A 57,671-nucleotide genomic window follows, 5' to 3' on the forward strand; every position below is an offset into this window, starting at 1 on the left:
TGCTCTCCCCACTTTCTGCCGCTGTAGCTCAGCTGGCTAGAGCAGCTGATTTGTAATCAGCAGGTCGGGGGTTCGAGTCCCTCCAGCGGCTCTATTTTTTTTAGAGCAGTAGAAAGTAAATTGCACAATGCGGAAGTAGCTCAGTTGATAGAGCATCAGCCTTCCAAGCTGAGGGTCGCGGGTTTGAGCCCCGTCTTCCGCTCTTTATTCACTTGCAAATGGCAAGTCGAATGCTTCAAAAAATATTGAATACAATGGGGAGATACCAAAGTGGCCAACTGGGGCGGACTGTAACTCCGCTGACTTATGTCTTCGTAGGTTCGAATCCTGCTCTCCCCACTCTTTTCTTTTAGCATCCACTTTTCTAAAAAACAAAAACATTTTTTTTTACTTCTATCAGTAGATAGGGACATTTCTATTCTTTTAATTATATCTATCCAAAAAATAAATAAGGGCTATCTCCTTATATACAGAAACAGCCCTTAGATATATTATTTATAACCTCTTATTCTTTAATTATTGTTTTATTAACAACAGATATTCCGTTAGAAATTATAACAAAATAGACTCCATCAGCTAATTCATCTAAATTAATTTGAATTAACTGGCTATTATTGTCGGATTTGCGATAAACCACTTGCCCAAGAACATTCTTTATAATAATCTCAGGATTATTAAATAAATCATCTGAAATTTTAATATTTAATTCGCTTTTTACAGGGTTAGGATAAACTATTATACCGCTTATTATTTCCTCATCTATAGAATTGTCATTTATTGAACTCTTTAGAACACCTGAACAAGTAACATTGTTGAGAACCGAATTATAAACGAGATTGCTATGAGTAACATCATCAACGCAAAACCCAAAATCAATATTACTACCTTTTTTGGAATAACTAGTTTCCATTATAACAGATCCATCTGAACCAGTGACACCTGATAAAGTTTCATTTAAAGAGCCATTAAAAGTACCAGATACTGTTGCATTAGTAACAGCATTGCCATTATTATCAACAATTCCAACTGTTGCTGTTCCTGTATATTTGCCTTTCCCTTGACTTATCAGACCAAGTGTGATACTCTCAACGTACATTGTATTAGCTATACCTCCTGAAATAGAAACCAAATTCTGAACTTCACCTGTTGCACCATCATCATCTGTTACGGTTAGTGTTACAGTGTAATCTCCACTATTAGAATAGGTATAACTTGTTATTTGACCGACACCAGTATTACCATCACCAAAAACCCATTGGTAATTTATAATACTTCCATCACTATCAAAACTTGCTGAGGCATCAAAATCAACAGTCAAATCATTTATAGAGAAGGAGAAATCAGCAGTAGGTGAGACATTCGACGAATTAACAGTTATATTATAAGTTACACTACTCTGCGCACCACATGATGAAGTATTTGTGGCAGTAGCTGAACAAGAACTTGTTGGGTAGATAACTTGTTCCCGCGAAGTTCCTGAAGTACCACATCCGGTCCAACTCCATGTTCCCTCAAACGGCTGTGGTCCGAATCTGATTTCATCCCCTGCATTCACAACAACATCTGTGGTTGCATTCCACGATCCTCCATTGATCTGAACCCATGGATCAATAATTGCAGGTTCACAATCGTTATAATAATCTTCAGTATATGCCATTGAAGACTCTTGATCCCGATAAACAATACCGGCAGGTTTCAAGGTACCATCATAATTTGTCATTCTCAGAGATTCATTACATCCATCCCATACAAAATATCGTTCCACAAACGGAGCATTTTCAAGCATCGTAATAAATTCCTGAATAACAACTGCATTTTCTTCCTCTGAAGGTTCATTACCGTCGTAGGTCCAATTGCAACCGTTATTAAATTCTGTAATCCAGATTGGGCGCCCGGTACGTTCATGAATTGCTAACAATTGATCATATAGCTGCTGAGCAGTATAATTGGCTCTGTAAAAATGCCACGCCACAAAATCAACCCTATAACCTAAGGCATCACACTGATCCATAAAATCATATAACCACCACAATCCACCATCAGTTGTGGCCGGTGAACCTACTCGTAATCCTGAAGCCAGCATATTTGGATAATTAGCAATCGCATCGGCAACAGTACTATATCCGTCATCCACTGAATTATCAGGCTCATTATAATAAAGAGCATGTGTACTTCCAAATTTATCAAGGAAATTGCTATATGCATTCCAGTTTGGATTATGACGCATAGGTACAAATTCCAAATCCGGTGTCCCGTAACTTGTATTATTGTAATCATAGTAAGAACCACAGTTAAATCGATCGGCATCATACGAACTACCTCTCCATCCTTTTTTCATCGTCCACCGCCATTGCCTGACTACAACCATTGAAACAGTATTAGATAGCCCTGTAGGCATTAGATCAATAACTACATCACTATCGTCAGCAATAAACACACGACTGCTTCCTGTTCCATCCTCATTACTGGCAAATGTGGCCATATATCCTCTTTTCAGTACAAACGACTCAATATTATCAACCATAGCCCCTAATTCCACAGACTTATAATACTGATTAATATAAAGATCCATAGAAGAACCACTTTGATTAGAACCATCAAACACAGTTAATGCCGCATAAGTACTTGAATGAGCTATTACCATTGCTCCTTTTAAATAATTTATTATTCTAATATTGGTACCAACTACCGCATCTTCACCATTTGCCTTAATTCTGTTTAAGTAATTAGAAATAACCTGAGCCGGACGCATATTTTCAAAATATACCCATGCATCTGGCGAAGCCAAATCAATGGCACTATTAATCATTGGACTTGTAGCTGATGTTAGTGTAAGCTGGCCCGAACCTGTTAGTTTTATGTTTTCATCTACTAGAGAAGAATAAGTCGCAGTATAATTATTGTAAGTCGTTAAGGTTGCTTCAAAGATATCTGAATGCACATTTGCAATAGCATACATTAAAATATCTTCATTTGTTAAAATTGCTTCTACTGAAGAGGCCCCATTATCTAACACCAGATGAGCATCATCCATTGCTGTTTGCAAATCTTCGTAAACAATTGATCCTTCCGGCACAGGTTCAGGATTTAGAAGCATAACATTTGCTGAATCCACCAAAAATTGCAGCTCTGTTTTATCAACCGGTAAACTGATCAATTTTATAAAATCAACTAATACTCTGGCATTAGATGTTGATCCTGATTGATAAGGTCTCATTCCTACCTGAATAATGCCAGTAGTTTGAGATACAATGCGGATAGGAACAGTATCTATTTGCCAGGCACCTAATACAGCTATTGTATGTAATCCTGAAAAAGAATTATTTCCATCATTGCCAATCCAGCCATTCAGGTTAGCAGCAATACCATTAGCTCCCATAAAAGCAGTAGCAAATTGTATTTCATACAGACCAGGAGGCAATATTACTTCCTGATTGTAAACAAGATCACCACCCCAACCAGCAGTTAATCCTATAGCTCCCTGACCTGTTCCATTGGCACCATCATAACCAGAAGATGGTATCGTTACTCCATTGAAATCACCACTCCAGCCAAATTCAAATGTAGCTGCAGCACTCCAGGCTGAAGCCGAAGTTAATGACCATCCATCAATTGAATGTGTATTTGCAGGATCTGCTGTTGCTACAGTTTCAGTGCCTCCCACAAGGTAGTTACAATTAATATTAAATCCTGCATTGGTTAAATACAGGTCTGTTACATCATTCTGTGCAATGGTTTCAGGTTGCGCAAAACAAACAATAAGAAATAGAAAGCTAGCTAATAGCTTCAAATTTAATTCCCACATAGGAATTTTCCATCTTAAATTGGATTTTAATTTCATAAGACTTTTGATTTGTTAATTAATTTATAGAAGAGGCAGGGTAACCTCTTTATCAATACTTAAGTTAAGAAATACTTTTTATAATAAACTCATTAACAAACGCATCAATCGATTTTAAAACATTCTATTTTAATTAATTTACAATTGAAAAAACAACACATAATAACTATTTAAAAATTTATATTAATTGTAGAATTCGTTTCGATAAGATATTTTTTAAATAATACTTTTGTATTTTTTTAATTTCTTTAGAAAATAAAATAAAAAAACCGCTGTACTATATTAGCACAACGGTCTTAGAAAGCTAAATCTAAAAAAACTATCTTAAAATTAATTGATCTTTATTTACAGTATCGTCAACCTTTGTAACCGATTTTACTTCCATACCCACTTTTTTATTAATGCTTATCTCGCTGGTTAATGTTCCCATAATACTAATGGCTTCCACATCGCTTTTAGTAAACTCAAAACCATTAATATCAATAGATTTTCCATTATAGATGGACAAGGAGGCCCCCTGTTCAGCTACTACTTTAACATTTTCAAATAACATACCCTCAGCATCAACAATGGCAATTCCCTTATTTCCTCGTAAAACAGCATTCTTCAGATGCACATTCTTCAAATTCATTTCGGGTAATCCCATAAAAAATGCCGCATTACCAAAGCCATTGGCCGTAATGTTTTCCATAAATACATTTTTAAATGAAGGCGTTTCTTCTGATACTGGAACAATCTCTGGTTGATCTTCTTTCTTAACTTTTTTGTTTTCATCATCGGGTATGGGCGACATACCGCCATAAAACAAGTTGAAACGAATGGGTTCTGCCGGTATATCAATCATATCGATATTGGATATATACACATTTTCAACTACTCCTCCTCTCCCACGTGTACTTTTAAAACGCAAGCCTATATCGGTGCCCATAAATACACAGTCGGAGACATGAATATTTTTAACACCTCCCGACATCTCACTACCCACAACAAAACCTCCATGCCCATGGTACACCACATTGTTTTTGATAATTACATTTTGAGTTGGTATTCCCCTGTCTCGTCCGTCTTTGTCCTTACCCGATTTGATACAAATTGCATCATCTCCTACATCAAAGCTATTATTATAAATCAAGACATTTTTGCATGACTCCAAATCCAATCCGTCACCATTTTGCGAGTACCAAGGATTACGTACATTTAAATTTCGGATTATTACATCTTCACTCATTAAAGGATGAAGATTCCAGGCTGGTGAATTCTGAAAGGTAGGACCATCAAACAGTACTTTCTTGCAATTTACCACACTTACCAGTACTGGTCTTAAAAAATCGCGAACTGCCTCGTATTCCTCCTTCGTATCAAATTTAGTAACATTAAAATTATCACGCGAATCACCTGCTTTTGATTTAGCTGAAGGATACCAAATACTGCCATCATCACTCAATACTCCACCCGATTTCAACAATCCATTCCACTGATTAGCCGTCATCTTGCTCCTTTTAACCGGCCTCCAGGCATCACCGTTACCATCAAAAGTTCCACCTCCTGTAAACGCAATATTTTCAACATCTTTAGCGTAAACAGGCGACATGCACCGATACGTATTCAAACCTTCAAAACTGGTTTCTACCAAAGGATAATCATCAAAATTACGACTAAAGCGTATGACTGCTCCCTCCTCTACATGCAAATTAATATTGCTCTTCAATACAATAGGACCAGTGACAAAAATACCTCGAGGCACTATTACTTTACCTCCGCCCTTACCCGCAACTGCATAAATTGCATCAAAAAAGGCCTTTGAATTATCCGTATAACCATCCGACACTGCCCCAAAATCAAGGATACTAACTGAGTAATCAGGAAATGTTGCTTCTTTAACTCTGGGCATTTCAAATTCCAGATTGCCATAAATGTCCAATTCCTTACAGACTTCATTATTTTCTTCGGCATTGCAACACCCCGTAATACTCACTGCTAATAAACCTGTTGCAAGTAACAGATATTGAATTCTCAACAGTAACTTATAAGATTTCATATTATTAGTTTTATTTTACATCCTCTAGTTGTGAGAGATAGTTCCAATTATCAGCCCCTTTTAAAATATTATCTAAAGAATACTTTTCCATATCCATCTCTGATAATTGATGCGACCACTCAACTCTGTTATTAGTATTTGAACCCGGACCTATGGAGCTATACTCAGCATAAAATGCAGTCTTCTCTTTCTCTTCGCTTCCCCAATTATGCCATCCTTCTGGTTTTATGTGTTTATCTAAATAGCAGTTGATAAAAACGGTTTTAGCATAAGGACGCCAAGGTCTTCCTAAATAAAAGCTCTCTTCAGAACCGTCTCCCAATATCTTACAATCCAGAAATACAAAGCCATATTCCTGTTCTTCAATAGTAGATGCAGCCGTAACATATCCCTTTTCTTTACAAAAGATCTCACAATTGTCGAAAACAGCAATCGACCAACCAAAGATAAAATCCACGGTTCCTTCTATATAACAGTTTTTATAATACTGACGACTTCCTTTTCCATGCGGATACAGAGTATCTTGATTACCCAGAAAACGACAATTATCAAATATCACCCTGTCACCATCAATGCGAACCGCAACAGCTTGCCCTACCGGTCCGGCAGAATTCTTAAAAGTTATATTTCGGGCAGTAAAATCGTTACCAAACACAAAAAATCCTGATGAACCAGTTGTTCCCATCTCTTCACCAAACGAATTCTTTTTTGAAGCATAATCGTCGTAAGTAATGATGGTTTTTTTGTTGTCTTCACCAATAAAGGACACATTATTTTTTGAAGCAGGTAGAACTAGCTTCTCTTTATAAACACCATTTTTTATAAAAATAGTAGTGCACTTTTTCCTAAAGTCAGGAACAGCATTAATGGCATCCTGCACCTTAATAAAATCTCCACTGCCATCAGTAGCCACAACAAAATCGAATTGATTAGCACATCCAAAAACGGATTTAGCAGAAATGAAAAGTAAGAATACCAAAACTGCTCGAATCTGAATTGTTTTAAAAGTGAATTCTCCTTGTTGAAGGTATGTAAAGTTGTTATCCATATTTTTCAAAGTCGGGAAATCTAATTTAAATATGGGCAAAAATCATCTATACTTCCAAATATGCCTTTTTACGCTTTTACTCTGTATATCTTCACTTTAAGTATTTTTAGATAAAATTTTCCACCTCTTTTAGTTAATTTACCCCCTATAATTCTTTGCTAAATTGAACATTTACTATTCATCCTTAAGAGTTATCAAACTAAAAGAAACTGATAATAAGATCTGAAGTGTAATTTTTTCATTATTCAATATCACAAATCTGATGCAAAAGAAAAATTCATTCTCTTGACAAGTCAACCACATTATCATATAATGGTTATCTTTGCGATATGCGTCAACTTGTACTTTTTTCACTTCTTTTATTAGGGACTTTAATTTCTAAAGCACAACCTGATTCCTCGAACGAACATAGTATCAAACAGAAACTTATTAACAAAGCTGATTCTGCATTGAATGTTTCTGACACAGCTTTGGCAAAAGCTAGCTATTCATCTGTTTTAAACAGCTATAAAAATGGGTTAACAATAGATGAAGGCAACCTTTGTGGCTATGCTGCATTAAAATTAAGTAAGATCTATTTTGGTGAAGGCAACTACAACTTATCATTAGATGCATCTATCAAGGGCATAAAAATTATTGAGTCCACCGATTATAATGCTGATTTGCTTTCAAACCTATATTTAAATGCCGGCAATATATACTCTGTATTTGAAGATCATGAAAAAGGATTTATCTACTATAATGAAGGCTTAGAATATGTAAGACAGACTAAGAATGTAGAGTTGGAATCGTTCTTTTTAAATAATCTCACAGCCATGTGTTGTTATACAAAAGATATACCTCAGGCAAAGGTTTATAACAATATGGCAAAGGAGCTTCCTTTGAAAGACACCATAAAACAACTCTATTATTACTCGTTAAACAATGGTTTTATTACTCTGGCTGAAGATAAGTTACAACAAGCTATTCTTCATTATAAAACATCTATCGAGTATGCCCTAAAACCTGGAATGAGCCCTAAATTTTTAGCTGCATCATATTCTGAGATTTACAAAATTTACGAAGAAACTAACGAACTGGATTCGGCCATTTATTACCTTGAGAAATACAGAGTATTATCGGAAAAAGAGCAATATACTTACATGCAGGTTGACAGTTACAAAACCCTGTCGCGCCTGTATAACAAAACCAACCAGCGAGATAAAGCCCTTTCATATCAGGAAAAATATGTACTTCTGGCTGATTCAATGATGAATAATCGCGAATTCAATCGAATCAGAAGCAAACAATCAGCATATGAAAAAGACAAAAGCAATAGTTATATTAACGAACTTACAACAACTATATCTGAGCAAAAACTCATATTAACTATCATCATTTCATTTTTAATTATACTAATTACTTTATCTGTTCTGTTATTAATACAAAAAAGAAAACTACAAGGCGCTTATCACGATATATTTGAACGCAACAAAGAATTAATCAATATTGAAGAAAAGTACCTTAAAGCCAATAAGATAATTCTGGGACTTAAAGAACATGGCAGAGATATTGAAGATCAGAACAAAACAACCGGATTAAAAGAAGAACAAAGAAACGCATTGCTCCATAAGATTAATCACATAATGGAAACCTCTTCTTATTACTGCAATCCCGATTTTAGTTTGGCTGAATTGGCTAATCTGGTTCAATCCAACACCAAATATGTGTCGCAAATAATTAATGAGACCTACAATGTTAATTTCCGGACATTTATCAACGAATACCGCATTAAGCTTTCGCGAAAACGATTAATCGACACCCAAAATTACGGAAATTATACTATCAAAGCCATTGCCGAAAGTGTAGGATTTAAATCGCAATCAAACTTTATACTATCATTCAAAAAAACAACCGGAATTACTCCTTCCCTTTATCAGAATATGGCACAAAAGGAAAAAAAGTAATAAACCATAACCCACACCCCCCTATTTTAATTGTTTTGTTTCACCGATTCAAGAATCAGAAACGATTATTTTTTTATAAAAGTCAGGCACCCTCTATTTTCGCATAAATCTATTTCTGAGTTAAATACCGAATTAATCCACCTAATTACACAATTAAACATCAAAAAATTATGCGAAAGAATCTACGTATGTTGATGATAATTTGCCTTGCCATTTTATCATTTAAATCTTTCGGACAAAAGTTAGATAAGAGTTCACCCGCTCTAATCAAATCTGTTCGAGAAGGAAAGCAGATGGTACCAGTATCACCTGAAAAGATGAAAGGGAAACCTCTTGATTCGGAAATATACCTGAGAACCTATAAACCTCTTCCTCCATCACCATTTGAACAGGCTCAAATAGGTTTTAGAAAAATGCAAAATGATGTTTCGTTACAACTTGCCGAAGAATTGGGTGACGAAATATTGTATTCAAACATGATTTATTCCGATACATGGTCTGATTTGGCGATCTATGATATACCTTACGGGATTTATTCGTTTTCTGCAAATGAAAATACTGATTTCACAATACATTACGAAAACATAGGATTAAACTGTAATGCAGGGGTATATGCCAACAATAAGTTTTATGGCATCCATCCTATAACGTTATTTGGTGCATTGAATGGCATTGGTTATTTCGTGGTAAATACCGAAACATGGGAAACAGAGCGAAATTACATTGTTGACGATGCCGGATATGAAGACATGGCCAGCACTATGACTTTTGACCCGACAACCAATAATATTTTTGCTCTTCGATACAACGAAGAGCTGACTGGGTTTAACTGGGCAACTTTGGACACTGCATCATTTACATTTAACAACTTAGCCGATTGGTCAGGTTCTTTTACTCCGCTTACGTTATCAACCACCCCAGATGGAACAATTTATTGTATTGGCATTAACGGTAATCTTTACACCCTTGATAAAGCAGATGGTACACCAACTTTAGTGGGTGCCACAGGTGTTTATCCGGCCAATTACTCTCAATCGGCGGTATACAATGGGCACACAGGTCAGCTATTATGGTGTGCCATGACCTATACAGGATCACATATGTACACGGTTGATTTAAGTACTGGTGAAGCCTCGCGCTTATTTACATTTGAGAATAATGAGCAAATGGTGGGCTTATTCACTAAATCAACATCAGCAATGGATGAAGCACCAGCTGCCATAAGTGATTTGACAATTACGCCCGAATATGATGGTGCTTTAACCGGTACAATCAATTTTACAGTTCCATCGCTTACCTACTCTGGAATTGATTTAAATGAAAACCTGAATGTTATTACCAAAATAGATGGCATTGTGGTTGATGAACAGGAGCTAGCTCCTGCTTCGGTAGTTAACCTTCCTTACACATTAACAAACGAAAATCACACATTCTCTGTAATTACATCAAACAGTGTTGGAGTAAGCCCAATATCATCTATTACTAAATACATTGGATACGACACACCTGATCTTGTTAAAAATTTAAGTTATAGCATTAATGAGGGAACTAGCTCATTGAGTTGGGACACTCCAACAGAAGGAAGTCATGGAGGTTACATCGATCCATCATTACTATATTATACTGTGGTTCGTTTACCGGATAATGTAACTGTTGCCAACCATCTCACTACTTCTTCTTTTTCTGAAACCATGCCATCGCTTATGGCTCGTTATTCATATCAGATTACAGCGTACAATGGATCTGACAAGATGGGTTTAACTGCTACCACCAATGAAATCATTTACGGTGATGGCTTTAAACCTCCTTATACGCAAACTTTTGAAGATGCTAACTCATTAGAGTATTTCAACATTATTGATAATAATGGAGATGATAACACATGGCAACTTCTTTCTGATGTAATTGCTTACTGGCCTAATTATAATGAGGATATTGATGGAGATGATTGGTTAATTACTCCTGCTTTTGAACTAAAAGCCAATGTAAAATATAAACTTACATTCTCAACCAAGGCATTGTGGTCGCCTTCAATCGAAAGCATGAAAGTTGCTATTGGAACATCTCCATCTGATATTGAAACATTTACCAATGAAATTTGGAATAATGCTGAAATCAACTTTTATGAATACACTGATCAAATAGTAGAATTTTCAGTTGCTACCGATGGCAAATACCACATCGGTTTTTATGCTTTTTCGGCTAAAGTAACCGGTACAGGATTGTATATCGATGATATAAGCTTGGATAAAATTGGAGCCTTTGAAGCCCCGGCTAAAGTGAGCGATTTAACGGTTACACCTGATGCCAATCTCGACTTAAAAGCAACCATTTCTTTTACAGCGCCATCGGTTAACCTGAATAATGAAACTCTTTCTGAAATTTCTCAGATAGATATCTACCGAAATAATGACTTTTCGAATAGTATACATACATTCACTAATTCTACTGCCGGCGAAACCTTAAGTTGGTTAGACGAAAATGTGCCTTTTGTTGGCTACAATACTTATACAGTTGTTCCTTCAAATGCTTCCGGCGAAGGTGAATACGAAAGTACTACTGAGTTTCTTGGTATTTTTACACCTCCTTACTCTGAGACTTTCGACACCAAGTCATCAATGGATATGTTTACTTTCCTGAGCCTGGCAACAGAAACCAGCAACTGGAGTTATAATGATTGGTCACAGTGTTTAGAAGGTGCCAACTGGAGCAATATAGCGAACGAATGGGTATTCTTACCAAGTATAAAACTGAAGGCAAATACGGTATACGAATTTTCGATGGGTTACACAACATATGGACTGGGATCATTTGAGCTAACTCTAGGTACGGCAGCAAGAACTCGCGGCCAAAATGTGGTCGATAGTTTCTCTACTGAACCAGTTTATTCAATGACTAATGGCAAAGTTCTTTTCTCAACTGATTCGGAAGGAAACTTTGTTCCAGCTCTTCATATGACTCCTGGTGAAGACTATTGGTATTTCTTTGTTAATATTTTTAATATCAAAATAACAGAGATGGCTTCAACCATGGCTCCAGGTACAGTACAAAATATTGTATTAAAAGCTGATGAAAAAGGTGAGAGAAGTGTATCCATTACTTTTAATGCTCCAACTGAAGCATACAATGGAGGCCTGGTTGAATCTATTTCTAAAATTGATATCTTCCATGAGTCAGAGGCAATGCCTTTTAAATCATTTGAAGCACCTTCTCCGGGCGAACAATTAACATGGACTGATTCAAATGTACCTTTAGGTTACGTTAAATATGCATTTATTACCCAAAACGAATATGGAACAGGAAAAACTGTGTTAGATTCTGTTTTTGTGGGTGCTGATTTACCAGTGGCCTTAACTGATGTCAACATTAAAGCCGATGCCAACAATGCTAATTCAACAATAAGTTGGACAGCTCCATTAGGACAAAACAATGGTTACATCGATTACAACTCATTAACTTACAATATTTATTTATACGATGCTAACTCAGGTGCTTTCAATCTTGTAAAAGAAAATATTTCAGATACGTTCTGTAGTATGGAAGAAAACATTACTGATGAGTTGCAACTATTTTATTATGCTGTTAGCCCTGTATTAAATGGTTATGAAGCCGAAGCAGTAATAAATCATGTAGTGCTTGGAACTCCATACGCTGTACCTTATCATGAATCTTTCAGCCAGATGAGTTCAACAACTTCACCATGGGTAATAGCTGGTACTACTTATTCAGAGTGGACATCAACCAGTCAGGTTGGAACCTTAGATGGTTTAACGGTTAATCCACAGGATAACGATGAAGGCATGCTGTTTTTCCATAATCCATATGGTAACGGAACTGGATATGCCGAATTACCTAAAGTAACTTTATACAAAAAGAATGTGGCAAGTAACAAACTACGCTTCTGGTTATATCAAAGCCCTGAATTAGCGACCGAAAATTCTGTTGTCTACCTCGAAATTTCTGCGAATGACAATGAATTTGAAATGCTTACAGAAGAAATTCCATTAAATGATGGCGACGGTTGGACACCACATACCTATGATCTCGATGCTTATAAATCGGCTGAATACATTAAGATTCGCATTTATGCATACATTTATACCAACGCCGAGGCACTATTGATGGATAACATTAATATCTATTGCGTATTTCCTGAAGACATATCAGCCACAAGTGTTTCTGGACCAGAAACTTTAGTTGCTGGTGAAGAAGCTGAATATTCAATAGGTATTCAAAATGTTGGCTCAAATGCTATTGTTGGAACCAACTACACTGTTTCACTATACAATGGAAGTAAGTTAATAGAAACCAAAGAAGGTGTTGATCTGGCATCAGAAGAAGCTGCAAACATCGCATTCAAACTAACTCCATCGGTAACCGAAGCTGGTAACACATGGGACTTAACAGCTACTGTCAACTACAGCAACGATCAGATTACGTCGAACAATACCAGCAATCATTTAAGCGTAAATATTGACGTTACAGATCTTCCTTCTGTTAACAATTTAAGTGCAATGACATCTGGTGATGTTGTACTTAACTGGAGCGCACCTAACCTCGATTACCTGGTTCCTGAAGTAGAAAGTTTCGAAAACTACACCTCGCTATCCATCAATAATTTTGGTGATTGGAAAAGCGTTGATCTCGATGGTCAGTATACCGCTGTTTTAACAGGATTAGAATACGAAAATGCAGGTTCTCCTATGGCTTTCCAGATTTGGAATTATGTTGATGCAGGTGCTGAAGAATACAGCCAATTTTTATCGGCTCATTCGGGTGATCAGTGTATGATCAGCTGGTCGTCGGCAGGTGTTTTAGCTTCGGATGAATCTCCTGTTGATCCGGAAAATAACGATTGGCTAATTTCGAAAGAAATTACTCAAGGTTCGCGTTTAGGCTTCTGGGTAAAACAACCAAGCACCAATTATGGCAACGAAACATTTGAGGTTTGGGCATCATCCACATCTGATGCTGTTGAAGACTTTATTTTAGTTGATAGTCAAGAACTAATCACCATAAACTGGACCTACTATTCCGTTCAATTACCAGCAGATGCTAAGTATTTTGCTATTCGCCATACTTCGGCTTGCTTTGCATTGATGATTGATGATATTGAATTAATTCCGTTAAATGCTGAAGTACGTCAATACAACTTATTAGGCTACAACGTTTATCGTAACAGCGAAAAAGTAAATAGCCAGTTAGTAACTGAAACAACATACAATGACACTCCAGCTACTAATGGTTCTTATTCTTATGCTGTAAATGCAAGTTACGATAAAGGAGAATCAGCCATATCAAACATTGTTGTTGTTGATTATATTTCAACCGGAATCAATCCTGAGGCGACTCAAAAAGGATTAATTATCGGCGGAAAAGGTCAAATAACAGTAAAAGATCTGCAAGGTAAAAACATTCGAATTTACACGGTCGATGGAGTACAGGTTGATGCTTTTGTTTGCAACAACAATCATGAAATACGATACTTATCAAAAGGTATCTATTTAGTTACTGTTGAAAACATGGAACTTTCTTCAAAAATAGCTGTGTACTAATAATATCGAAGAGGCTGACTGAGAGCAGCCTCTTCTCTTCCCTAACTACCTTACTTTTAAATAGAAAAAAAAAATAAAAGATAGATGAATACATTACGAAATATGCTGGTTTTTGCCTTTCTGATTCAGTTCTCTTTTCTGAGTCAAACTAACGCACAAATTAGCTTTGGTGGGACACCCATTAGTTTCAGTCAATCAAAACCATTGCCTGAGATTACCAATGTAAGCGTTAACCTGAATGTTGAGAAATTAAAAGCTGAAAATCGAATCAGCCGCAAAGAGTCTAATACCCCTCCTTGCATAGCAAAAGCAATTCCTGTATCATACGACATGGATAATTCAGGTACCTGGACATCATTAGACAACGGTGGCGAAATGTGGCAGCTTCGTTTAAAAGCCGAAGGTGCCTTAGCCATCTTATTATCCTACGATAACTTTTACATTCCACAAGAGGCCGAATTATTTATTTACAATGCAGATAAATCGCATGTGATTGGTGCCTATACTTTAGATACGCATCCTACTTCAGGGGCTTTTTCGACCGAAATGGTAGCAGGAGACGATATTATTCTAGAGTATATATCGCCATACAAACACAATCAACTTATCGAAAATGACGATTTTGATAACATACCAGTAATTTCTATCAACAATATCGGGTATGTTTTTGATAATGTAGTTATCAAACGATTTCCTGCTTCAGCTGGAATGCAAACCGAAGTGGGTGAATCATCTTCTTGTATGATAAATATTAATTGTAGCGAAGGTGATGATTGGCAAACTGAGAAAAAAGGAATTTGTCAGATGTTGATGTATAATTCAAATGCAGCTTCGGGTCCCGGATGGTATGTTTGTTCGGGTAATGTGGTGAATAACACTGCTCAGGATTTAACTCCTTATGTATTATCTGCCTTTCACTGTTACGAAGGATCAACAGAGCAGGATTTATCAACCTGGCAGTTTACTTTTAATTATGAAGCATCGGGCTGCGAAGATGAAGAGCCTGTTAACACCCATACTATTACCGGTTGTTATTTACGAGTAGCCAGTCCTTTAGAAGGTGGTTCAGATGGAATTTTATTAGAGTTATCAGAAGATATCCCTTTAGACTGGGATGTTTATTACAATGGATGGGATCGACGTAATATAGTAACTGAAGGTGGAGGTGTTGGTATTCACCATCCAGCCGGCGACATCAAAAAAATATCAACTTTCGAAACATATTACGAAGGAACTTGGCCCGGAGATGTTTACGGTGCGACCAATGCTCACTGGAACCTACAGTTTATTGAAACCGAACACGGACATTCTGTTACTGAAGGAGGATCATCTGGTTCATCATTATTCAATAGTGATCATCTTGTAGTTGGAACTCTTACAGGAGGTAATTCAACTTGTTCTTATACATCGGGAAGCAACTACTATGGTAAATTATGGTATCACTGGGATCAATATGGAACTGATGAAACCACACAAATGAAAACCTGGCTCGATCCTTTGGATTTAGGTGTTGAAACTCTGGCTGGTACAGCTCTTAATCCATCATCACCACGCATTAGCAGTGCCTTTCAAAAAATCGAGCTGACTGGATCGGATGTTATTGGTGTAGCAGGAAGTGCTACCAAAGTAATTATCGAAGGACATAACCTGAATGATATTATTAGCATAACTGCCGACAATGAGTTTGAAGTTTCAACCAACAATGAAACTTGGGCACAAACAGCTACGCTGCCTCAAGACGGAGGAGCTTTGTACGTGCGTTTTTTGCCATCTACAATAGGTCATCAAACAGGATTAATTTCGTTAACTAATCCATTAGCTCCAAACTTTTACCTAAGTGTTATCGCATCTAGTTGCCCAGAATTTATTTTTGATAATTCGGAATTACCCATTGCCACTTACAATGAGCCTTATTCTGTTTGGGCAACCATTAGCAATTCAACAACAGATGCTGCTCACTACGAAACAACAGAAGGGCAATTTCCATTAGGAGTTGACTTGAATAGTGAAACAGGAGAAATAGCAGGTACCCCATTGGAAGCTGGCACATTCAATATTACTTTATTAGTAACTGATGAAAATGGATGTTTTGCTTCCATTGATTACCAGTTATATGTACAATGTGTTACCGTTACAAGTTTTCCATTTATTGAAAGCTTTGAATACGGCTTCCCTTCATGTTGGTCTGAAGAAGTAGAATCTGGTAAGTTTAAATGGACAAATCAAACCGGAGGGAACAATGGTAGCGAGCACCCTGACACTTCTTTTGACGGTGAATTCAATATGATATTCCGTACAGAAGATTACAACCCCAATGTATCATATCTGGTAACTCCAACAATGGATATTACATCACTTTCAAATCCTGTTTTATCCTTTGCTCATGTTCAGGAAAACTGGTTAGGTGATCAGGATATGCTAAGCGTTTACTATAAAACTTCAAACAATGAAGAATGGAAAGAATTGGCATCTTACACTGAAGATATTACAGAATGGCAAATGGAAAGTATAGTGTTACCTGAATCAAGCGCAGAGTTGGTAATTGGTTTTAAAGCTACTGGAGGATACGCCTATGGTGTTGTTTTAGATAATGTAATGGTCGGAAGTCCGCTTATTACTCCTTCTGAAACAACTCTTGCACTTAGCAAATTTGCCCAGGTTAATAATCAACCGGTAGCCGAAGTTAATATTACAACATCATCATTAGCTGAAGATATTACCGTTACTTGCTCCGAACCATATTTAGTATCATCTGATGGTATAAACTGGGGAGCTACTTGCCAGATTGTTAAAGAAGGCGGCATACTTTATATCACTTACACTTCTGCTCCTTCTATGGGTGCCGAAAGCGTAATTAACTTACAAAGTACAACTACTGAAACAAACATCACTATTACTGATACATCTACAGGTATTGATGATATTTCTGATGAAAATTCTAATTTCTCAGTTGTAAATCCATTTACCGATGAATTAAAAATCACTTGGACTGCTAAATACAACTTTTTAGAAATTATAGATTTGTCAGGACGAAAAGTGTATGATTCTTCTACCATTAGTGAAGTACAAAATATAAATATTCCTGCATCGTCATGGGCACCTGGTCTATACTGCGTGTATCTCCGGGGCGATAGCCAAACAGATATTATAAAAGTGATTAAGAAATAATTCTTCAAGAGGTTGTCCAAAAAGTAATTCTGCAAATGTGGAACCTTTCAAATTGTAATTTTATTTTCAATTAACCCCACCAAACCTCCCCTAAAAGGGAGGCTTAAGTCCCCTTCAGGGGATTTAGGGGTGACATAAAGTGATATTTTATTACAGATTGAAACTAACGTGGTTTTTATATTTAGTTTTTGGACAACCTCTTTTTTATTCAATATCAAACCCAAACTATTTATGTTATCTTTTGTTTTGAATTATATACATTTATGGTATTCATTTAAGATAACTGCTATGAAAAATGTTTTAACAATACTAACCGTACTTCTTTCTTTTAATATACTATCGGCCCAAGATCAGATTCAAACTCAAAATGGTTCATTCACCATTCATCTTATTGGGCACGGAACCCTTTATCTTGAATACAAAGGAACCATTATTCATATCGATCCATGGTCGAAGCTAACTGATTACTCACAACTACCAGATGCCGATTATATATTTATTACGCACCAACACGGTGATCATTTAGATAACAAAGCCATTTCGAAAATAATTAAAGAAGACACCAAAATATTCGCACCTAAAGTTTGTGATGCTGTTTTATCTGACTTTAAAAATGTTAGCTACCTAAAAAATGGAGACTCTTTCAAAACTACTTTCGGAAGTATAGATGCTGTACCTGCCTACAATATTCAGCACATGCGCGACGATCAAACTCCATTTCATCCTAAGGGACAAGGAAACGGGTATGTTTTTACAATTGATGGTTCAACTGTATACATTGCCGGAGACACTGAGAACATTCCAGAAATGAGGGATCTAAAAGGTGTTTATATTGCATTTCTTCCTATGAATCTACCTTATACTATGACACCAGAAATGGTAGCCAATGCATCTGATATGCTTCAACCAAAAATACTCTATCCTTATCATTTTGGTAATACTGATACAAATGTACTGTTAGACCTGCTAAAAGACTCAGATATTGATATTAGAATAAGAGATATGCAATAGAGTCTTAGTTTTTTAATATTTAACTTTTAATAGTTAATATCGTATTTTTTGAATTATTTAAGAAAGATTTTAAAATCCATTCCACAATCCTTAAACAAAGTAAATAGATTCTACTTTTACCAAACAATCCATTTCTTATAAGCCTAACCATATGCTTATTATCATTTTTTCGATAGGATAAACAATAGATAACATTTGAAGTAAAATCATCTGAAACCAAGAGAAATATCAGACTAGTAGCCTAAGTATTAAAACATTTCTGAATTTTAATACTATTTTTGTAGAAATATTTTTTTTTGCAAACCTTCATCACCTCTCGAATGATAGTGAAACTTAACAACAATACTTTACCAAAAGTATTCATCACTCTGATATGTATTATTGGCTTATACAGCTGTAGTCAAAAAGAAGAAACACACCCAATTGTTATTGTAGAAAAACCTGTTAAGCAAGACATTGAAGTATTCGGCGAATATGTAGGTCAGCTAACTGCCCGACAAAAAGTTGAAGTTAGAGCCAGAGTTGATGGATTTCTTGAAAGCATGCATTTTCAGGAAGGAAAGTTGGTTAAAGAAGGTGATGTTTTATTTACCATAGAACCATCTCCTTATGAAGCAAGGGTAAACCGTGTTAAAGCCCAATTAGCTCAAGCAAAAGCTGCTGCTGCAAAAGCAAAAAGAGATGTTGATCGATTAAAGCCATTATATGAGCAAAATGCAGCCAGTCAGTTGGATTTGGACAATGCAATTACTTCATTGGAAAATGAGCGTGCCAACATAATGATGTATGAGGCTGAACTTTCGCAAGCAGAATTAGAATTAAGCTTTACCAAAGTAAAGTCACCTCTAACTGGTTATATCGGAGAACGTCAGGTTGATATTGGAACCCTTGTGGGATCTAAAGGAGCTTCACTACTAACATCCGTTTTTCAAACTGATACCGTTTTTGTTCATTTCCACATGACGGCCTTAGATTATTTGAACAGTCAGCAAAGTAATGTAAACCTAACCAAAATGGATACGACCAGAAGGTCGTTTCAGCCAACTGTAATGGTTACCAAAGCCGACAGGTCGGAATACCCATTGAAAGGAATTGTTGATTTTGCAAACCCTCAGGTAGATTCCAAAACCGGAACGTTTACTTTGAGAGCTGAAATACCAAATCCAAACCGGGAATTATTACCCGGACAGTTCACTCGGGTTAAGGTACTTTTGAACGTAATTGAAAATGCAGTACTCATACCAAAGAAATCAATTATTATCGAAAAAGGTGGTGAATTTGTTTTTGTAATGAGATCTGATAGTATTGTTGAAAAAAGGTTTATTCAAACAGGTGATGAATTAAAATCGTCTGTTGTAGTAAACAGAGGCCTGCTTTCATGGGAAAAAGTTGTAACAGAAGGACTTCAAAAACTACAACACGGAATAAAAATAATACCTACCACCCCAACGGATTCAATTTGGATAAACAAACCTAAACTGGAGGATTAAGAATGAAATTAGGATTGTTTATTGATAGACCTGTCCTTTCGATGGTAATTTCTATACTAATTGTCATTTTAGGATCGATAGCTATATTTATACTTCCCATTGATCAGTATCCGCAGATAACACCACCATTGGTTAAAATCAGTGCCAGTTATCCGGGTGCCGGAGCAACCACCGTTGCGCAAGCCATAGCCACACCTATTGAGCAACAATTGAACGGAACTCCCGGAATGATTTATATGGAATCAACCAGCTCAAATTCCGGTTCATTAAACATCAATGTTACCTTTGAAGTAGGTACCGATCCTGATATTGCTGCCGTTGACATTCAAAATAGAGTTAAACTGGCAGAATCACGATTACCGGCTGAAGTTGTTCAGAACGGTATAAATGTTGAAAGACAAGCTGCTTCTCAGCTCCTAACCATCTCATTAACATCCGAGGACCCAAAATTTGATGAAATATATTTGAGTAATTATGCTACCATCAACATTCTGGATGTAATCCGAAGGGTGAATGGTGTTGGTAGAGTATCTAATATAGGTAGTCGTTATTATTCAATGCGTATTTGGGTATACCCCGATGCGATGGCCGGATTTGGATTAACGGTAACCGACCTGCAAAGTGCCATTCGTGATCAGAACCGTGAATCGGCCGCCGGCGAATTAGGTCTGCAACCTATCTCAGATGCTGATATCACCATTCCGCTTCAAACTTCGGGACGATTAGAAAAAGCTGAAGATTTTGAAAAAATTGTTATTCGTGCTAATCCCGATGGATCAATCATACGCTTAAGAGACGTAGCCCGGGTTGAACTGGAAGCTTCGAGCTACAGTCAAGAGTCGGGTATGGATAATAAAAATGCTGCTATTTTAGGTATTTATCTCTTGCCTGGCGCCAATGCTTTGGAGGTTGCTCAGAATGTAAGAGAAGCCATGGAAGAAATCAGCCTCAACTTTCCTGAAGGCATTACATATGATATTCCTTTTGACATGACGGAATATATTTCGGCATCCATCAAGGAAGTTTATACAACCTTATTCGAAGCTCTTTTCTTAGTTGTGTTGGTTGTGTTTCTATCGTTACAAAATTGGCGTGCTACATTGGTTCCAATCATTGCCGTACCCATTTCACTTATCGGAACATTTGCCTTTATGCTGGCCATGGGATTCTCAATCAACTTACTAACCTTACTGGGATTGATATTGGCTATTGGTATTGTGGTAGATGATGCCATTGTTGTGGTTGAAAATGTAGAACGCTTAATGGCTGAACGGAATATTTCAGCCCGTGAAGCAACCCACATTGCAATGAAAGAACTGGCCGGAGCATTAATTGCTACATCACTGGTTTTGGCTGCTGTATTCGTACCTGTGAGTTTCCTTTCTGGTATTTCAGGTCAGTTATACAGACAGTTTTCAGTTACCATTGTTGTATCAGTATTGCTGTCAACAGTTGTAGCCATGACTTTAAGTCCGGCATTATGCGCCTTACTTTTAAAGCCCGAAACCAAGAAGAAAAACAAAGTATTTCAAGCTATCAATAATTGGTTAACAACCGGTGTTAATCAATATTTGAAATACATCAATTTATCTATAAAGAACCCCAAAAGAGTGTTAGGTGGATTTGGGATGGTTTTGATTCTGATATTTGTGCTTTTCCGCGTTGTACCTACCTCATTCATTCCGGAAGAAGATCAGGGTAAATTTACGATTGAAATAGAATTACCCGAAGGAGCAACATTACATAGAACAGCTGATATTACTCAACGAGCTGTTGATTATATTCTGCAAAACCCATATGTAAAGAATGTACAAAATGTAACAGGTAAAAGTCCACGTTTGGGAACTTCTCAAAGTAGATCTGAGTTAACTGTTTTATTAAAAGATTGGGATGACAGGGATGATGCAGAAGGTAAAATCAATACGATTATTCAGTCATTAAAAGATGAATTTTACTATTATCCCGAAGCACAATTCTATCTTTCAAAACCTCCTGTAATTCCAGGATTAGGTAGCTCCGGAGGATTCGAGATGCAACTACAGGCAAAAGGTGATGCTAGTTTTGATGATTTGGCAGCTGCCGTAGACACCTTGATTTATTATGCCAATCAGCAAAAAGAACTGCAAGGAGTTTCATCCTCATTACAGGCTGAAGTACCACAACTCTATTTCGATGTAAATCGTGATAATGCTAAATTTTTAGGTATTCCTTTAGGTGATATTTATACCTCAATGAAATCGTTTTTGGGAGCCATGTATGTGAACGACTTTAACATGTTTAACCGTGTATATAGAGTTAACATTCAAGCCGATGAACAATTCCGTCATCAAAAAGAAAACCTAAATTTGTTTTTTGTACGTGCTCAAAATGGTTCAATGGTTCCGGTTACTGCGTTGGGAACATTCGAATACACAACAGGACCTGGTAGCATTAAACGTTTTAACATGTTTACAGCAGCAGTTATTCGAGGCGAACCGGCTTCAGGTTACAGTTCTGGTCAGGCTATGCAACTAATGGAAAATTTAGTCAGAGATAAGCTGCCTGAAAATATTGGCTTGGAATGGAGTGGTTTATCATACCAGGAGAAACAAGCTGGCGGACAAACCGGATACATTATGCTATTAGTTATTGTTTTTGTATTTCTGTTTTTAGCGGCTCAATACGAAAGCTGGAGTATACCAATTGCCGTAATGCTATCTTTACCTATTGCTGCATTAGGTGCTCTATTAGGTATTTGGGTAACAGGACTAGAAAATGATATTTATTTCCAGATTGGATTGGTTACTTTAATAGGATTAGCTACTAAAAATGCTATTTTAATTGTTGAAGTTGCTAAACAACAAATAGAAAATGGCGCAACAGTGCTTGAAGCAACCCTCAAAGCTGCTGAGATGCGTTTCAGACCCATTGTAATGACTTCTCTGGCCTTTGTATTAGGAATGATTCCATTAGTATTTGCATCAGGGCCTGGTTCTGCCAGTCGTCATTCCATTGGTACAGGAGTATTCTTTGGTATGCTTGTAGCCATTACAATAGGTATTGTATTTGTACCTTTCTTCTTTCACCTTATCTATTCGTTTAGAGAAAAACGTAATAAAGAAATTGTAAGCAAATGAAATTAAATCATATCATATTTATCTTTCTGATTTTCATGTTTATTGGCTGTAAAATTGGCAAACAATATGAATCTCCAGAGATAAACATGCCTGACACCTATCAATCCAATTTATCGGATACCAGTACGGTTGCCGATATTGACTGGTGGGAAGTGTACAACGATTCATTATTAGTCAAATACATTAATCTGGCTATTGAAAACAATCAGGATCTAAAGATTGCTATTTCAAGAGTTGAAGAATATCGTTCACTGAAACGAATATCTGAAAGTGACTTACTTCCATCTATCAGCATTTCAGGAGAGCGCGAACATGAAGTCAGTTCCGGAAGCATTAATGAAACAGATAATGAATTGGTTGCAGAGCTATCGTGGGAACTTGATTTATGGGGGCGGCTGAGATGGCAACGCGATGCAGGTATAGCCGATTATATGGCAACCGCTGAAGATAAAAATGCTGTCTATCAATCGTTAATTGCCAATGTTGCTACAACTTATTTTGAGTTAATGGCAGCCAAACGCGAACTGGATATTATACAACAAACAGCTGTATCGCGCGAAGAAGGTGTCAAAATCGCGGAGCTTCGTTACAAGGGTGGATTAACATCAGAAACCCCTTTACAACAAGCTGAGGTTGAGCTAGCGAAAACACTTACCCTTGTTCCGGAAGTTAAGTACACAATTCGCAAAAAGAATAACCTATTATCAACATTAATGGGGCAATTTCCAGAAAACACCTTAATATCAACCTACCTACTAGAACACAAATTACCTGACAGTGTCCTCGTTGGAATACCTTCTGATTTATTATCACGCAGACCTGATGTTCGTAAAGCAGAACAAGAAGTTATTTCGGCTAATGCTAAAGTGGGAATGGCATTTACCAATATGTTTCCCCGAATTTCGTTATCGGCAGAATATGGTTACGAAAGCGAGGCTTTATCTGACTTATTCAGCTCACCTTATAATTATTTATACGGACAACTTTTAAGTCCCATTTTTAATGCCGGGGCAAATCGTGCACGTCATAAGGCAGCCAAAGCTGTGTTGGAGCAAAAGGCTCTTACCTACGATAAAGTGGTTTTAAAAAGCTTCGAAGAAACCAGTAACGCATTGGGGAATGTTCATCGAGCTAAGTCTGTCCGTAATTCTTTAATCAAACTTGAAGAATCATCCCGCACTTACCTAAAACTAGCTAACCTTCAGCACATAAACGGAGTTGTAAGTTATATTGACGTACTAGATGCGCAACGCCTTTTGTTTGATGCCGAAATAAGACTAAACAATGCAATCCGAGATGAAAAAATATCCTACGTTAATCTTTACAAATCACTGGGTGGTGGCTGGTAATGAGTCATAAACTAGTTATTTGGAAGATACAAACATTAAACGTACATTTGACGTTATTATATTATTCAAATGAGCGAAAAAATCATCAATTTATCGGTAGACTGCGCTATATTTGGCTATGAAAATGGCAAATTAAAGTCACTATTGATCAAAAGAGATAAAGAACCATGCTCCAATCAGTGGTCATTGCCTGGTTCTTATGCTTATTTTGATGAAACAATTGATAATGCAGCCCGCCGGGTACTTTTTGAACTAACAGGTATCGAAAATATCTACTTAACCCAGGTAAAGGTATTTGGTGAAGTTAACAGATACCCTTCTCATCGCGTTGTATCCATACTATACTGCGCACTAATTAAATCTGACCTTTTTGAATTAATCGCCGGTTCGCACGCAAAAGAGGTTAATTGGTATGATGTCAATGAGGTTTCAGAACTCCCTTTTGATCACAACCAAATGATTAATACTGCACTACAATGGTTAAAGGAAGAAATTTGGCGTAAACCAATTTCAATAAACCTATTACCTGATAAGTTTCCTCTAAACCAATTGCAGGATCTGTTTGAAGCTATTTTACAAGAGGAGATTGATAATCGGAACTTCAGAAAGAAAGTCATTAATATGGGCTTGGTTGAAAAATTGAATGAGAAGACCAAAGGAGGTCAGCAACGTCCGGCATTTTTATATCGACTCAAAAAATCAATCTAAAAAAAATTTACACAAAATAGTTAACGTACATCTAACGTTTATGAATAATCCAATGTTTGATTTATCAGGAAAAGTTGCCGTTGTTACTGGCGGCGGCGGTGTTTTAGGCGGAAGTATCGCCCGCAGTTTAATTGAAGTGGGTGTTAAAGTTGCCATCCTTGATATCCGCGAAGAAAACCTCAACATACGGGTTGAAGAATTAAAACAATTAGGCGGCGAAGTAAAAGGTTTTGTATCCAATGTGCTTGATATGGATATCCTGAAGAATACGCGCAAAGAAATTCTGGATGAATGGGGACGCATTGATATACTTATCAACACTGCCGGAGGTAATCTACCGGGTGGAACTTTGGAAGAAAGCCAAACCGTATTTGATATGAAGATTGAAGAATTCCAACGTGTAACCGATCTAAACCTAAACGGAACCGTTTACCCTAGTTTGGTATTTGGTAAAGCAATGGCCGATCAGGGCGAAGGAAGCATTATTACCATCTCATCTATGGCAACTTATTCAGCCATCACAAGGGTTCCGGGATATTCTGTTGCCAAAACAGGTATCAATATTTTCACTCAATGGATGGCCATGGAAATGGCCTTGAAATTCGATGAAAAGATTCGTGTTAATGCTATTGCTCCAGGATTCTTTATTGGAGATCAAAACAGAAAAGTATTGATTAACCCGGATGGAAGTTATACCGAGCGCAGTCAGAAAGTAATTGCACGTACACCTATGAAACGTTTTGGTGACATCAAGGAACTAAACGGCGCCGTTCAGTTTTTATGTTCCGATGCGGCCTCATTTATTACAGGTGTAATTCTTCCTGTTGATGGAGGTTTTAGCTCATTTAGTGGAGTCTAATACTAGTACATAGTATCAAGATTATTTTCAGAGTTTAATAGATGTCTTGATACTTATGTCTTGCATCATAATACTCATTTTAACTTTCTTCTATTAACAATGAATAACAATCTAATAATATGGCTTTAGAAAAAACCTGGAGATGGTTCGGCGAAAAAGATCCGATAACTCTTGATATGTTGGTGCAAATGGGTGTTGAAGGTGTAATTACGGCTCTACATCACATTCCAAATGGAGAAATCTGGACGATTGAGGAGATTATGAACGTTAAGACTCAGATTGAAAGTCGTGGGCTGCGATGGAGTGTTGTTGAAAGTCTGCCGGTGAGTGAAGGAATTAAAATCTGTAACGACGATCGTGCGCGTTTAATTGAAAATTACCAGCAGAGCGTTCGTAATTTGGGAGCGTGTGGCATCGATACCATCTGCTATAACTTTATGCCTGTGCTGGACTGGGCTCGTACCGATTTACATTATAAACTTGCAAATGGAGGCGAATCGATGTATTTCGACTTCCCTACTTTTGTGGCTTTCGATGCCTATATATTAAAACGTCCCGGTGCTGAAAACGATTATCCTACTGAAATAATAAAGAAAGCCAAAGAAGTATTTTCTTCGATGAGTTCCGAGGAAGCAGAGGAACTGGCTTATAATATTATTGTGGTTACTCAGGGCTTTATTGATGGAGTGATAGACGGAAGTGTGCCTGATCCGAAAAAGTTGTTTCTCGAATTTATCGATCGTTATAAAGGCTACGATAAAAACAAAATGCGCGAGAACCTAAAGGCATTTTTGGATGATGTTATTCCGGTAGCTGAAGAAGCAGGTGTAAAACTGGCCATTCACCCCGATGATCCTCCTTTCCCGGTACTGGGCTTACCTCGTATTATTGGTCAGCTTGATGATTACGAGTGGTTATTTAACGCCAATCCCTCTCCTAACAACGGCATTACTTTTTGTGCCGGATCGCTTTCTGCCCGAAAGGAAAATAACCTGGTGGAGATAATTGAGAAATGCGGTGACAAGATTCACTTTGTGCATTTACGTAACACACAACTTTTGCCCGATGGCAGCTTTTTTGAATCGGGGCATTTGGCAGGTAGCCAAAATATGGTTCAAATTATGACAGCCCTACTAAAAGAGCAGAAGAAGCGCATTGCCACAGGACGAAAAGATACTCGATTGCCTGTACGCCCCGATCATGGTATTAAAATATTGGATGATTATAAAAACAAATACAATCCGGGATATCCGCTTATTGGACGATTAAAAGGTTTAGCCGAGTTAGATGGATTAATGGCCGGAATCAGTAGCTTTATTTAAACTTTGCGACATGAGAAGCATCAGATTCATCTTGTTATTACTTATTTGGTCTTCACTTTCAATTACCGCTCAAGTACGATTACCCAAACTAATAAGTGATGGAATGGTATTGCAGCGCGATAAGGAACTGACTCTTTGGGGTTGGGCCTCACCTAATGAAAAAGTGGAAATTGATTTCAAAAATCATCAATACAAAACCATTACTGATTCGGATGGCAAGTGGCAGATTCAACTCCCCTCCCAATCTCCCGGAGGGCCTTTTAAAATGAAGATCTCAGCTTCGAATCAAATTCTGATTAATGATATATTAATTGGAGATGTTTGGCTTTGTTCGGGGCAATCCAACATGGAACTTCCCATCAGCCGTGTGGAACCCAAATATCGTAAGGAGATTAAAAGAATTAATAATACAGGTATTCGTCAGTTTAGAGTGCCTTATAACTGGGACTTTAACCAAAAGCAGGCTGATTTAAAGGGTGGGAAATGGTTAGCTGCAACGCCCGAAAACATCATGAGCTTTTCAGCAGTAGCCTATTTCTTTGCCCAAAAAGTGCAGCAAACACAACAGGTTCCCATCGGCATTATTAATGCAAGTATGGGAGGATCGCCGGTTGAAGCCTGGCTGAGTGAAGATGATTTAAAACCATTTAAAGATGCATATAAGGAGCTTCAAAAGTTTAAAGATTCCACTGTTATTAACGCCATTGAAGCCAGCGACAAACAAAGATCGGATACATGGTTTAGCCAATTAGCTCAAAATGATAAAGGCCGGAAAAACGCAGATTGGACTACTACTGATTTAAATGATAACGACTGGCAAACAGCCATCGTTCCGGGATATTGGAAACAAGATGATCTTGAAAACCTGAATGGAATTGTTTGGTATCGAAGAAGCTTTAGTTTATCCGAAAAATCAGCTAATCAACCTGCCGAACTGGATATGGGACGCATTGTTGATGCCGATTCTGTTTTTATCAACGGATCTTTTATCGGAAATACAACTTATCAATATCCTCCTCGCAGATATAAGGTACCTGAAAACACATTGAAATCAGGCAAAAACACCATTGCTGTTAAAGTAATTTCGCAGATTGGAACCGGAGGTTTTGTACCTGACAAACCGTATGAGTTACGCACTGGTTCCGAATCAATCAACTTAAGCGGTACGTGGAAATATAAAATAGGAGCATCGATGGCACCACTCGAAGGTCCCACCTTTATCAGATGGAAACCCGCAGGATTATACAACGGGATGATTGCCCCATTAACCAACTTATCAATTAAAGGCGCTGTTTGGTACCAGGGAGAATCAAACGTTGATAATGCCAGCCAATACAAAGAGCGATTATCTGCTATGATACAAAACTGGCGCCGCGAATTCAACGAGGGAGAGCTTCCTTTTGTAATTATTCAGCTGGCAAACTATTTAGAACCTGATAGCTTGCCCAAAGAAAGTGATTGGGCTGTATTAAGAGATGCACAATTTAAGGTTGCGCAAAAAACAGAGCACTGCCAGAGTGTTAACATCATCGATTTAGGAGAATGGAATGATATTCATCCTCTTAATAAAAAAGAGGTGGGTAGACGCACTGCTTTGGCTGCTGAAAAAGTAGCTTATGGTAAAAAGGTTGTTTGTAGCGGCCCTGTATTTGACAGTTATTCAATCAATAATTCAAAAGTTGAACTCAGCTTTAAATATGTTTATAACGGGCTTCGAATAAAAGAAGGAAACAGTCTTAATGGTTTTGCCATTGCCGGAAAAGATGGGCAGTTTATTTGGGCGCATGCCGAAATAAAAGGTAATAAAGTAATGGTTTGGCACGAAAGTGTTGATAAACCAACCGCAATAAGATACGCCTGGGCTAATAATCCGGATCAAGCCAATCTCTATAATACAGAAGGATTACCTGCCGTTCCGTTTAGGTTAGAGATACGAAAGGCAAAGTAATCCCTTTAAGAGATTTTGCAAAAAAATTGCTAATCATCATAAAAAAGTAAGTACCCAAGCTAAAAGAATTGACTGCGCGATCATTAGGATAGTATGAGAGCTTATCAGGATGGATTGTCATTGCTTCAGGATAGACTGAGAGCTTATCAGGATAAATTGTCTTGGCATCAGGTTAGATTGGGAGGTTATCAGGATAGATTGTCACTGCTTCAGGATAAACTGAGAGCTTATCAGGATAAATTGTTATTACATCAGGATAGACTGAGAGGTTATCAGGATGGATTGTCATTGCATCAGGAAACCTTTAATACAAAAGAAGCTGGTCCATCGACCAGCTTCAAACACTACTGTTTCCAACACAATAACCCTCTCGGTTATATTATTATATTTTAATTTATGACTTCCTGCGTTTTATCAGATCCTGTTCAATCTGCACTTCCATCGACTTATTAATTTTGTAAAAGAAAAGCAACACAACCCCTAAAAAGAACGGAATAGCAGCAAAAACACTGATTAGCATTTTTGCGCCATGCCTTACTGTATCAGGCTGAATTAATTCGCTTCCACCACTAGCAGCAATATTCACATAACCGTATAATCCCAAAATCCAGGCTACCAAAGCTCCGCCTATGGATAATCCGGCTTTAAGGCCCATCATCATAGCAGAGAAAATAATGGCAGTGGCTCGTCGGTTGTTTTTCCATTCCGAGTAATCGGCCACATCAGCAATCATAGCCCAAAGAAGTGGAGTGGTAATTCCATAAAAGAAACCATGAAAAACCTGAGACAAAAACATCAGACCTACACTTTGAGGTGGGAAAAACACAAAGGCCAGTATAAATAAGGTTGATATAAACAAAGCCACACCAAATACATCGCGCTTACCAAACCTGTCGGCTAGTTTTTTAGAAAAACCAATACCTATAAGCATAAATATGATACCACCGGCATTAAATAAGCCAAAGCCAGCCGAGGTAGGATCTGATCCAAAGAAGTTCATACCCACACTATTGAAAAACCGTAAAATAGGATCGATAAAAGAAGCCAAGGCCGCTTCATCAACATAGTAATTGAAGTAATAAACATACGACCCACCTTTCATGGCAAGGGTAACAAAAACCAGAATGGTAAGTGTTAACATGATGATCCATGGTTTGTTGCGAATCAAATCCGACAAATCATCTTTTAACGAAGATTTCTGCTCGGGCGATGGAATCACCCTTTCTTTAGTAGTGAAAAAAGTTGTTAACAACAGGATGGTTCCAATAATGGCCATCCAGGTAAGAACCTTTTCGATACCCACGGCTTTATCGCCTCCACCTGCATACTCGATGATAGGCAGCATAAAAACCTGCACAAAAAACTGGGCAAACAAAACCGCCACAAAACGAATGGATGAAATACTGTTTCGCTCGGCCATATCACCCGTAATCACACCACTTAAGGCCGAATATGGTAGATTATTACCCGCATACATCATTAATAGCAATGAGTAGGTAGCAACCGCATAAATTAATTTGCCTTTGTACGAAAAATCGGGAGTACTAAAAGCCAGCAAAGCCATTAAACTCAATGGTAAAGAAGTATATAAAATCCACGGACGAAACTTACCCCATTTCGATCGGGTTCGATCGGCCAAAATTCCAATAATCGGGTTAAAAGAAAAAGCGGCTACCAATCCAACCGAAAGCATAATGATTGAAGCATCATTAGGATCCAGTCCGTATATATCGGTATAAAAAAAAGCGAGATAAGTTATAAGGGTTTGGAAAACAAGGTTGGCAGCCAAATCGCCCAAACTATAACCAATTTTCTCTCCCAATGAGATTTTTTGTGATTCTATATTCATTATTTTTAAAATTTAGCTCTTCAATAGTTATATAACTTTAGTTTTTGGATGGAATACTCATACATGGGTATTCTCAAATGTCGTCCCTGATGACTTTGATCTCCATTCATCCTGCGTTGCGGCACCCACTTACCATCTATGTAGCTTCCTTCATCAATGGATTCAATTCCAGCTTTTGCATTTTTTTGTTCACTCAAAAAATTAAAAACCAAACCCGATCCGGCCACAATGTATTCGCCAGGCCCCGTACAAATGATCAATCCACCGGCATAGGCCCACTCCTCGTTTTTAGCTTCGGCGCTCCAGCCCAAAGTATAATCATGCCTGGCAATTAAGGTATAACCACCCAACGAAATGGTATCTGCCAAAACTTCTTTATTCAAAAGAAATCCAGCCATCTGGTCTTTTCCCTGATGCTTTAAAATTTCGTACTGCAATTGTTGAATCAAAGCATAACCTTTAACAACCGGTTCATTTTGCGGATCGTTAGTTGATTCAATGGAGAAAGGACAAAACCCCATGCAATCGTGCTCTCCAAAAGCATACAACATTTTAGCTCCTACATCTTTCTCGAAGCGTGCTTCGGGAATAAACACAGCATTGCCACCCCTATTATACAGCTTTATCCATTTGGAAAAATCAGGAAAATAAATATCGGGTGCTAAAAAATCGACAGACGGTGCTCCCGCTCTCCAGATATCCATTAAGTGAGGAAGCGGACCAGCACTTGGATATTCGCCTGGCGCATATCCAATACGATTAAGCGCAGCATTAATATACATGGGCAAGTTGTATTGCGCCTTGCCTCGTGCCGTAATTTCATTGGTGTACTTTGCAAAGTACCAGGCTTGAAAAACCTCTTCGGTTTGTTTGGATGAACCAAAAACCTGCTCCCAGGTTCCTTTGGTTTTTCCTCCCTGAGTTTGCCAATAATCCAGAAACTCAGGCATTAATTCTTTTTTATTTTTTTTGAGATAGGATAGTAACTCTTCGGGTACATCTGTCTGGTATAATTTTTCGGCGTCCTTTCCGTAATCACGGGCATCGGGCAACATTCCAATTTCGTTCTCAACCTGAATCATTACCACCGTATTATCCTTCTCATCAAATGCTTTAACATGTGCCATTAAGGCTTCGAAAGCCCTGGCATCGGATTCGAGATTATTCTTACTGAAAGGACTTAATATTTCAACCCTTTGGCCAGCTGTATTTATTGCTCTGGGAAATCTGTCAACATCCTTTTTCACCCAAGAAGGAACATAGCACGACATGCTGTTTTTCCAGCTCCCAAACCATAGCAATACTAATTTTATCTTACGTTGACGGGCGCTTACAATTAAGGAATCGACCAGTTCGAAATCAAACTGACCTTCCTTGGGTTCAATCAATTCCCAGTAAACAGGAACCAAAAGAGTATTCAAATTCATTTGCTCCAATGTTGGCCATATCTGATTCATATAAGCCATGCTTGATGAACTTGAATTACCTAGTTCACCTCCCATCATTAAATAAGGCTCATCATGCACATACAGCTGAGTTGCTTTCCCTTGTTTTTTAAGATAGGGAATTGAATTCTGAGCAATAGATTTAACAGGACTAAAAAGTAGTAGTATTAGCCCTATATATATTATATGATATCTTTTCATTGAAGATTGTTGTGTGAGGAAAAAGTAAGCTGCCGGCATTAGAACCGGCAGCTGAAACAGACTAATATTCTAAACCACCTTTAAAATCCTCACTAACATCTTTACCAGCCAAACCATCGGCTGCTCCTTTATAAGCATGCTTACGCTCATAATTTGCATTCCATAAATTGGGTGATTCATCCGGAAGCCAATATTCATGCTCCTGAGGATGATCGGCTATTCCCCAAATAGTAATTCCGTATTGCTGAGCTGCCGGAATATATTGCTTATACATATCAATTACATAACGATACATATCTGCCTGTGCAGCCATTTGCTCATTGGTTGGATTAGCAGTTCCTAAACGAACATCTAACTCCGATACCTTAATAAGTTTACCTGTTGCTGCAAGTTTTTCAAACATCTGGGCAATTAAATCTTTATCGGTATCGGCCGAAATATGCATTTGTGTACCTATACCATCCACTTGTGCTCCATTCTGCTCAATGTATTCAACATAGCTGATTAATCCATCCAGCTTAGTCATGTTTATTTCCAGATTATAATCGTTGATAAACAAAACATCAGTTGCATTACCATACTGACGAGCCAGATTAAAGGCTGTAACTGCATAATCTTTGCCCAAATACTTTTGCCAGTAAAACTCATCATCAGCTAAATCAGAAACATTACCATCACGAACTTCGCCATTCTCGCGCATTGGTTCGTTTACTACATCCCAGGCAAAAATTTCTGTCTTATAATGGCCTACCATTTGCGAAATCCAGTCTTCCATGGCATCACCAATTATTTGAGTCTTTTCTTCATCTGTCTTTTCAATGATGGTTGGACCGGATCCACCACCAGAAGAGCCATCTGTTAATACAATATCATCGAAATAATAAGTAGCTGCAGTACCTCCAAAATCGATAACAAACTTAGTGCGATCAGCTGTTGTTGGTGTCATGGTTAATGATACCTGAGACCAGGCCGCTCCAACTTCAATACCCCCAAAATAATTGGCACTGTAATCGTCGCTTTGTAATTGTATTTGAATAGATGCTGCCGAAGTAGCTTTTACCATAAAGGTACAAGTGTATTCTTTATCTTGCTCCAATGGTTCATCAAAAGTATAAACTTGTTGTGCACTCCATAAGTCTGCATCTGATGGATTAGTTAATACCATGCTGTAACCGGTATCGCCAAATCCTTCACCTTCTGATGAAACTTCACGGGTTGAACCATTACCCCATCCACCCCAAGGGTCGAGTGTGGCATTTTCGAAATCTCCATTTGAAATGAAGTTAACAACCTCTGAAGGGGCATCTTTATCAATAACTTCTATCTTATCAATAGTATAAGTTCCCGGAACAGCTCCAATATCAATACTTAAGCCCGACTCATAACCGGCTCCTACAAAATCAAATGTATAATTCTGCCATGCTGCTCCCGTTGCTTGATCTGCAAAGTAATGAACATCGCTATAGTTACCTTCTTCAAGGTTGGTTGTTGAAAGCCGGAATGAACCAACTCCTTCCGAACGCACATAAATCGAAATCTGATAATTGGTACCTTCTGTTAATACATACGGAAATTCTGTTTGAGCTTGAGTCCTCCATTGTTCAGAAGCATTATCGTTGGTATTTATAATCTGAAAAGCACCATCTCCTTCTAGTGCAGCATCTGCTCCTACCTGAGCAAACTCACCGCTTCCCCAGTAAGACCAACCATCCAGACTTTCATTAAAATCACCATTGGTTAATATGTTAGAACCTCCAGAACCCGGTATAACAGTTGGAGCAATCAATCCATTTAAATAACTGGCATTTTGATTAGTGTGCCACACCAAGGTATGGCCATACACGCTTTTACCGGCTTCCTGCGACTTTGCCATAAAAGCATCGGCTGCCGTAAAATTAACTTCACCCGTTGAGGTTACCATTGGCCCATGCTTCATGGCATAACCAACCGTTAACTCATCAAAATTCTCGTCAGCAATCGCTCGGTAGGTATCGTCAGTCATATATAAATTCATACCTACTCCTACTCCAAGGGTAAAATCGGTATAGGAATTTAATTCCTCATAACGACTAATTTTTTCAGCGAGCTCCAACGGAAGCTCATCAACCGTTACATCGCCGTGCGAGGGATCTTTAGACCACTCCATAATTTGGTCATCACATGCTCCTAAAAGCAATGACGATAAGGCGATAAGTGTAAATATCTTATTGTATTTCATTATTCTAAGTTTAGGAACCATACTTCTAATTCTTCAATGTTGTATTGTTCTTTTATTCCTCATCAGGAAAATCGCTGTATGTTGGAGTATCAAGAGATACAATTCTCCAGTTATCGGTATATACATTTACTGAAGTTTCAAATGAGGTAAATTCGGTTTCACTATCAGACTCACTACCGGTAACCTGCCCCAGGTTAAAATCCGAGTTCTCGAAATAGAAACCAAAGTTTTTCCAATCGGCACCTTCTCGGGCTGCCAATACATCTTCAAAAGTGAATTCACCATCAGAAAAAGCATATAATTGATTTAAAGGAACTGTAACTGTAGTCCATCCGGTAGTTTGGAATGAAACCACTTCTCCACCTTCAATCCAAGGTACATAGTTGTAACAGTTACCAGCCCACTCTCCACCATTGAATCCATTGACCAAACAAATTTTTAAATAACCTGATTCTTCCCAAGCTTCAGGCACATAAATATCGAATTGAAAGGCAACCTGATCAACTGTAGTTTCTGCTGGAATATACGGAGTTAACTGTCCACGCCAGTCATCCACATCATTCCCTGCCGTCCACACTTCAGAACAACGAGTTGAAGCAGCAGCAAAACTTGCCAAACGTGCAGGACGGTGAGGAACATAAATACCTTGCGAAATATTTTCAGTACCAATGGTTGATGATTCTAAATCTTCATCATTAATCATACTACCATCTTCACTCCAGCTCCAAAATCCTTGAGAACCATTCCCATCGAAATCAAGAATAACACATGGCTTACAATTAAAATAAGCAGGTGAATAGGCACCTCCGTTGGCACAATCGATAAATATTGAACCTCCTTCGGTAGAAACACCTTCGGGCATTGCTACCGTAAAAAACTCACCTTCTTCATCTGATGTTATACCGGTTGTTACTTCCACATCGCCCGGAAATACGACTCTATCAACTTCCAATAATCCGGTTCCATAAACAGTAATCATCTCACCAACTAAAGGAAGAGTATGCGATATATTAGTAATGGTTGGAGCGGCTGCTCGTATCTCAAAATCAATTTTTGCCTCACTTCCATCGTTTGCTAAACGAATTGTATTTCTAACTTCAGGATCAGCTTCAATAATGGGTGTCTCTCGCGAAACAGCCACCAACATTGAATTATCCGAAACCATTACCGGATTAAAATACATGGATGCACCATTGATATACACTCTTTTTAAATCGGTAAAACCCGATCCTTCAATACGAATTAACTGACCCAAGCGAGCAAATTCTACTTCACGGTCGGGTACCGACGACGTAGCATCCTGCAAGTACACTTTACTAATGGTTATTGGACCACTATAGGTTGAATCGTCTTCGCAAGAAGTGAATAACAGCATAAGCGTCATCACACCTATAAAAGCTAAAGACATCCAACGATTTATATATTTTCTTTTATTCTTCATGTCAAATGATATTTTACAATTCTAACAGCTTAGAATAAGTCTGTAATTCTATCTTCGGTAAACTCATATGGAACGGGATCGGCCTTTAATAAAGGATTTTGAACCACTTCCGACTCAGGATAAGGAAGTAAAAAGATGCTTTCATCGATATTTCCTATAGATCGTGAACTTCTGTCACGTTCGGTATCTTCAGTTGCAGTATTGGTTTCAGTATCGTACGTAATAGGAATGATGGTTCCCCTATCCTGCCCGATGATGTAATTGATCACTTCTTGTTGCTGATAATAGGCACGACGAACCAAATCGTACCAATACTGACCTTCCATACACAATTCAACCCTACGTTCGTGAATAATATCCTGATATGTAATGGAACTTTTAGTTTCAACACCTGCCCGAGTACGAAGCTCATTGAAATACATTAAAGCGGTTGCATCATCGGTACTACTATTATTACCCAAAACTGCTTCTGCATAATTCAAATAAACCTCAGCCAAGCGCATCATATAAGTGTTCAGAGCCGAGTTCATACGTGAGACATTCGAATTGTCTTTGTTAGAACCAACCACACCTTTTTTTACGTTACAAGCCTGATCGGTTTTATCGTAGGTATAACCACCATTGGCCACATTAATTTCGGGATAGAAATCATCGTAGCCCATCCAGGTTGCTTTACGGCGAATATCAGTGGTTTCGTATTCCATCAATATATCGTACGAAGCTCTGGTCCAATAGCCCCAGGCTGCATCATCACCGGTTATTTCCGATCCTGCAGCAAAATAGGCCTGTTGAGTATTATTATATCCATAATCGCCATTAGGAACCCATTGCAATGCAAACATCGATTCTGAATTATTGTTATTCTCAATGGTAAAGAGATCGGCATAATCTTCCATTAACTCGTAAGGACCTTCTTCAATTACCTTCATGGCGGCCTTTTTAGCCAATTCTAAATAATCGACATCGCGTGTTCCACTGTTTGGATTATCGCTATAACCGGCATACGAAAGATAAATGCGTGATAACATTCCATAGGCACTGTAAGAAGTCAATCGCCCTGCCTGGCCTGATGATGATGGTAAATATTTAGCTGCATATTCCATATCGCGCATTACAAATTCATACACATCATCTAAAGAATTTGTATTAACAACCGGGTTTGAAACCAATTCATCAGGATTTTCGCAAATAATTACGTTACCCCATAATGAAGCCAGATACCAATACGCTGTACCACGCATAAAACGGGCTTCGGCAATATATTGTGCTTTTAACTCTTCATCAACACTGCTTCCGGTAATACCAATAATTACCTTGTTTGATTGTTGAATTACATTATAAAACGACTGCCAGGCAGACACCAACGGACCTGTTAAGCCGGTTTCTGTCAAATCCGAAAATGGATAAATATAATCGGAATAAGGAGCATATAAATTATACGAACGACCATCGCCTAATCCGTAGTAAAACTTATCATTAAAGTCGAACCAGACAACATTATACAAAGCTGCTGTTGCGGCCTTAAAATCATCTTCAGTCTGATAAAAATTCTCCTGTGTAATTAAATCATTGGGTTGAACTTCCAGGAAATCCTCACAACTTGTTGCTCCCAACGAAAACACTACCAGCAGAAGTATATATATAATATTATTTCTTTTCATAATCTTATCTTATTTTCCGTTAGAATGTTACATTAACTCCAAAAGTGTAAATACGAGGAGAAGGATAACGTGCATTATCAATACCTGTTAACAACGCATTTTGATCCATAGAACCTATTTCAGGATCGTATCCTGAGTATTTCGAGAAAGTATAAAGGTTTTGAAGATTCGTGTAAACTTTTAGGTTCTCAACACCAAATTTAGAAATCCAACGGCGGGGAAGATTATAAGCGAATGATATGTTCTGAATTCGCAGATAAGAACCGTCTTCTACAAACTTATCGCTATACCTGTAATTGGAAGTTGATGATGCCGATGATGCTCCGATACGAGGCATATAAGGATCGCCACCAACAATATGAACGTTTCTATAGTCGTTAGGTCCATTTGGATCAATCAATTCTAATTGAGCATATCCCAACGCATCTTTCAACAGATTGGTATTTTCTCTAGGATTTTCTAACCAACGACGCTGATAATTGACCACCTCATTTCCATATGATCCGGTTAAGAAAACATTCAAATCAAAACCTTTATAGCTAAAGGTATTACCTATACCAAAAATAAATTTAGGCTCTGGATTACCAATATAAGTACGATCTTCTTCGTTGATAACTCCGTCTTTATTAATATCTTCAAACATATAATCGCCGATCCAGACACTGTTTTCGCCAATCTCCATATCTTCAGGTAATGCCGTTGGAATAATGTTACCACTTGCATCCTTATAATAGAAATCGGTAGCAGATTCGAAACGACCAGTCACTTTATAACCATAAAACTGACCAATAGGCTGATCAACAGCTGTACGGGTAACAATAGTCGTTTCCGAACCTTGACTTAAGGTTTGATCAATAATACTACTTTCTGTGTTTAGCGATAATACTTTATTACGGTTCATCGAATACACAAAATTCGAACGCCACATAAAACCGCCTTTATCAATATTAACGGTATTCAATGTTAATTCAATCCCTTTGTTTTCTAAAGAACCAATATTCACCCATGGCGCAGAGGTTGATCCCTGACCTGACGTTCCCACATAAGCAGGTAAAGGAAGCACTAGCAACAGATAGTCTGTTTTCTTATAATAAACATCTGCAATAAACTCAATCCTATTCTGAAATAAGTTAATATCAACACCAGCATTGCTCGAGTAGGTTGTTTCCCATTCTAAGTCGGGGTTAGCTGTATTTAAAGCTCGTAATGATGTTCCCCAGTTGGCGGTAGCTCCCGATGTATATGTTGATGTATAAGCATAAGCTGTACCCGGTATATTTTCGTTACCCACTGTTCCCCAACCTAATCGAAGTTTCAGATTATTAATTACAGCATGATCTTTTAGGAAGCTTTCGTTTGAAACTTTCCATGCAAAGGCTGCAGACGGGAAAAAGCCCCATCGGTTGTCTTTATGGAATTTGGAAGATCCATCGTAACGAAGAGTGGATGTAAGCAAGTATTTATCGTTAAACGAATAGAACAAACGGCCGAAATAAGAACTAAGCGATGATGTATTACTACTGTTATTATTACGTGCAGTTGTTGCATCACCCATATTTAAATCGGTTGAACTGTTAGTTAGATAACCAGAACGGTATCCATAGAGGTATTCCCAATGTGATTCCTGCATTTCCTGCCCCAGCATCACATTTAAGTTATGAAAACCAAATTCCTTATTATAAGTCAATATATTCCTCCATGTCCAGAATTTACTATATGACTTTGAACGTGATCCTTCACGAACTTCGTTAGAAATAGCACCAAAATTATACGACGGATTAAAGGTGTAAGTATTGCCTACTCCATAATCTAAAGCATATTCTGTCTTAAATTTCAGGCCGGAAATAATTTCTGCCTCAGCATATGTATTGGCACGGATATTCATATTCTCGTTATCATTATCCTTAATCATAGCCAAACCAACAGGATTATTCTGGACATACTCATCAGTATCAGGTCCATCAAATGTTCCATCAGCATTGCGCACCGCCACGTTAGGTGTTTGCTTTAATGCTGTTATTATCAGGTTATCATCAGATACTGTAGTGTTTTGTTTTGAATTACTAAAAGCAAAGTTAATTCCCATCTTAAGGAAACTCTTTACCTGAGAATCAAATGTACCTCTAAGGTTTAAACGTTCGAAACCTGAACCGATGGCAATACCATCCTGATCGAGATATCCGATACCCATTGCATAAGTACTTTTTTCTGAACCTCCAGATACGGATAAGTTATGACTTTGCATCATAGCCTGTGTAAACATTTCATCTTGCCAGTCTGTTCCACTGCCTAATAAATCAGGACGAACAAAATTATTATCCCATTGAACAATACCCATTTCGGCACGGGTATTCTTATGAATTGCATATTCCTGCAAATTCAATAATTCTAATTTCTTTGGCATTTCCTGCCAGCCCATATAACCATCGTAGTTAATACGGGCATCTCCTTTTTCTCCTTTTCGTGTAGTAATAATGATTACTCCGTTGGCTGCACGCGAACCATAAATGGCAGTAGCCGAAGCATCTTTTAAAATATCCATCGATACAATATCAGCCGGATTAATAGATGACAAAGCATTAGAACCACTCGACCCTGTATTACCATCAATAATAACCCCATCAATTACAAATATTGGTTCATTAGAACCATTTAACGAACTGATACCACGAATACGAATAGAAGATCCTCCACCGGGCTCACCACTGTTTTGCTGAACCTGAACACCGGCAGCTCGTCCTTGCAGCACCTGTTCGGCAGAGGTTGTTACTGACTTCTCAATTGCATCACTGGCAACAGAAACAACTGAACCGGTTAGGTCTGTCCGTTTCATCTGGCCATAGCCTACTACTACTACTTCATCGAGCTTGGCCATATCATCTTTTAGCGTGATATTAACCTCCTTTTGATCTGTAATAGTAACTGTTTGTGTTACAAAACCAATAAAATTAAATGTAAGCCGACTCCCTTGTGGAACTGTCAAACTATAGATACCATTAATATCTGTTATTGTTCCCTGAGCTGTGCCCTCTATTACAATATTAACACCAGGTAAAGGTTCTCCACCAGAATCTGTTACCTTACCTTTTATTGTAATGTTTTGTGCCCATGTTGCCAGAGGCACTGAAATTACCAGGAAAAGCATCAAAAGAAACCTTTTCCTTCGTCCATAGATTATTTTCATAAATATTTAGATTTAAAACAGATTTGTCTTATAATTTTTGGCACAACAACTCATTTACAAACTACTGTCTGCATTAATTTTAGCTGATAATAAAGAACCAACAGATCAAAAGGCTACCAACCACTATTGGCTGGCAACCTTTTGGTACTATGAAACTTCAAAGATTAGTTTTTAATAAACTTAACGGTACTATTTGAGGTTTGAATAAAATACATTCCTTTAGCTAATTCTGATACATCAACCTGTATTGATGTATTTGTAATTACCTCCGTTTTGATCAATGCTCCTGTCGAACTATAAATCTTAATTTTTTCACCCAATTCTGCTCCTTCAACTGTTAACATATCTTTTACAGGATTTGGATAAAGCTTTAATTCTTTATCTTGATTAGAATCAATACCTGTAGAAGTCGAAACAGTTACATCAATCAGAGTATTGATGCTAAGCCAGTTCCATCCTGCTTCAAACAAAGTAGCTTCAAAAACATATCTTTGGCCTTCAGCTAATTCTGATGACAACTCTAAATCGCCAGGAATAGTAAAAGTAAAACTGTCATTTGTTTCATCTAAAATACCCTGAACCTCAGGATAAGTTGAACAAGCTTCAATATCTTTTATTTGAGTATAACCTTCATAAACAGCTAAAGCAATCTTGGCTATATAACCTTTTTCTTCAGCTAAAGAGTATTGATAATTTAAAGTAACTTCTTGCCCCTGTTCTACCATACTTGGAGGAGTTGAAGTAAATTCTAATTTATTGACGATGCTTGAGCTTTCTGTTATTGTTAATAAATTTCCTGTATTAGACCATGCAAAATCGCCAGAAGCAGAAGTATTTAAAGCCAGACATAATATATAACTTAGCCCATCACCTAAGTTATCTGAGTTAAAATTTCCTGGAATTGCCACTGTAATATCTGCCGTTCCGTCAGTTGCTGCTGAAACAGCTGTATTATCATAACCTTTTTGCCATGTGTTCCAATCAGGCTCATTAGTACCACTAGATGTTAAAAATATTGCACAGGTTATTTCACAATCAACATCAGAGGTATAGGTAACTGTAAAAGATAAATCAGTACCTGCCTCAATAGTATAAGGATAATCTAAATTTGTTGTTAACGATCCTGTTTGAGCCATCAAATTTGAAATTGATAAAATGGCTAGACTTACAATAATTAGTAAATGTTTTTTCATAAAAAATAGATTTTAGGATTTAAGAATATTGTCGATTTGATTTATGCGATCTCACCAACACCCCTAAATTACTATCCCAATGATATTTACATTTTACTCTATGTTACAATAATTTTAACACAGGTAACAATTAACAAAAGGCACATATTCTATTATCATTTTGATACAAGGAGGAAAAAACATGTAACAGAGAGTAAAAACATAGAATTATAACATTAAAAAAGCCGATAGAAAACTTCTACCGGCTCAATATTTTATAGATTTCTATTATTTCTATAACTGGGTCTCTAAAATCTCTTTAACTTTTTCAACAGTAAGATCTCCCTTTTCTCCCAAAGCATTTACTCCTCTTTGTTCAAATCGCTGACAAACTTCGCTTACTGTATCTTCTTTTAATTCGTAGTCAGCTCCTCTGGTTTGAATACCCACCGATTCGAAGAAATCAACAGTCTTTTGAATCGTAGCTTCTACTTTTTCATCTTCGGTACCTTTGGTAACATCCCATACTTTAGCACCATACTGAAGAATCTTTTCTTTTTTGTTGGCTAACATCACTTTCATTACTCCCGGAAGAACGACGGCTAAGGTTCGTGCATGATCAATACCATGCAAGGCTGTTAATTCATGTCCAATCATATGCGTACTCCAATCCTGAGGTACACCCGTTGCAATTAATCCATTTAATGCCATGGTAGCAGCCCACATAAAATTAGCAGCAGAATCATAATCAGTAGGATCTTTCAACACTTTAGGTCCTTCCTCGATTAAAGTACTCAAAATACCTTCGGCAAAACGATCCTGAATAGGGGCATTTACCGGATAAGTCAAATATTGTTCCATCACATGCACAAAAGCATCAACAATACCATTGGCTATTTGTCTTTCGGGTAAAGAAGCAATTACAGTTGGATCTAAAACTGAAAACTGGGGCATCACTAAAGGCGTTCCGAAAGCCAATTTTTCTTTGGTTTCAATTTTCGAAACAACTGAGTTACCATTCATTTCGCTTCCTGTTGCAGGAAGAGTTAACACAGCTCCTATTGGAAGTGGATTTACAATACCAGCTACATCTCCTTTTGCAAGAATATTCCATGGATCACCATTGGGATAATGAGCTGCAGCTGATACAAATTTAGTTCCGTCAACAACAGAACCTCCACCCACAGCAAGTAAGAAATCAATATTCTTCTCACGAACAACCTCAACAGCTTTCATTAATGTTTCGTACTTTGGATTAGCTTCAATTCCTCCAAATTCAGTAACATCAAATCCGCTTAATTGCTCGGTAACTTTATCGTAAACACCATTCTTCTTAATACTTCCTCCGCCGTAAAGCATCATTACTTTCGAACCGGCTGGAATCTCATCTTTAAAATTAGAGAGTTCACCTTTTCCGAAAAGTATTTTTACAGGATTATGGAAATGAAAATTATTCATGATTGATCATTTTTTAGTTTACTCTCAAAGATACATTAAATTGATGAACGATGTGTCGATGAATCGATTACTAATTATTCAATTGGTCAATTATCAATTCATTGAAAATTGAATTATCCAACTGTTATTTTGACAATTAAGACATTTAAATACTGACCACTGACAACACACCATTAACTAATCCTGCATTCCCTCAATGGTTTTGATTGTACCATCTTCGTTGTATTCCAGTTCAACTACTTTCAGGCTTCGTAACCAGGTTTTACCTCCGGATGGAACGCAATCGTGATGAAACAGATACCATTTGCCTTTGAATTCAACAATTGAATGATGCGTTGTCCAACCTACTACTGGTGTAAGAATTACTCCCTGATAGGTAAACGGACCGTATGGATTATCACCTATAGCATAACACAAAAGATGAGTATCGCCGGTTGAATACGAGAAGTAATATTTGCCTTCGTATTTATGCATCCATGAGGCTTCAAAAAACCTACGACCATGGTCTCCAGCTTTTAAAGGTTCTCCGTTTTTATCCAAAATAACCAAGTCTTTAGGTTCTTCGGCAAACTCCAACATATCGTCACTCAGCTTCACTACTTTTGCACACAAAGCAGGTTCTGCATCTGCAGGTTCTGCACCACACTCCTGTGCTTTGTTGTTACGGTAACGTTGTAATTGACCGCCCCATAATCCACCAAAATACATGTAATGATCTCCATCTTCATTGTCAAACACACAAGGATCGATGCTGTAACTTCCTATCATTGGATGAGTTTCAGGAACAAAAGGTCCTTCAGGCTTGTCGCTAACGGCTACTCCTATATGGAAGATATCGTTTTTATCTTTTACGGGAAAGTACAAATAGTATTTTCCATTTTTATACGCTGCATCGGTATCCCACATTTGCCGACCTGCCCATGGCACATCTTTAACATCTAATACCACACCATGATCTGTTACCGGCCCTTCAATATCATCCATCGAAAACACATGGTAATCGCGCATATCAAAATGATCGCCATTATCATTTTCTGGTATTCCTGATTCAATATCGTGCGATGGATAAATGTATAGTTTATCGTTAAAAACATGCACTGCCGGATCAGCCGTGTACATATTATCAACTAAATATCTTGGCTTTTTCATAGACTTGATTTTACTATTTTATTTAATTCAATGTATATCTTTCTAATTATTCAAACCATCAGGCTTTTGATTCACTTTTTCAATAATCTCTTTAACAATAGGTTTTGCCTGATAATTTCGATCGAACAACAAAGGATAATCTGTACGACCTTTGATAGGCCAATCATTCTTCCACGAATCGGCATCGGTTACTCCCCAAAGTGTTACTCTTGAAATATCTTTATGATGCTTCAAAAACAACTGAAAGAAATCCATATATCGCTGATTGAAAACCTGAGAGATTGAATCGGTTAATCCATTTTTATACGGATCCATACTTTCGCGATAGGCAAAACGATCGGCCACATTGGCACCCATGGTTTCGTAGGGTGATGGTAAAATGGATAAATCCAGTTCGGTAATCATCACTTTAACACCCAACCCGGAGAAAAACGAAATGGCTTCATCCATTTGCGATAACGACGGATAATTCAATCCATAGTGAGCCTGCATTCCAGTGGCATCAATGCGAAGACTATCTTCTCTAAGCATCTTTATCAATCGTTCCACTCCTTGCTGACGTCCTTTGTGAAACATTGAATAATCGTTATAATATAATTCAGCATCCGGATCAGCTTCATGTGCAAACTGAAATGCCAGTTTGATATAGTCTTCACCAATAATTGTGTAAAATTTACTTTTTCGCCATTCGCCATTATCTTCAATGGCCTCATTAACTACATCCCATCCTTTTACTCTTCCTTTGTATCTCCCCACAACCGTATGAATATGCTTTTTCATTCGTTCAATCAACACATCACGACTTACATCATTTCCTTCATCATCAACAAAAAACCATGCTGGTGCTTGTGAATGCCAAATCAATGTATGCCCAATGATAAACATGTTGTTTTGCTCACCAAACTCTATAAATCGATCGGCTTTTGTAAAATTGTATTCATCTTCTTTAGGATGAATGACCTCGCTCTTCATGCAATTTTCGGCAACAATGGAATTAAAGTGTTTTTTAATAATGGCCACTCCTGCTGAGTCTTTACCAAAAATATGATTAGTATTTAAAGCCGTTCCAATAAGAAACTGACTATTTAAAGCATCTTTTAAACTCACTTCCTTAACTTCTTCTGTTTGGCAAGAAAATAGCCAAAGACTCAGAATAGATAATAATATGGTTTTAGCTGAATGTATTTTCATGGTTTTTATCGTTTTCTGATGTATAATATTCCTAACAAATTGGGAAACTTAAACTTCAACAGGATGCAAATCAGTCTAGTTGCTATAAGTCTAATAATCTAGTTTCTTAATTATGATGTTTAAGGTCAAACTTTAATTTCTTCAATTCTTCTAATTTATGAACAGGCTCTTCAACGCCCTCTGGAAATGGCTGCTTCGAAAAGGTTTGAAAGTATAGAATACAAGCATCTTTCCACCAAATAGCTTCTTTAAGCTGAATAGCTATTTTTTCCTGAACCTCTTTAAATTGCTGTTCATCAATGTAGGTTTTCATCTTACTCCAAACTTCCTGTGATTTTTTCACCTCATCAACCCCTTCCTGGTATTTAAGGCATAGTTGATTCCACAAAGTCTGCCCATTTTCCATTTTATGATTCCATGGCACATGATGAAACCACAATAAATATTCTTCCGGACAAGTAGCAATATTATCGAATTCACTTCTTAAAGGCTCAAAATACTGTTTAACAGCATTACTTCCTGTTGATGAACGATCAAAACCAATTCCAATCGAATCAGCTTTATGATAGTAGGTAGGTAGCCAATCAGGTCGAGCTCCTTCCACAACACACCAAGGTTCAGGTCCGTAATGATGATCCCATCCCATGAGATGATGCAAACCCAATGGCGTCATATAATTAACCGTTGCTTCACGCGAATTCATCATCACCTCAACAATTGAACTGACTACTTTATCTTTTTGAGTCAAAGTTTGACGAACCCATTCTTCCGCAATTGTTTTAACATCAGCATCGGGATTCCAGGCCAATCGACCAAAAACATACCAATTAGCCTGTGCAAAATGATGACCGCACCAGTTGTTGTCCTCTCCTATATTGGCCACACCTGCAATTCCACTCACAGGATGATTATAAATCGATCCATCCGTTACTTTTGCTACCGTCGATCCTTTGCCTTTGGCATAAGTATCCGATTGCAGAAACTCTTGATACAATGTTCCGAGGTAAACCAAATGATCGGAAAAGCCCAAATATTCTTGTGTAATTTGCAATTCGGGCATTACTTGTGTTTCCTTCATGGCTCCAAACATTGGGCTTAAAGGCTCGCGCGGCTGAAAATCAACAGGTCCGTTCTTTACCTGAATCATCACATTATCTCTGAATTGCTCATCCAACGGCAAAAACTCCTCGTAAGCTTGTTTTGCTCTATCCCAGCCTTTGGGATTATAAACAAAAGCCCGCCACATTACAATGCCTCCATATGGCTTTAAAGCATCGGCCAACATATTAGCACCATCAGCATGCGTGCAACCGTAATCCATGGGTCCCGGCTGACCTTCGGAATTAGCTTTTACCAGAAACCCTCCAAAGTCAGGTATCAGTTCGTAAATCTCTTTCACCTTGTTTTTCCACCAATCTTTCACCTCTTCTTTCTTAGGATTAGCATCATCCAAACCTCCTAAAACAGCCGGTGAAGCAAAATTAACCGATAGATAAACCTGTATTCCATAAGGACGTAACTCTGACGCAATCACCATTACTTTTTTCAAATATTCGGTGGTTAAGATATGAGGATTGGCATTTACATTGTTTAAAACCGTTCCGTTGATTCCAATGGATGCATTAGCACGCGCATATTTCTTATATCGGGGACTTACCTTTGTGGGTAATTCATCCCATTTCCAAATGGATCGGCCGGCATAACCCCGCTCAACTGATCCATCCAGATTATCCCAATGATTGAGAATTCTAACTTTGTATTTTGGAATCTCAGTAATATTCAACGAATCCTTATCTATAGCAACTGTTTGCAGCAGTCGTAAATAATGAAACACTCCATACAGAACCGCTTTTTGATTATTCCCGGTTATCAAAACTGATTTCTTTTCATCTATATATTTAATGATGAAACCATCTTCACCCAAAGCTTTTAATTCTTGTGGGTCTATAAATTGAATAACCTCTGAATTATTAGTCAACGATAGCCATACACTGCCTTTTGACACCCTCGATTTTTGCTTTATTGAAGTCTGAAAAAGCTGATTCAAACCATTTAATAACTCATTTGAAGCTAAAGTTAACTTGCCATCCATATCTGTCACAACTAGTGATTTTGGTTGCAAGGAATGATTATGAGAATGAAGCTGAGATTGCGCAAACCATAAATTACTTCCATCAATTTGAGCCTGCAAAGACATTGAAATCAATAAAAAATAAAATACGGTATTAATAATACGTGATTGATTTTTCTTCATGCTGTTATTTAAGTACAAGAACTTCGTTATCTATTAATTGGATATTAACATTACTTTCGATGGTTTTTTGTTGGATAATTGCTTCTTCGCAAGGCTGGCAGCCTCCAACACTAACTTTCAATGGCGCACCATCAATGATGTATTGATAATCATCATTCAAAACAGCCATATCTTCAGGCTGAAGTGTTAATGTTACCGTTTGATGTTCTCCTGCCTTCAAATGAATTCGTTTAAAAGCTTTAAGGCTTCGGATCGCTACTTTATAATCCGAATCGGGATGTGAAACATACAATTGAACCACCTCATCACCATCGTATTTACCGGTATTAGCAACATCTACAGAAACGGTTAATGCTTCTCCGGCAAAAACCTCAGAAGGTACAATCAAATCGGAATATTCAAAAGTGGTATAGCTTAACCCGTGACCGAATTGATACAAAGGCTCGCCTTTGAAATAACGATATGTACGACCTTCCATATTGTAATTTTCAAAATCGGGCAGCTGATCCAATGATTTATAAAACGTCAATGGTAAGCGTCCGGCCGGGTTATAATCGCCAAATAACACATCAGCAATAGCTTGTCCACCAGCCTGGCCCGGATACCATGCTTCCAAAATAGAAGAGATATTCTTATCTTCCCAATTAACAGCCAAAGCACTTCCGTTCATCAGCACAAGTACAGTAGGGCGATTCAAAGCTACTATCTTCTTAATTAATTCTTCCTGAACTTTGGGTAAACCAATTGCAACCCTGTCGCCTCCGGAAAATCCTTCCACTTCTACCTTCATTTCTTCACCTTCCAGTAAAGGACTCAAGCCCATGCACAAAACAATGGCATCGGCATTGCTGGCAACATCAATGGCATCTTTCTGCAAATCATCATTTGGAACTTCCCACAATAATCTGGCAAGAGCATACTCCGAATTCTTATGTTTAAAACTACATCTTACCTTATATTTCTTTCCTGCTTCAAGATACACTTGCTTATATTTTCGGATTGGATCGTGTACTCCTCCTCTTTCGCAAACTACTTCATCATCGATTTGCACACTAAAAAAGTTAAATCCCTGTCCTCCAACAGTGTATTCTCCAGTTTTGTCAGGAACCAAATAACCGGTCCAAACAGCACTAAAATCATCACCATTTACCGGTTCTCCCGGGCCTTTATCCCACCATTTAAAGTTTAGTTCTTCATCAATTCGGCTTAATACAGCATCTCCTACGAAAGTCGAATCTCTATAATATTCAGCCTTTAAACCATGTTTTGATAATGTTTCATCAGTATATAAAAACTCACCCGGAATCACTTCAAGATAAGGCAACTCTTTTGCATGTTTGCATCCTAAAGCATAAGTTATTTTCGCATTAGGTAGCTTTTCTTTTATTCCTTCTAAAGGAGTGATGGGATGAGAAGGATATCCGTTATAATTACCCAACAAGGCTTCAATATGTTTTGCATTGGGCCCGATTACAGCTACTTTTTTCAAACTCTTTGGGAAAGGCAGCAAATGATCATCGTTCTTTAGCAATACCATTGATTTACGAGCAGCTTGCAAAGCCAATAAGCGATGCTGTTCCGAGTCAATCACATCCGATGAGATAGATGCATATGGCACTTTTGCATCAGCATCAAACATTCCCAACTTCATACGAGCCAGTAAAAGTCTTTTTACCGAAACATCTATTTCCGATTCGCTCACATAACCTTTTTCAACAGCTTCAACCAATGCAGGATACGAATCTCCACAATTTAAATCAGTACCTGCTTTTACCGACATTGCAGCCGCTTCGGCCTTTGTGTTTACAACCTCGTGGGCATTTTGCTCATAAAAGTCTCTTACTGCCCAACAATCTGAAACGATGTAACCATCAAAACCCCAATCATCGCGCAACAAACTACTTAACTGACTATTGCCACAACACGGTAGATCATCCAAACGGTTGTAGGCACACATCACCGAATAAACATCTGCTTCCAAAACGGCCATTTTAAATTGTGACGAATACGTTTCAAGAAAATCATATTGAGAAGGTTTTACATTAAAACTATGACGGTTTGATTCCGGACCACTATGAACAGCAAAATGCTTGGCTGTTGCTACCAATTTAAAATAAGTGGAATCATCGCCTTGCAGTCCTTTTATATAAGCAACTCCCAATTCGCCCGACAAATAAGGATCTTCCCCATAGGTCTCCATACCTCTTCCCCATCTCGGATCACGAAAGATATTGATATTTGGTGTCCAGAAAGTTAAACCGTGATAAATACCTCTTTTGCCTTCTTTATGAAATTTGTTGTATTTGCCCCGGGCTTCATCCGATACCGCATCAGCAATAGAAAACATCATTTGATCGTCCCACATAGCAGCCATTCCAATTGCTTGTGGAAAAACGGTTGCTAAACCAGATCGGCCCACACCGTGAAGACATTCATTCCACCAATTATATTCAGGTATATTCAAATGAGAAATAGCGGGAGAGTCATATCTTAATTGACTTACTTTTTCATCTAAGGTCATTTTGGCAACTAAATCATCAACTCGCTTTTCAAAAGATAACAAATTGTTTTCTGATGATTTTGATGTATTGCATCCCCAATACAATAATGACATCAAAGAAATAATAAACAGCACAATTTTTAAACGCATAACACAAACATTAAATATTTGTTAAAATCAATAATACAAATGTAACATGTTTAACCTTCTCTAATATTTCAAAATCGTTACAACATGTTTACAATTAGTTAAGACACTTAAATGTCAGTTACATTTTCTTTTCTGCACGTTACATTTCATCTGTATAGCTTCTAAATTATTGTGTTTACTTTATTGGATGTTAATTTTTGTTACCTTAGTTGCTCAGTTTTCCAAAATGGGATTATGCGATCAGCTCAAATCTGTCTATTACTATTTTTATCTACAATTTCATTATCTACATTGGGTCAGAAAAAAAGACTTTTCGACTATAATGAAGGTTTATCCAATAGTTTGATTAATGAAGTCTATCAGGATCATCTTGGCTTTATATGGGTGGCTACAGAAGATGGCTTAAACCGTTTCGACGGAATCAAATTCAAATCATTTGAAGGAGTTAACAACGAACATTCCAGTCTGAAAGCGAATTTTGTTACTTCTATTTATGAAGATAACCAAGGACATCTTTGGGTAGGACAAATAAATGGCCTACAGGTTTATAATCCTAAAAAAGAATCATTTGAAGAAATAAAGATCTATATCAATGATAAACAAATACATCCTTATATAAGTGGTATTGCTGAAGCAAAAAATGGTGATATATGGGTAACCACCTCACGTTATGGCCTGATTAAAATTGATCATGAGACTAAAAGACCTAGATATTCAACCCGATTAAATAAGCAGTTAAGTAGTTTCTACCTCGAATGTATTCACATTGACCACGAGGGACTTATTTGGATAGGATCTGATAACAATGGATTAAACACTTTCAATGCAGAAACTAATGAAATACACACCTTTGCTGAGTATCAGAAAATTCCCTACTTCATACCTGGAAATGACATAACTGATGTATGTGACGACAACAAAGGAAATATTTACATTGCTAGTTTAAAGGCCGGATTAGTGCGTTATAATAAATACACCAAAGCTATAACTAAGATCCATGCTGTTACCAAAGAAAAAGATATACCTGTTAAATCTCTTTTATTCGACTCAAAAAAAAGACTTTGGGTGGGAACTGATGGCAAAGGATTACTAAGGCTGAATAATAAAACAGATCTGCTCGAACCAATGAATCCGGGAAGTTCATCCTTTGATTTTTCCAGAAGTAAAATACATAGTATAATCGAAGATAATGTTGGTAATATTTGGTTGGGCATTTTTCAGAAGGGCTTATATCTCTTTCCTGAATCACCTGAAATGTTTAACCATTATGGATATCGGGCTTTTGGTGAGAACAGTATAGGGTCGAGCTGTATAACTGCTTTACATGGATCTAATAATATTTTATGGATTGGAACAGATGGAGATGGTATTTATAAGATGAATCGATCTGATCAATCTGTTCGGCAAATTAAATTAACTAATACTAAAGGAAACAGTGAAGGTAACAACGTCTTAAGCCTGTACGATTCAAAAGATAAATATTTATGGATTGGTACTTTCTTTAACGGTTTACTTCGATATAACTATGTAACCGGCCAATATAAAACCTATAAGAACAATCCAAATGATTCTCTTTCGTTAACAAACGACAAAATAACATCAATAAAACCTCTAAATAACAAAGAGTTGTGGCTGGCCACTTTAGGCGGTGGAATCTGCCGATACGACATTAAAAATGAACTCTTTAAATCAGGACTCAACTGGTCCGATTCCCTAAATCAACTCATTCCTAAATGGATTAATGATATTCATATTTCTGACCCTAATAATATTTGGATAGGAACCTATGATGGTTTGGTTTATGCTCAAACAGGCACCAACCAGTTAACTTTATTTACCACCGATGACGGGTTTCTTCCTCACAATATTGTTTACAGCCTTATATCTGATTCCAATGGATATATCTGGGCCGGCACTTATGGCGGTTTGGTTCGCATTGACTCAAAATTACATTCCGAAACATTTACCACCCAAGACGGATTAGGAAGCAATGTTATTTGTGGCATCACCGAAGATGACAGAGGTCAAATATGGGTGAGTACTCACAATGGATTAAGCAAATTTGATCCAATCGACACAACATTTACAACTTACTATGCTTCAGATGGATTACAGGCCAATGAATTTTCTCGCAATGCTGTTTATAAATCTCAAAACAATGAATTGTATTTTGGTGGCATTAATGGTGTTACAGAGATAAAAAAGGACTATTTTAATTATAACCGAAGCATTAGAGATGTGATGTTAACCGAGTTTCAACGTTTTAACAAACCGGTTGAAATTGGTGAAAAATCGGGTAAGCACACAATTCTTAACCGCTCTATTGTATTGGCCGACACTGTAAAACTCATGGAAAGCGACAATGTGTTTTCAATAGGTTTTACATCTGTTGAATTAGCCAACCAAAGCCGTATTTCGTATGAATATAAGATGGAAGGTTTTGATGAAAACTGGAATACCAGTAACTCATTAAGTCGTTATGCGACCTATACCAACCTCAATCATGGCACTTATCACTTCTATGTTCGGGGAGTTGATAAAGAGCAATATTCAACTCCAAGGAAGCTTACCATTATTATATATCCTCCATGGTATAAAACTGTTTGGGCAAAAATCCTTTGGATAGCATTGGCTTTTATATTTCTATATGGCATTATTATTTTTAATAAAGAAAAGGTATTACGCCTGGAAGCTGAGCGCACCAATGAAAACAAAATGCAGTTTTTCATTAATATTTCTCACGAGATTAAAACTCCACTTACCTTAATTATTGATCCGCTGGAAAAACTTTTAAGTAAGAAATCTAACGATGAAACCTCTCGCTTATATCAAACTATGCACCTTAATGCCAATCGTATTTTTCGTTTGGTGAATCAACTTCTCGACGTACGTAAGATTGATAAAGGACAGCTACTTATTAAATTTCAAAAAACCAATCTTTACGATTTCATCACCGAAGTGGCACGATCATACGAATTACTGGCAGAAAGCAAAAACATTGATTTTAAAGTGGATTGTAATCATCCGAAACTGGAGGTTTGGATCGATCCTCTAAACTTCGAGAAAGTAATTCTCAATTTGCTATCCAACGCATTTAAATATACAACCAGTGGAGGATCTGTTGAAATTTCTATTCAACCAAAGCATGGAAAAAATTCAAGAAACGGCGATTTTAAATCTGTTGAAATCAAGGTTTCCGACACCGGTATTGGACTAAAAAAATCAGATTTAGAAAAGATATTCAATCGTTTTTACCAGGTTTCATCCAAAGAAAATCTTCATAATACAGGCACCGGTATTGGATTACATTTATCAAGGTCGCTGGTTGAATTGCATAAAGGGAAACTATTTGCTGAAAACAAAACTACCGGAACTGGAACTCAATTTGTTGTTGTTTTACCACTTGGGAATAGCCATCTGCCCAAAAAAGATCTTATTCTGGAAGAAAACTTCATTCCGGCGCCGGTAAATATATTCCCTTTTGAAGAAAAGAATTTAAAAGAAAAGGCAAACAAAATAAACCCACAATCTAACTATAGCGTTTTGATTGTGGAAGATGAAGACGAAATTCGTAATTACCTGCTGCACGAACTTAGCCTGACCTATTCTGTATCGGCTTGCGAAAACGGCTTGCAAGCGCTGGAATCCATTAAAGAAAATAAGCCTGATTTGATTATCAGTGATATTATGATGCCTGTAATGGATGGAATTACCTTATGCAAGAAGATTAAAGGCAAAATAGAAACCAGCCACATACCGGTGATTTTACTTACAGCCCTATCGAAAGATGAAGACAGAGCCGAAGGAATAGAAACCGGAGCCGATATGTACCTTGTAAAACCATTTAACAGTGGTTTTTTAAAGAAAACAATTGCTAACCTACTCGAAAACAGAAGAAAAATTTACCTGCAACTTTCTCAGAGGAATGATAACAAGCCCATTGAAGCGATTCAAATGAAGTCGCATGATGAAATTCTTATGCAAAAGATAATGACTCTGGTGAAAGAAAATATTGCTGACGGCAATCTAAATGTTGAGATGCTAGCTGATGCTGTTGGTATAAGCCGGGTACATATGCATCGAAAACTGAAGGAACTAACCAATCAGTCGGCTCGTGATTTTATCAAGAATATTCGAATGAAACAAGCAGCCTATATTCTCACCAACAAAAAGCTTAATGTAAGCGAAGTTGCCTATGCTGTAGGCTATTCAAACCTATCGCATTTCTCCAGTTCTTTTAAATCATTTTATGGTGTTTCTCCCAAAGAGTATGTGAAAAACAATGCAACAGAAAATTATTCATAGTTCATATTCGAAAGATTATAGTACTCTTTCCTCCCTTTAACACTGTTAAAAGCACAATTACTTTAAACAACTTTATCACAAACAACTCTTTATAAAAACATTACACCATCAACACATTCATCTGATCATACTCCTGATTAGTGTGTTCAAGTAGTGGTATATTATTAGTTCTACCGAAGAATACTTAACTTTAGTACTTGTAATACACACAATTAATCCAAATTAAATGAAAAAACCTCTACTAATACTACTCTTTTTTATATCCCATTTAATAAGTCACTCACAAGATCAGCTAACAAATATTCCTACTCTTTATATTGAAACTGAAAATCAAGCACCTATTGTTAGTAAAGAGGAGTATATCTCAGGATTTGCAACGTTGGTTAGTTCGGATTCGAGTGAAGAATTCATAGATAAAGAAATTGAAATACGAGGCAGAGGGAATTCAACCTGGGGGTTTGAAAAAAAACCATATCGTTTAAAATTTACAAATAAATACAATTTCTTAAATCTTCCCGCTCATGCAAAAAGCTGGGTTTTATTGGCTAATTATTGTGATAAATCATTAATCCGAAACGGAATTGCTTTTGAAATTAGTCGTTTTATAGAAATGCCATTTACTTCGGCAGCACGTTACATTGATGTGGTTATTAATGGTGAATATCTTGGTAATTACATGGTAGCTGATCAGATGGAAGTACGCACCAATAGAATTGATGTTGAAAAACTGGAACCGGAAGACATTGAACTACCGGAAATAGCCGGTGGTTACTTATTAGAAATGGACGGATTTGCCTATACCGAAGAAAATTGGTTTAATACTACCAGAAATAATCCTGTAACCATTAAGTACCCTAAAAGTGAAGATATTAATCAACAACAAAATGATTACATCACCCATTTTACGAATACATTTGAAAACAGGCTATTTGAATCATCGTTTGATGATGAAGAAAACAGCTACCGATTAATGGTTGATACATCATCACTTGTAAACTGGTACATAGCCTGTGAATTAACCGGAAACTCAGACTCGTTTTGGAGTACATACATCTCAAAGAAAAGAAATGAAGATAAATTCTATTTCGGACCTCTCTGGGATTTTGATATTGCCTTTAATAACGACGACCGATTGGGAGATGCAACTGAGAAATTAATGCGAGAACATGCTCATTCTCTCGTTTATGGGCAAACACTGTGGATCCAGCAAATGTATAAAGATTCGTGGTTTGTAAAAGAAGTGATAGACCGCTGGCACACCTTGATTGATGAGGGATTAGAAGAATACATACTGGATTACATAAATAATACCGAAGAATTGCTGGAAGCATCCCAACAACAAAACTTTATTAAATGGGACATTCTCGATCAAAAAGTATATCGAAATCAGTTCTGGTTCCCAAGCTATGCTGAAGAAATAGGATTTCTAAGAAACTATGTAATGGATCGAATTGAGTTCTTAAATTCTGAATTCTCATATAACAATATGCCATCTCAGCCTTTTGAAGTGGAAGATTATTATTATCATATTTTGAATAAACGAACTAGTAATTCTATTGATGTGCAAAACGAGGGGTTATATAGTGAGTTAGAGTCTTGGGAAGAAGATGATAATAAACTAACCCAAAACTGGCAGATAAAACAAGTTGATGAACTATATTACCAAATAATAAATAAAGTAACAGGGTATGCTATTAGTGGAAATGGACGAGTAAATGCTATTATACAAGCAGAACCTAATACTAACGATGACAATCAATTGTGGAATTTTGTTCCGGTATCAACTGGTAATATGTATGGAATAATAAATAAACAAAGTGGTTTTGCTATCGATAATAGTGGAGGATCATATTCTAATGGTAATCCTGTTATTGAATACGATAATGAAATTAACAACAATCTGAATCAACAGTGGTATTTTGCAAAAACTACATCTCTGGACGGAATTGGAACATCAGTTGATATAGATAAACAAATCACCATTAACGCATGGTATGATAGAGCAACAGCCATGGTTAATTATACAACTCATGATGAACAAGTTAACTTACAAATATTTGATATTACAGGTAAAATGGTATTATCTATTAAAGT

29 protein-coding genes and 3 tRNA genes (1 of these 32 running past the window's edge) are annotated in these 57,671 nt (G+C 37.3%); 17 read left to right on the forward strand and 15 right to left on the reverse strand.

Features of this window, described 5'->3' with window-relative positions:
• Positions 1-17: 17 nt before the first annotated feature.
• The 3 genes from KEM10_RS15435 (at position 18) to KEM10_RS15445 (ending at position 339) form a co-directional block, all read left to right on the forward strand.
• Positions 18-91 (forward strand) — tRNA-Thr (locus tag KEM10_RS15435).
• 38 nt (positions 92-129) lie between these two features.
• Positions 130-202, forward strand: a tRNA-Gly gene (locus KEM10_RS15440).
• A gap of 54 nt (positions 203-256) precedes the next feature.
• Positions 257-339: transfer RNA gene (locus tag KEM10_RS15445), tRNA-Tyr, on the forward strand.
• A gap of 166 nt (positions 340-505) precedes the next feature.
• Here KEM10_RS15445 and KEM10_RS15450 read toward each other — a convergent pair.
• The 3 genes from KEM10_RS15450 to KEM10_RS15460 all read right to left on the reverse strand — a co-directional run bounded on the left by KEM10_RS15450 (position 506) and on the right by KEM10_RS15460 (position 6,927).
• Positions 506-3,841: a glycosyl hydrolase gene (locus KEM10_RS15450; RefSeq protein ID WP_212216933.1), complete on the reverse strand. Its 3,336-nt coding sequence runs from the start codon at positions 3,839-3,841 to the stop codon at positions 506-508.
• A 319-nt stretch (positions 3,842-4,160) separates the two neighbouring features.
• Entirely contained in the window at positions 4,161-5,879 is a 1,719-nt protein-coding gene (locus KEM10_RS15455; RefSeq protein ID WP_212216934.1) for a glycoside hydrolase family 28 protein, read from the reverse strand.
• Between the two features lie 10 nt (positions 5,880-5,889).
• On the reverse strand, positions 5,890-6,927 hold the full coding sequence (locus KEM10_RS15460; protein ID WP_212216935.1) for a pectinesterase family protein: 1,038 nt from the start codon (positions 6,925-6,927) through the stop codon (positions 5,890-5,892).
• A gap of 329 nt (positions 6,928-7,256) precedes the next feature.
• On the opposite strand from KEM10_RS15460, the gene KEM10_RS15465 reads away from it, so the two are divergent.
• The 12 genes from KEM10_RS15465 to KEM10_RS15520 all read left to right on the forward strand — a co-directional run bounded on the left by KEM10_RS15465 (position 7,257) and on the right by KEM10_RS15520 (position 29,792).
• Positions 7,257-8,873: a helix-turn-helix transcriptional regulator gene (locus KEM10_RS15465; RefSeq protein WP_212216936.1), complete on the forward strand. Its 1,617-nt coding sequence runs from the start codon at positions 7,257-7,259 to the stop codon at positions 8,871-8,873.
• 170 nt (positions 8,874-9,043) lie between these two features.
• Complete coding sequence (locus KEM10_RS15470) at positions 9,044-14,428, forward strand: choice-of-anchor J domain-containing protein (protein WP_212216937.1); 5,385 nt, start codon at positions 9,044-9,046, stop codon at positions 14,426-14,428.
• Positions 14,429-14,512: 84 nt separating this feature from the next.
• Positions 14,513-17,596 carry a putative Ig domain-containing protein gene (locus KEM10_RS15475; protein ID WP_212216938.1) on the forward strand — a complete coding sequence of 1,028 codons (3,084 nt, stop codon included), beginning with the start codon at positions 14,513-14,515 and terminating at the stop codon, positions 17,594-17,596.
• A 288-nt stretch (positions 17,597-17,884) separates the two neighbouring features.
• A complete protein-coding gene (locus KEM10_RS15480) occupies positions 17,885-18,607 on the forward strand; it encodes an MBL fold metallo-hydrolase (protein WP_212216939.1) in 723 nt (240 codons plus the stop codon).
• Between the two features lie 320 nt (positions 18,608-18,927).
• Complete coding sequence (locus tag KEM10_RS15485) at positions 18,928-20,097, forward strand: efflux RND transporter periplasmic adaptor subunit (protein ID WP_212216940.1); 1,170 nt, start codon at positions 18,928-18,930, stop codon at positions 20,095-20,097.
• Between the two features lie 2 nt (positions 20,098-20,099).
• On the forward strand, positions 20,100-23,213 hold the full coding sequence (locus KEM10_RS15490; RefSeq protein WP_212216941.1) for an efflux RND transporter permease subunit: 3,114 nt from the start codon (positions 20,100-20,102) through the stop codon (positions 23,211-23,213).
• On the forward strand, positions 23,210-24,562 hold the full coding sequence (locus KEM10_RS15495; protein ID WP_212216942.1) for an efflux transporter outer membrane subunit: 1,353 nt from the start codon (positions 23,210-23,212) through the stop codon (positions 24,560-24,562). The genes KEM10_RS15490 and KEM10_RS15495 overlap by 4 nt, the downstream gene beginning before the upstream one ends.
• Positions 24,563-24,631: 69 nt before the next feature.
• A complete protein-coding gene (locus KEM10_RS15500; RefSeq protein WP_212216943.1) occupies positions 24,632-25,270 on the forward strand; it encodes an NUDIX hydrolase in 639 nt (212 codons plus the stop codon).
• Between the two features lie 40 nt (positions 25,271-25,310).
• On the forward strand, positions 25,311-26,129 hold the full coding sequence (locus KEM10_RS15505; protein WP_212216944.1) for an SDR family oxidoreductase: 819 nt from the start codon (positions 25,311-25,313) through the stop codon (positions 26,127-26,129).
• Between the two features lie 119 nt (positions 26,130-26,248).
• Positions 26,249-27,451, forward strand: a complete 1,203-nt coding sequence (gene uxuA, locus KEM10_RS15510; protein ID WP_212216945.1) for a mannonate dehydratase — start codon at positions 26,249-26,251, stop codon at positions 27,449-27,451.
• 10 nt (positions 27,452-27,461) lie between these two features.
• Entirely contained in the window at positions 27,462-29,399 is a 1,938-nt protein-coding gene (locus KEM10_RS15515; RefSeq protein WP_212216946.1) for a sialate O-acetylesterase, read from the forward strand.
• A gap of 93 nt (positions 29,400-29,492) precedes the next feature.
• Positions 29,493-29,792, forward strand: a complete 300-nt coding sequence (locus tag KEM10_RS15520) for a hypothetical protein (protein ID WP_212216947.1) — start codon at positions 29,493-29,495, stop codon at positions 29,790-29,792.
• Position 29,793: 1 nt separating this feature from the next.
• Here KEM10_RS15520 and KEM10_RS15525 read toward each other — a convergent pair whose 3' ends face one another.
• From KEM10_RS15525 to KEM10_RS15580, 12 genes are all read right to left on the reverse strand, one after another.
• A complete protein-coding gene (locus KEM10_RS15525; RefSeq protein ID WP_212216948.1) occupies positions 29,794-31,248 on the reverse strand; it encodes an MFS transporter in 1,455 nt (484 codons plus the stop codon).
• A 20-nt stretch (positions 31,249-31,268) separates the two neighbouring features.
• Entirely contained in the window at positions 31,269-32,894 is a 1,626-nt protein-coding gene (locus KEM10_RS15530; protein WP_212216949.1) for a GH35 family beta-galactosidase, read from the reverse strand.
• 61 nt (positions 32,895-32,955) lie between these two features.
• Positions 32,956-35,112, reverse strand: a complete 2,157-nt coding sequence (locus tag KEM10_RS15535) for an endo-1,4-beta-xylanase (RefSeq protein WP_212216950.1) — start codon at positions 35,110-35,112, stop codon at positions 32,956-32,958.
• A gap of 52 nt (positions 35,113-35,164) precedes the next feature.
• Positions 35,165-36,553 carry a glycan-binding surface protein gene (locus KEM10_RS15540; RefSeq protein WP_212216951.1) on the reverse strand — a complete coding sequence of 463 codons (1,389 nt, stop codon included), beginning with the start codon at positions 36,551-36,553 and terminating at the stop codon, positions 35,165-35,167.
• A gap of 29 nt (positions 36,554-36,582) precedes the next feature.
• Positions 36,583-38,214 (reverse strand): RagB/SusD family nutrient uptake outer membrane protein, encoded by a 1,632-nt coding sequence (locus KEM10_RS15545; protein WP_212216952.1) that lies wholly within the window; start codon positions 38,212-38,214, stop codon positions 36,583-36,585.
• A 19-nt stretch (positions 38,215-38,233) separates the two neighbouring features.
• A complete protein-coding gene (locus tag KEM10_RS15550; protein WP_212216953.1) occupies positions 38,234-41,398 on the reverse strand; it encodes a SusC/RagA family TonB-linked outer membrane protein in 3,165 nt (1,054 codons plus the stop codon).
• Between the two features lie 164 nt (positions 41,399-41,562).
• A complete protein-coding gene (locus KEM10_RS15555; protein WP_212216954.1) occupies positions 41,563-42,591 on the reverse strand; it encodes a T9SS type A sorting domain-containing protein in 1,029 nt (342 codons plus the stop codon).
• Positions 42,592-42,864: 273 nt separating this feature from the next.
• Complete coding sequence (locus tag KEM10_RS15560) at positions 42,865-44,028, reverse strand: iron-containing alcohol dehydrogenase (protein WP_212216955.1); 1,164 nt, start codon at positions 44,026-44,028, stop codon at positions 42,865-42,867.
• A gap of 177 nt (positions 44,029-44,205) precedes the next feature.
• A complete protein-coding gene (locus KEM10_RS15565; protein WP_212216956.1) occupies positions 44,206-45,177 on the reverse strand; it encodes a glycoside hydrolase family 43 protein in 972 nt (323 codons plus the stop codon).
• A gap of 42 nt (positions 45,178-45,219) precedes the next feature.
• Entirely contained in the window at positions 45,220-46,368 is a 1,149-nt protein-coding gene (locus tag KEM10_RS15570; RefSeq protein ID WP_212216957.1) for an endo-1,4-beta-xylanase, read from the reverse strand.
• Positions 46,369-46,474: 106 nt separating this feature from the next.
• Complete coding sequence (locus tag KEM10_RS15575; protein ID WP_244825919.1) at positions 46,475-48,622, reverse strand: alpha-glucuronidase family glycosyl hydrolase; 2,148 nt, start codon at positions 48,620-48,622, stop codon at positions 46,475-46,477.
• A 4-nt stretch (positions 48,623-48,626) separates the two neighbouring features.
• Positions 48,627-51,272 carry a glycoside hydrolase family 3 protein gene (locus KEM10_RS15580; RefSeq protein ID WP_212216958.1) on the reverse strand — a complete coding sequence of 882 codons (2,646 nt, stop codon included), beginning with the start codon at positions 51,270-51,272 and terminating at the stop codon, positions 48,627-48,629.
• A 234-nt stretch (positions 51,273-51,506) separates the two neighbouring features.
• Between KEM10_RS15580 and KEM10_RS15585 the strand changes: the two genes are divergently transcribed.
• A complete protein-coding gene (locus KEM10_RS15585; RefSeq protein WP_212216959.1) occupies positions 51,507-55,577 on the forward strand; it encodes a hybrid sensor histidine kinase/response regulator transcription factor in 4,071 nt (1,356 codons plus the stop codon).
• A gap of 226 nt (positions 55,578-55,803) precedes the next feature.
• On the forward strand, positions 55,804-57,671 hold the 5' portion of the coding sequence (locus KEM10_RS15590) for a CotH kinase family protein (protein WP_212216960.1). 91 nt of this gene lie beyond the right edge of the window; only the first 1,868 of its 1,959 coding nucleotides appear in the window; the start codon lies at positions 55,804-55,806; its stop codon lies beyond the right edge, outside the window.

The sequence above is a fragment of the Carboxylicivirga linearis genome (assembly GCF_018271995.1).
Taxonomy (GTDB): Bacteria; Bacteroidota; Bacteroidia; order Bacteroidales; family Marinilabiliaceae; genus Carboxylicivirga; species Carboxylicivirga linearis.

Coding starts and splice junctions, on each gene's coding strand:
- KEM10_RS15450 (WP_212216933.1), bottom strand. CDS start 3,841: ATGAAATTAAAATCCAATTTAAGATGGAAAATTCCTATGTGGGAATTA.
- KEM10_RS15455 (WP_212216934.1), bottom strand. CDS start 5,879: ATGAAATCTTATAAGTTACTGTTGAGAATTCAATATCTGTTACTTGCA.
- KEM10_RS15460 (WP_212216935.1), bottom strand. CDS start 6,927: ATGGATAACAACTTTACATACCTTCAACAAGGAGAATTCACTTTTAAA.
- KEM10_RS15465 (WP_212216936.1), top strand. CDS start 7,257: ATGCGTCAACTTGTACTTTTTTCACTTCTTTTATTAGGGACTTTAATT.
- KEM10_RS15470 (WP_212216937.1), top strand. CDS start 9,044: ATGCGAAAGAATCTACGTATGTTGATGATAATTTGCCTTGCCATTTTA.
- KEM10_RS15475 (WP_212216938.1), top strand. CDS start 14,513: ATGAATACATTACGAAATATGCTGGTTTTTGCCTTTCTGATTCAGTTC.
- KEM10_RS15480 (WP_212216939.1), top strand. CDS start 17,885: ATGAAAAATGTTTTAACAATACTAACCGTACTTCTTTCTTTTAATATA.
- KEM10_RS15485 (WP_212216940.1), top strand. CDS start 18,928: ATGATAGTGAAACTTAACAACAATACTTTACCAAAAGTATTCATCACT.
- KEM10_RS15490 (WP_212216941.1), top strand. CDS start 20,100: ATGAAATTAGGATTGTTTATTGATAGACCTGTCCTTTCGATGGTAATT.
- KEM10_RS15495 (WP_212216942.1), top strand. CDS start 23,210: ATGAAATTAAATCATATCATATTTATCTTTCTGATTTTCATGTTTATT.
- KEM10_RS15500 (WP_212216943.1), top strand. CDS start 24,632: ATGAGCGAAAAAATCATCAATTTATCGGTAGACTGCGCTATATTTGGC.
- KEM10_RS15505 (WP_212216944.1), top strand. CDS start 25,311: ATGAATAATCCAATGTTTGATTTATCAGGAAAAGTTGCCGTTGTTACT.
- uxuA (WP_212216945.1), top strand. CDS start 26,249: ATGGCTTTAGAAAAAACCTGGAGATGGTTCGGCGAAAAAGATCCGATA.
- KEM10_RS15515 (WP_212216946.1), top strand. CDS start 27,462: ATGAGAAGCATCAGATTCATCTTGTTATTACTTATTTGGTCTTCACTT.
- KEM10_RS15520 (WP_212216947.1), top strand. CDS start 29,493: ATGAGAGCTTATCAGGATGGATTGTCATTGCTTCAGGATAGACTGAGA.
- KEM10_RS15525 (WP_212216948.1), bottom strand. CDS start 31,248: ATGAATATAGAATCACAAAAAATCTCATTGGGAGAGAAAATTGGTTAT.
- KEM10_RS15530 (WP_212216949.1), bottom strand. CDS start 32,894: ATGAAAAGATATCATATAATATATATAGGGCTAATACTACTACTTTTT.
- KEM10_RS15535 (WP_212216950.1), bottom strand. CDS start 35,112: ATGAAATACAATAAGATATTTACACTTATCGCCTTATCGTCATTGCTT.
- KEM10_RS15540 (WP_212216951.1), bottom strand. CDS start 36,553: ATGAAGAATAAAAGAAAATATATAAATCGTTGGATGTCTTTAGCTTTT.
- KEM10_RS15545 (WP_212216952.1), bottom strand. CDS start 38,214: ATGAAAAGAAATAATATTATATATATACTTCTGCTGGTAGTGTTTTCG.
- KEM10_RS15550 (WP_212216953.1), bottom strand. CDS start 41,398: ATGAAAATAATCTATGGACGAAGGAAAAGGTTTCTTTTGATGCTTTTC.
- KEM10_RS15555 (WP_212216954.1), bottom strand. CDS start 42,591: ATGAAAAAACATTTACTAATTATTGTAAGTCTAGCCATTTTATCAATT.
- KEM10_RS15560 (WP_212216955.1), bottom strand. CDS start 44,028: ATGAATAATTTTCATTTCCATAATCCTGTAAAAATACTTTTCGGAAAA.
- KEM10_RS15565 (WP_212216956.1), bottom strand. CDS start 45,177: ATGAAAAAGCCAAGATATTTAGTTGATAATATGTACACGGCTGATCCG.
- KEM10_RS15570 (WP_212216957.1), bottom strand. CDS start 46,368: ATGAAAATACATTCAGCTAAAACCATATTATTATCTATTCTGAGTCTT.
- KEM10_RS15575 (WP_244825919.1), bottom strand. CDS start 48,622: ATGAAGAAAAATCAATCACGTATTATTAATACCGTATTTTATTTTTTA.
- KEM10_RS15580 (WP_212216958.1), bottom strand. CDS start 51,272: ATGCGTTTAAAAATTGTGCTGTTTATTATTTCTTTGATGTCATTATTG.
- KEM10_RS15585 (WP_212216959.1), top strand. CDS start 51,507: ATGCGATCAGCTCAAATCTGTCTATTACTATTTTTATCTACAATTTCA.